This is a genomic window from Limosilactobacillus urinaemulieris (genome assembly GCF_014838745.1).
In the GTDB taxonomy this organism is placed as follows: Bacteria; Bacillota; Bacilli; order Lactobacillales; family Lactobacillaceae; genus Limosilactobacillus; species Limosilactobacillus urinaemulieris.
This window is the reverse complement of record NZ_JABUXR010000012.1, coordinates 1-57,671: the sequence shown is the minus strand read 5'-3', so window position 1 is coordinate 57,671 and position 57,671 is coordinate 1. Positions and strand designations below refer to the sequence as shown.

Annotated in this window: 48 protein-coding genes (1 of these 48 running past the window's edge); 38 read left to right on the top strand and 10 right to left on the bottom strand. The window is 40.9% G+C overall.

Features of this window, described 5'->3' with window-relative positions; all coding sequences use genetic code 11:
• The 8 genes from rsmA to HUK45_RS06850 form a co-directional block, all read left to right on the top strand.
• A protein-coding gene (gene rsmA / locus HUK45_RS06885; protein ID WP_191911703.1) for a 16S rRNA (adenine(1518)-N(6)/adenine(1519)-N(6))-dimethyltransferase RsmA crosses the window boundary here: on the top strand, window positions 1-194 show its end. It extends 700 nt beyond the left edge of the window; the window shows 194 of its 894 coding nt (coding positions 701-894); its start codon lies off the left edge, out of view; the stop codon is at window positions 192-194.
• Between the two features lie 87 nt (window positions 195-281).
• Window positions 282-533 (top strand): Veg family protein, encoded by a 252-nt coding sequence (locus HUK45_RS06880; protein ID WP_191911702.1) that lies wholly within the window; start codon window positions 282-284, stop codon window positions 531-533.
• Window positions 534-665: 132 nt separating this feature from the next.
• Complete coding sequence (ispE, locus tag HUK45_RS06875; protein WP_191911701.1) at window positions 666-1,517, top strand: 4-(cytidine 5'-diphospho)-2-C-methyl-D-erythritol kinase; 852 nt, start codon at window positions 666-668, stop codon at window positions 1,515-1,517.
• A gap of 119 nt (window positions 1,518-1,636) precedes the next feature.
• On the top strand, window positions 1,637-2,470 hold the full coding sequence (purR, locus tag HUK45_RS06870) for a pur operon repressor (RefSeq protein WP_191911700.1): 834 nt from the start codon (window positions 1,637-1,639) through the stop codon (window positions 2,468-2,470).
• A 9-nt stretch (window positions 2,471-2,479) separates the two neighbouring features.
• Entirely contained in the window at window positions 2,480-3,844 is a 1,365-nt protein-coding gene (gene glmU, locus HUK45_RS06865) for a bifunctional UDP-N-acetylglucosamine diphosphorylase/glucosamine-1-phosphate N-acetyltransferase GlmU (RefSeq protein ID WP_191911699.1), read from the top strand.
• A 146-nt stretch (window positions 3,845-3,990) separates the two neighbouring features.
• The gene (locus HUK45_RS06860; protein ID WP_191911698.1) at window positions 3,991-4,974 is read left to right on the top strand and encodes a ribose-phosphate diphosphokinase; all 984 of its coding nucleotides are present in this window, start codon (window positions 3,991-3,993) and stop codon (window positions 4,972-4,974) included.
• 317 nt (window positions 4,975-5,291) lie between these two features.
• Window positions 5,292-5,972: a hypothetical protein gene (locus tag HUK45_RS06855; RefSeq protein ID WP_191911697.1), complete on the top strand. Its 681-nt coding sequence runs from the start codon at window positions 5,292-5,294 to the stop codon at window positions 5,970-5,972.
• 189 nt (window positions 5,973-6,161) lie between these two features.
• Complete coding sequence (locus HUK45_RS06850) at window positions 6,162-7,049, top strand: linear amide C-N hydrolase (RefSeq protein ID WP_191911696.1); 888 nt, start codon at window positions 6,162-6,164, stop codon at window positions 7,047-7,049.
• Window positions 7,050-7,127: 78 nt separating this feature from the next.
• Here the strand turns inward: HUK45_RS06850 and yidA are convergent, their stop codons facing one another.
• Genes yidA through HUK45_RS06835 form a run of 3 tightly spaced genes read right to left on the bottom strand, consistent with a single transcriptional unit; the run spans window position 7,128 to window position 10,142 of the window.
• Entirely contained in the window at window positions 7,128-7,949 is an 822-nt protein-coding gene (gene yidA / locus HUK45_RS06845; protein ID WP_191911695.1) for a sugar-phosphatase, read from the bottom strand.
• A complete protein-coding gene (locus HUK45_RS06840) occupies window positions 7,946-9,313 on the bottom strand; it encodes an HD domain-containing protein (RefSeq protein WP_191911694.1) in 1,368 nt (455 codons plus the stop codon). The genes yidA and HUK45_RS06840 overlap by 4 nt, the downstream gene beginning before the upstream one ends.
• A 4-nt stretch (window positions 9,314-9,317) precedes the next feature.
• Window positions 9,318-10,142 (bottom strand): lipoate--protein ligase family protein, encoded by an 825-nt coding sequence (locus HUK45_RS06835; protein ID WP_191911693.1) that lies wholly within the window; start codon window positions 10,140-10,142, stop codon window positions 9,318-9,320.
• Between the two features lie 151 nt (window positions 10,143-10,293).
• On the opposite strand from HUK45_RS06835, the gene HUK45_RS06830 reads away from it, so the two are divergent.
• From HUK45_RS06830 to HUK45_RS06795, 8 genes are all read left to right on the top strand, one after another.
• Entirely contained in the window at window positions 10,294-10,704 is a 411-nt protein-coding gene (locus HUK45_RS06830; protein WP_328797165.1) for a YwiB family protein, read from the top strand.
• A 44-nt stretch (window positions 10,705-10,748) separates the two neighbouring features.
• Window positions 10,749-11,303: a DNA-directed RNA polymerase subunit delta gene (gene rpoE / locus HUK45_RS06825; protein ID WP_191911692.1), complete on the top strand. Its 555-nt coding sequence runs from the start codon at window positions 10,749-10,751 to the stop codon at window positions 11,301-11,303.
• Window positions 11,304-11,475: 172 nt separating this feature from the next.
• Window positions 11,476-13,086 (top strand): CTP synthase, encoded by a 1,611-nt coding sequence (locus HUK45_RS06820; protein WP_191911691.1) that lies wholly within the window; start codon window positions 11,476-11,478, stop codon window positions 13,084-13,086.
• A 234-nt stretch (window positions 13,087-13,320) separates the two neighbouring features.
• Window positions 13,321-14,595 (top strand): UDP-N-acetylglucosamine 1-carboxyvinyltransferase, encoded by a 1,275-nt coding sequence (locus HUK45_RS06815; RefSeq protein WP_191911690.1) that lies wholly within the window; start codon window positions 13,321-13,323, stop codon window positions 14,593-14,595.
• A 97-nt stretch (window positions 14,596-14,692) separates the two neighbouring features.
• Entirely contained in the window at window positions 14,693-14,938 is a 246-nt protein-coding gene (locus HUK45_RS06810) for a type B 50S ribosomal protein L31 (RefSeq protein WP_003717829.1), read from the top strand.
• Between the two features lie 131 nt (window positions 14,939-15,069).
• Complete coding sequence (locus tag HUK45_RS06805; RefSeq protein WP_191911689.1) at window positions 15,070-16,380, top strand: PTS transporter subunit EIIC; 1,311 nt, start codon at window positions 15,070-15,072, stop codon at window positions 16,378-16,380.
• Window positions 16,373-17,272: an alpha/beta hydrolase gene (locus HUK45_RS06800; RefSeq protein WP_191911688.1), complete on the top strand. Its 900-nt coding sequence runs from the start codon at window positions 16,373-16,375 to the stop codon at window positions 17,270-17,272. The genes HUK45_RS06805 and HUK45_RS06800 overlap by 8 nt, the downstream gene beginning before the upstream one ends.
• 69 nt (window positions 17,273-17,341) lie before the next feature.
• Window positions 17,342-18,055, top strand: a complete 714-nt coding sequence (locus HUK45_RS06795) for a class A sortase (RefSeq protein ID WP_191911687.1) — start codon at window positions 17,342-17,344, stop codon at window positions 18,053-18,055.
• A 488-nt stretch (window positions 18,056-18,543) separates the two neighbouring features.
• Here the strand turns inward: HUK45_RS06795 and HUK45_RS06790 are convergent, their stop codons facing one another.
• Complete coding sequence (locus HUK45_RS06790) at window positions 18,544-19,014, bottom strand: low molecular weight protein-tyrosine-phosphatase (RefSeq protein WP_191911686.1); 471 nt, start codon at window positions 19,012-19,014, stop codon at window positions 18,544-18,546.
• Between the two features lie 140 nt (window positions 19,015-19,154).
• On the opposite strand from HUK45_RS06790, the gene HUK45_RS06785 reads away from it, so the two are divergent.
• The 6 genes from HUK45_RS06785 (at window position 19,155) to HUK45_RS06760 (ending at window position 32,112) form a co-directional block, all read left to right on the top strand.
• On the top strand, window positions 19,155-19,718 hold the full coding sequence (locus tag HUK45_RS06785; RefSeq protein WP_191911685.1) for a LemA family protein: 564 nt from the start codon (window positions 19,155-19,157) through the stop codon (window positions 19,716-19,718).
• Between the two features lie 10 nt (window positions 19,719-19,728).
• Window positions 19,729-20,628, top strand: a complete 900-nt coding sequence (gene htpX / locus HUK45_RS06780) for a zinc metalloprotease HtpX (RefSeq protein ID WP_191911684.1) — start codon at window positions 19,729-19,731, stop codon at window positions 20,626-20,628.
• Between the two features lie 164 nt (window positions 20,629-20,792).
• The gene (locus HUK45_RS06775; RefSeq protein WP_191911683.1) at window positions 20,793-22,175 is read left to right on the top strand and encodes a UDP-N-acetylmuramoyl-tripeptide--D-alanyl-D-alanine ligase; all 1,383 of its coding nucleotides are present in this window, start codon (window positions 20,793-20,795) and stop codon (window positions 22,173-22,175) included.
• A 64-nt stretch (window positions 22,176-22,239) separates the two neighbouring features.
• Window positions 22,240-23,742, top strand: coding sequence for a DEAD/DEAH box helicase (locus HUK45_RS06770; RefSeq protein WP_191911682.1), 1,503 nt, complete (start codon window positions 22,240-22,242; stop codon window positions 23,740-23,742).
• Between the two features lie 346 nt (window positions 23,743-24,088).
• Window positions 24,089-28,468, top strand: coding sequence for a beta strand repeat-containing protein (locus HUK45_RS06765; RefSeq protein ID WP_191911681.1), 4,380 nt, complete (start codon window positions 24,089-24,091; stop codon window positions 28,466-28,468).
• Window positions 28,465-32,112, top strand: a complete 3,648-nt coding sequence (locus HUK45_RS06760) for a DUF1542 domain-containing protein (protein ID WP_191911680.1) — start codon at window positions 28,465-28,467, stop codon at window positions 32,110-32,112. The genes HUK45_RS06765 and HUK45_RS06760 overlap by 4 nt, the downstream gene beginning before the upstream one ends.
• A gap of 126 nt (window positions 32,113-32,238) precedes the next feature.
• Here the strand turns inward: HUK45_RS06760 and dltD are convergent, their stop codons facing one another.
• The 5 genes from dltD to HUK45_RS06735 are packed head-to-tail and all read right to left on the bottom strand — an operon-like array spanning window position 32,239 to window position 36,691.
• Window positions 32,239-33,534 carry a D-alanyl-lipoteichoic acid biosynthesis protein DltD gene (gene dltD / locus HUK45_RS06755; protein WP_191911679.1) on the bottom strand — a complete coding sequence of 432 codons (1,296 nt, stop codon included), beginning with the start codon at window positions 33,532-33,534 and terminating at the stop codon, window positions 32,239-32,241.
• Window positions 33,527-33,766: a D-alanine--poly(phosphoribitol) ligase subunit DltC gene (gene dltC / locus HUK45_RS06750; RefSeq protein WP_003717840.1), complete on the bottom strand. Its 240-nt coding sequence runs from the start codon at window positions 33,764-33,766 to the stop codon at window positions 33,527-33,529. Before dltC ends, dltD begins: the two co-directional genes overlap by 8 nt.
• A gap of 27 nt (window positions 33,767-33,793) precedes the next feature.
• Entirely contained in the window at window positions 33,794-35,008 is a 1,215-nt protein-coding gene (gene dltB / locus HUK45_RS06745; RefSeq protein WP_191911678.1) for a D-alanyl-lipoteichoic acid biosynthesis protein DltB, read from the bottom strand.
• Window positions 35,005-36,531, bottom strand: a complete 1,527-nt coding sequence (gene dltA, locus HUK45_RS06740; RefSeq protein ID WP_191911677.1) for a D-alanine--poly(phosphoribitol) ligase subunit DltA — start codon at window positions 36,529-36,531, stop codon at window positions 35,005-35,007. The genes dltB and dltA overlap by 4 nt, the downstream gene beginning before the upstream one ends.
• A 16-nt stretch (window positions 36,532-36,547) precedes the next feature.
• Window positions 36,548-36,691, bottom strand: a complete 144-nt coding sequence (locus tag HUK45_RS06735) for a teichoic acid D-Ala incorporation-associated protein DltX (RefSeq protein WP_102168321.1) — start codon at window positions 36,689-36,691, stop codon at window positions 36,548-36,550.
• Window positions 36,692-36,944: 253 nt separating this feature from the next.
• Between HUK45_RS06735 and acpS the strand changes: the two genes are divergently transcribed.
• The 4 genes from acpS (at window position 36,945) to codA (ending at window position 41,212) form a co-directional block, all read left to right on the top strand.
• Window positions 36,945-37,307: a holo-ACP synthase gene (acpS, locus tag HUK45_RS06730; protein ID WP_191911713.1), complete on the top strand. Its 363-nt coding sequence runs from the start codon at window positions 36,945-36,947 to the stop codon at window positions 37,305-37,307.
• Complete coding sequence (alr, locus tag HUK45_RS06725; protein ID WP_191911676.1) at window positions 37,300-38,424, top strand: alanine racemase; 1,125 nt, start codon at window positions 37,300-37,302, stop codon at window positions 38,422-38,424. Before acpS ends, alr begins: the two co-directional genes overlap by 8 nt.
• Window positions 38,425-38,607: 183 nt before the next feature.
• The gene (locus tag HUK45_RS06720) at window positions 38,608-39,984 is read left to right on the top strand and encodes a cytosine permease (RefSeq protein WP_191911675.1); all 1,377 of its coding nucleotides are present in this window, start codon (window positions 38,608-38,610) and stop codon (window positions 39,982-39,984) included.
• Entirely contained in the window at window positions 39,974-41,212 is a 1,239-nt protein-coding gene (gene codA, locus HUK45_RS06715) for a cytosine deaminase (protein WP_191911674.1), read from the top strand. Before HUK45_RS06720 ends, codA begins: the two co-directional genes overlap by 11 nt.
• 489 nt (window positions 41,213-41,701) lie before the next feature.
• Here the strand turns inward: codA and cbpA are convergent, their stop codons facing one another.
• Window positions 41,702-42,337, bottom strand: a complete 636-nt coding sequence (cbpA, locus tag HUK45_RS06710) for a cyclic di-AMP binding protein CbpA (protein WP_102168307.1) — start codon at window positions 42,335-42,337, stop codon at window positions 41,702-41,704.
• A 272-nt stretch (window positions 42,338-42,609) separates the two neighbouring features.
• On the opposite strand from cbpA, the gene pth reads away from it, so the two are divergent.
• From pth to HUK45_RS06650, 12 genes are all read left to right on the top strand, one after another.
• Window positions 42,610-43,170, top strand: coding sequence for an aminoacyl-tRNA hydrolase (gene pth / locus HUK45_RS06705; protein WP_191911673.1), 561 nt, complete (start codon window positions 42,610-42,612; stop codon window positions 43,168-43,170).
• A gap of 428 nt (window positions 43,171-43,598) precedes the next feature.
• Entirely contained in the window at window positions 43,599-47,114 is a 3,516-nt protein-coding gene (gene mfd, locus HUK45_RS06700) for a transcription-repair coupling factor (RefSeq protein ID WP_191911672.1), read from the top strand.
• Window positions 47,115-47,130: 16 nt separating this feature from the next.
• Entirely contained in the window at window positions 47,131-47,397 is a 267-nt protein-coding gene (locus HUK45_RS06695) for an RNA-binding S4 domain-containing protein (RefSeq protein WP_003717850.1), read from the top strand.
• 116 nt (window positions 47,398-47,513) lie between these two features.
• Window positions 47,514-47,870, top strand: a complete 357-nt coding sequence (locus HUK45_RS06690) for an FtsB family cell division protein (protein WP_102168310.1) — start codon at window positions 47,514-47,516, stop codon at window positions 47,868-47,870.
• A gap of 139 nt (window positions 47,871-48,009) precedes the next feature.
• Window positions 48,010-48,513: a S1 domain-containing RNA-binding protein gene (locus tag HUK45_RS06685; protein ID WP_191911671.1), complete on the top strand. Its 504-nt coding sequence runs from the start codon at window positions 48,010-48,012 to the stop codon at window positions 48,511-48,513.
• Window positions 48,494-49,903 carry a tRNA lysidine(34) synthetase TilS gene (gene tilS, locus HUK45_RS06680; RefSeq protein ID WP_328797164.1) on the top strand — a complete coding sequence of 470 codons (1,410 nt, stop codon included), beginning with the start codon at window positions 48,494-48,496 and terminating at the stop codon, window positions 49,901-49,903. The genes HUK45_RS06685 and tilS overlap by 20 nt, the downstream gene beginning before the upstream one ends.
• A complete protein-coding gene (hpt, locus tag HUK45_RS06675; protein ID WP_191911670.1) occupies window positions 49,900-50,442 on the top strand; it encodes a hypoxanthine phosphoribosyltransferase in 543 nt (180 codons plus the stop codon). Before tilS ends, hpt begins: the two co-directional genes overlap by 4 nt.
• 212 nt (window positions 50,443-50,654) lie before the next feature.
• Window positions 50,655-52,820, top strand: a complete 2,166-nt coding sequence (gene ftsH, locus HUK45_RS06670) for an ATP-dependent zinc metalloprotease FtsH (protein WP_191911669.1) — start codon at window positions 50,655-50,657, stop codon at window positions 52,818-52,820.
• Window positions 52,821-52,896: 76 nt separating this feature from the next.
• A complete protein-coding gene (gene hslO, locus HUK45_RS06665; protein WP_191911668.1) occupies window positions 52,897-53,799 on the top strand; it encodes an Hsp33 family molecular chaperone HslO in 903 nt (300 codons plus the stop codon).
• Between the two features lie 104 nt (window positions 53,800-53,903).
• Window positions 53,904-54,914, top strand: a complete 1,011-nt coding sequence (gene dusB / locus HUK45_RS06660) for a tRNA dihydrouridine synthase DusB (protein ID WP_191911667.1) — start codon at window positions 53,904-53,906, stop codon at window positions 54,912-54,914.
• A gap of 20 nt (window positions 54,915-54,934) precedes the next feature.
• A complete protein-coding gene (lysS, locus tag HUK45_RS06655) occupies window positions 54,935-56,452 on the top strand; it encodes a lysine--tRNA ligase (protein WP_191911666.1) in 1,518 nt (505 codons plus the stop codon).
• Between the two features lie 260 nt (window positions 56,453-56,712).
• Window positions 56,713-56,955 carry a hypothetical protein gene (locus HUK45_RS06650; RefSeq protein ID WP_328797163.1) on the top strand — a complete coding sequence of 81 codons (243 nt, stop codon included), beginning with the start codon at window positions 56,713-56,715 and terminating at the stop codon, window positions 56,953-56,955.
• Window positions 56,956-57,671 lie beyond the last annotated feature (716 nt).

Genomic DNA, 57,671 nt, shown 5'->3' with positions numbered 1-57,671 from the left:
GATGCTTTGCTCACCGGCGGAAGAGTCTCTGGAATAATTTACAAACTGTCATTGGTAAAGACGAAAATATAAAAGCAAAAATGACAAAAGTTTTGGAAAAAATCGAGATCTCACCACAACTTAGGCCAGAAAAGCTGACCTTAGCCCAGTTTATCAACCTTTTGAATGCCCTTCATCAAGAAAAATTAATTTAAAATACGATTGAATTATTACTGAACTTGTGTTAAAATTTTGACTTTTATGCTAAATGAGCGTATAGTTCAGCCTGTGAGGTGAGATATGTGGCTAAAAGTATTTTAGAGATTAAACAAGAACTTGAGGGTCGCGTTGGTCAACGAGTTCTAGTAACTGCTCAAGCAGGCCGGAAGCGTATTGCTAAGCATCATGGAGTACTTAGTAAAACCTATCCAGCAATTTTTGTCGTTCACGTTAATGAAGGACAAGGACAAATTAGCCGGATCACTTACAGTTATACTGATCTCTTAACACAAAATATCTCGATTGATTTCGAAGATGAAGAAGCACAAGCATAAAACAATGAAGAGTCGTGATAAGAGTCACTAAAGACTTTTATCACGGCTTTTTTTAAATCTCCTAACTTCTTTCCCAGCTTTCTCTCTGCTATAATCAAAGTAACTATTTGACTAAACGGGGAGGTGTTCTGAATGCTGATCACTGAAAAAGCACCGGCAAAGCTTAACTTAAGCTTAGATTCGCCGATGAGATACCTCGATGGGATGCCAAAATGGGATATGGTAATGGTTTCTGTTGATCTGGCTGACTATGTTTCAATTGAAATTGATGACCGACCGGGAAACATTAAAGTATATACGGATAGTAGTTTTCTTCCCAACGACCAACGGAATCTTGCATTTCAGGCTGCCAATATTTTACGTAATCGGTTCCACCATCGGGAAGCATTAACAATTAATATTAAAAAACACATTCCGGTTGCTGCGGGACTAGGTGGCGGTTCCTCTGATGCTGCCGCAGTATTGCGAATTTTAAATTCAGCCTGGGAACTAGGCCTTTCATTAGAAGAATTAGCACGGTTGTCACTTTCAATTGATTCAGATGTTCCGTATTGTGTATATGGCAAGCTGGCTCACGTAACCGAACATGGTGAAAAAATTGAATTATTACCGCCACAGCCTCATTACTGGGTGGTAATTGCTAAGCAGCAGATTAGCGTGTCAACTCCACAAATATTGTGGCAAATTGATTATACACAGATTGACCACTTAAATAATTCGCTGTTGCTCCAAAGCTTCCGGGATGGCGATTGGCAAACGGCAACTAAGTATATGGGAAACGTTCTGGAACCATTAACAATGCGTTATTACCCGGAAATTAAGCGATTAAAGGATAAGATGCTTGCTTTGGGGGCGGATGTTGCCCAGATGAGCGGGACTGGACCATCAGTTTTTGCAATTTGTCATACCGAATCGCGAGCACGACGGGTTCAGAATGGGATCCGGGGCTTTTGTCGGAACGCTAATATTGTTACTTTGCTATAAATTTACTAGCTGGGTTTTTCTAATGCTGAAGAAAAGTCCAGTTATTTTAATAAACATTAAGTAAAAGACGAACATTTATGTTAAAATCAAAGGCAATTAATACTTTTGGAGGATTAGATATGAAGGTTAGACGTAGTAACCGCCTTGTTGATATGACAAGGTACCTGATGGAACACCCCCGTTCCCTCGTTTCACTCAAATTCTTTGGGGAACGGTATGATTCTGCTAAGTCTTCAATTAGCGAAGACCTTAGCATTATTCGCCATACTTTTCACTCTTGGGGAATGGGACGACTGGAAACAATCCCTGGGGCAAGTGGTGGTGCTGTATTAACGCCATTTTATTCAAAAGAAAATGCCGAAAAAGCTATTGCTGACCTTGTCGATGCGGTGAGTGATGATACCCGGCTGCTACCTGGAGATTATGTTTATCTTTCAGACTTAATTGGTCGGCCAGATATTTTACGCCGGGTTGGTCAGTTAATTGCCACCCAATATGTTGATCAAGATGTTGATGTTATTATGACGGTTGAGACTAAGGGAATCCCGATTGCACAAAGTGCTGCCATGTATTTAAATAAGCCGTTTGTAATTGTACGGAATAGCTCGCATATCACTGAAGGGCCAACCGTGAGCGTTAACTATGTTTCTGGTTCTGTAAAACGAATTAAGAAGATGGAGTTATCACGACGAACCCTTTCAGCGGGAGCAAACGTGGTGGTTGTCGATGACTTTATGAAGGGTGGCGGAACCCTGAATGGGATGAAGTCACTGATCAAGGAATTCGACGCTAACTTAGTCGGGATGACTGTCTTGGCTGAGGGTGAAGTTACTGGTAAACGATTAGTAGATAACTGTACATCTTTGATTAAGGTTAATGCGGTGGACGATGAGAAAAAGACAATCCAAGCCGGGCCAGGAAGCTTTATTAAAGATGTTTTTGAGAAGGAGTAAAGTAGCAAAATGAAGCGGAATGCGATTATTTTAGCAGCCGGCAAGGGAACCCGGATGCGGTCAAAGTTATATAAGGTCTTACATAAGGTATGTGGAAAGACAATGGTAGAACATGTTGTCGGTCAACTTGAAAAAGCTGATATTGAAAATATTATTACCATTGTTGGATTCGGTGCCGAAAGGGTTGAAGAGGTTGTTGGTGACCGGACCAAGTTTGCCTTACAAAATGAACAGTTGGGGACTGGGCATGCGGTAATGCAGGCAAAGGATCTTTTAGCGAACGAAGACGGTGAAACCATTGTTGTGAGTGGGGACACGCCTTTATTTACTGCTGATACCTTTAAAAAGTTATTTGAATACCACGAACAACGTCATGCTGCTGCAACGATTCTTACATCTGTAGCACCTGACCCAACAGGTTATGGCCGAATTGTTCGCAATGACGTGGGGATCGTAGAACGAATTGTGGAACAAAAGGATGCTACGCCAGAAGAACAAGCAATTCATGAAATTAATACGGGTGTTTACTGCTTTGATAATAAGAAGCTCTTTGCAGCTTTAAAGAATATCAATAATGATAATGCTCAAGGGGAATACTACCTTACTGATGTGATTGAGATCTTGAAGAATGAACAAGAGATCGTTACTGCATATAAGATGTCGGATTTTGATGAGTCAATGGGAGTTAATGATCGGGTTGCCCTTGCTCGCGCTAACAAGATTATGCGTAAACGGATTAACACTAAGTTGATGGAATCTGGGGTTACAATGTTGGATCCAGAAACAACCTACATTGATGACGGTGTCCAAATCGGCCAAGATACGGTTATTGAAGGTGGAGTGGTTATTAAGGGGAAGACCACAATTGGTAATGAATGCTATATCAGTGCCCATTCACGAATTGAAGATTCTACTATTCATGATGGGGTAACCATTACTTCGTCAACCCTTCAAGAAGCCGAAATGCATGATGGTAGTGATATTGGACCTAATAGTCATCTTCGGCCAGCTGCTGAAATTGGTAAGAACGTTCATATTGGTAATTTCTGCGAAGTCAAGAAAGCCTTTATTGGTGAAGGAACTAAGGTTGGTCATTTAACTTACATTGGAAATGCTACTCTTGGCAAGGATATCAATGTTGGCTGTGGGGTTGTCTTTGTTAATTACGATGGTAAGAATAAACACCATACTAATGTTGGCGACCATGCCTTCATCGGTAGCAACAGTAACTTGGTTGCTCCAGTTAATTTGGCTGCCAATGCATTTGTTGCAGCGGGCTCCACAATTACGGACAATGTTGAAGAATATGATATGGCAATTGCCCGGGCACGTCAGGTTAACAAGGAAAATTACGCTAAGAAATTGCCTTGGTAAGTTTTCTACTCTTGCTTTTTGTGTAGCAAATTTATATCATTAAAGTGTTGGTATAATAATGTTTGTCGCACACATAATTTTTATTAAAGGGACTGGAGATTAATTTTCCGGTTTCCCAGTTTTGAATTAATCCAGTGGAGGATGCAATGACTACTAATCATTATTTTGACCCTAAGTTGAAGATTTTTGCTTTGAATTCAAATCGCCCACTTGCCGAAAAGATCGCTGAACACGTTGGCGTTGAACTGGGTAAGTTGTCCGTTGACCGTTTTAGTGATGGTGAAATTCAAATTAACATTGAAGAAAGTGTTCGTGGTGATAATGTTTACGTTATCCAATCTACCTCAGCACCCGTTAATGATAATTTAATGGAACTATTGATTATGGTTGACGCTTTACGTCGTGCTAGTGCAAAGACCATCAATGTGGTAATTCCTTACTATGGTTATGCACGTCAGGACCGGAAAGCACGTAGTCGGGAACCAATTACTGCTAAGCTAGTAGCAAATATGTTACAAAATTCTGGTGTTGATCGGGTAATTGCCTTAGACCTTCATGCTGCTCAAATTCAAGGGTTCTTTGATATTCCTGTTGATCACTTGATGGGAGCACCATTATTGGCTGAATACTTTATTAAGGAAGGCGTTGCTCAAGATGCTGTTGTAATTTCACCAGATCATGGTGGGGTTACTCGTGCACGAGCATTAGCTGAATTCTTAAAGTCACCAATTGCGATCATTGATAAGCGTCGTCCACGAGCAAACGTCGCTCAAATTATGAACATCATTGGGGACGTTAAGGGTAAAAAGTGTATCATGATTGATGACATGATTGATACTGCTGGAACCATTACCTTGGGAGCCCAAGCCTTAATTGATGCCGGGGCAAAAGAAGTTTATGCTTCCTGTACCCATGCAGTACTTTCAGGTCCAGCGATCGAACGGTTAGATAATTCGCCAATTAAAGAGGTTGTTGTGACTGATTCAATCCAGCTGCCAAAGGAAAAGCAAATTGACAAGATTAAGCAGGTGTCAGTTGCCCCACTTATTGGTGCTGCTATTAAACGAATTAACGAAAACCGGCCAGTTAGTCCGTTATTTAAGAAAGTATTTAAGAGCGCGGAACTTTAATTATATAGAGAGCTTGATTCCCGCGATTAAATTTAGTAAATTTGAAAATTATCGGTAATAGTTAGAAGGGAGCGTGACAGAAGTCATTTATGACTTCGTTTTCACGCCCCCGCGAGCGCAAATAGGGTTCCAGAGTTCGGTTATACCGGACACTGGAACCCATTTGCGTACCGCGCTGTTCGTATTTGAACTTGGTAAAAGTACTTATGTCACAGTCCCTTCTTCATTTTTAACGATATTCTTAAGAGCAAGGTCGAGAAGAGTAGTAGTGAACTCAGCATGGTATAATTATTGGTGGAGAAAAAGGAGGAGTAATTATGACAGTAAATAAGTTCTTCAGGAATGTTTCAGTAGGCGCTGCTGCACTGACCCTTGTTCTAACGTTAGCCGGATGCGGTAATAGTCAATCGGCTAGTTCTACGAAGAGCTCATCTGCCAATAGCAGTACTCAGTCGTCTGAAAATGATTCAACTAAGGCGGTTCGTTCAGCCAACCGTTCAATTCGGAATAATAACTTTCAAGCAGCATACGATAATTTAACTAACACCAATAATCGTTCAAATGAAGCTAATAATTTGAAGGATGATTTACAAAATTATCTAACTGCTAAGCGTGCATATGATAATGGCGATTACCAAACTGCCTCTAACAGTTTGAAACCATTAAAGTCTACCAGCACGGCAATGCGTGATGCTTATACGACGCTTCAATCTAAGATTAACAAGAAGCAAAATGCTAAGGCCACAACAAGTTTCTCTTCTAGTCAGCGGATCGCAAATCAACAAGCATCTGCTAAGACAAGTGATAGTGTTGTCGAAGCCTTTGCAAATAAGATGGGCTTTACAGGTGAAAAAGGGTATTCAATTATCCCAACATCTGCTAATGGTAGTGTTTATAAGTTAGAAGTTCGGCAAAATAATAGTGATAATACTGTTTCCAATATGATTGGAATTTATCAGTACAACAGCCAAACTGGTGCGGTTACCAAATTACAATAAGACATGTGTAATTAGAGTGTGACAGAAGCCCTTTATGACTCCGTAGTCACGTCCTGGCGAGCAACAATCGGTCTCTAGCGTTCGGCTTTACCAGAATGTTAGAGACCATTATTGTATCGCCTATTAGTTTTTCATATAGGTAATAGGAATTACGTTACAACTTCTTTTATTTCAGGCGGGTGAAGATAAATGTGTACAGTATTAACTCTAGATCAAGAAAAATTAGTTGGCCGGACCATGGACTTTCCACCCCGGACACCATGGCGATTAACGTTTTTACCAGCTGGTTATCGCTGGTGTCCCGCAAGTAAAGAACAACCAATTGATGATCGCTATGCTATTTTGGGCGGGATGCGACTTGTTAATAACCACTACCTAATTGGTGACGGAATTAATGATCGGGGACTGGTTTGTGCTGAACTCTTTTTCCCGGTAGCGGCGAGTTACGAGCAAGCCCATTCCGGTAAGCTAACGTTAACCCCACAGGACTTTATCCATTGGGTTTTAGCAAGCCACGCTACGGTGCGAGAAGTGATTGCTGATTTAGAAAACATTAGCGTTGTAAAGGAACGGTGGTTTGATGGAGAGCAATACCCGTTTCACTGGCTATTAATGGATTCAACAGGGACTTACGGAATTGAGCCGTTAGCTGGTCAGATGGTAGTGTTTAAAAATGCAGTTGGTGCATATACCAATACCCCAGATTATCCGGCCCAGCTAGAGAAGCTAAACCACTATCTTGGCAATGATTCAGGTGCTCAATTTACAGCGCAAACAAAGGCTGGTTTAGTTGACAAAAATTCTCAAATTACTGGTCGCAATTCAAGTGACCGCTTTATTTTGGCAGCTCAGGCGCGTTGGGGAAGCAAAGTATCAACAGTTGACGGATTAAGGTCCTTTCTTCAATCTGTAACAATCCCGAAAAATGATCAACACCCGCATAACTATACTCATTATCAAGCAATTATTAACCAACAAACTGGGGAATACCGCTTCTATAATCAAATGACTGGTAAAGTAACAACAGATAATATAAATGAACATGCTCAAGAAAAAGAAATTGAGCGGTTTGAATAGAAAAATACCCACGGAAGAGCGACAGAAGCCATTTATTGCTTCGTTTTCATACTCCTTCGTGGGTATTTTCAACTTTGCTTAACGTAAAACGTACTTTTCAACTGCCTTGCCGACCCCGTCGTTATTATTAGTGTCAGTAATTACATCAGCGACTGCCTTAGTTTCGGGAACGGCATTTCCCATTGCTACACCAATTCCGGCATATTCAATCATTGAATTATCGTTTTGAGCATTTCCAAGAGCCATCACTTCGTCCTGCTTAATACCAAGCTCTTCGCTCAATGCTTTAAGGGTACTTCCCTTGCTTGCCCGGTGGTTAATAATTTCTAGGTAAAAGTCTTCACTGCGAATAACCGTGAACCGGCTACCAAACTCCTGAATAAATTTAGCTTGAACTTGATCCAACTCTTCTTTATCGCCTAACATCATTCCCTTTGCAAGGACATACTGATCTTGTGTATGTGCCATTTCATCAAGCGAACGGACTCGAACAGGCATACTTACTAGATCGGATTCGTGGATCGTCCACGGACTAAGGTCACGGTTAGTCGTATAGATATAATCACGAGATTCAAATTGTGATTTGACATTGTTCTTAGTACAGAAGGATTGCCAGTCAATGTAATCGTCAAAGGATAACGTATAGTTAACAAGGACCCGTTCATTAGTTGATTGGGCGAGAGCACCGTTGAAACTAATGACATATTCGTCATCTTGGTGATTTAAGCCAAGTTCTGTAAGGTACGCGTTAACGCCAGTCATTGGCCGACCAGTACAGAGAACAACTTTAACCCCTTGTTGCTTTGCGGCTTCGAGGGCTTTTTTAGTTTTAGGGGTAATTTGTCGTTGGTCATTAATCAGGGTTGCGTCAATATCAATTGCTACTAGTTTAATGGTCATTGTTTATGCTCCTTTGGGTTAATAATGTGGTTGTTTTGAATATAACTTTGAAATTCTTCATAGATTGGCTCAAAGATTTCAATATCTTGGTGTTCATTAAGCATTTCTTTAGGAAAGAAGAATCGCTGGTCCCCAGCTTCTTTGCCAGAAACACTTGCCACAAGCGTACTAACTTGTGATAGTTCGATTAAGTTGCCGTTTGGCTGGATTAATTCAATTTGAGTTTGCGGATTTGAATTTTGCGGATTATAAGTATCGTAAGGAAGCTTAAAACTATCATTAACAGCGGTGTAATAGTCACTATTGAACCCTGCCGTTTGGATTAGTTTACGCAACTTTGGCAAAAGCGGCTTGGATTTCTCATCGTACAAGGCAGATTTCAGTGGTCGCCGGTTAAGGAATCTTCTGGCGAGATCATTGAGAATTTCATCTCGTGAGTGAGTCCAATGATTAAAGTAGGTAGTAAGGACACCATCATCAAGCGCAAGGTAGTCGTCTAACGTGAACCGATTGTTAAAAAATGGCATCAGCATATAAGGGGTGAATTCTGGTTCAAATTCACTAAGATGCTGGTAAATATACTTGGCCCGTTTTAAAAGGTGGTCAAGGATTACTTCCATTGAGCGAGAAACGGGGTGGAAGTATATCTGGAGATACATTTGTAACCGACTAATAATATAATCTTCAACCGCATGCATCCCTGAAATATCAAAGGCAATCCCGCTTTTGATGGGCCGCATCATGAGAAGAACCCGGTCGAGGTCGAATTTTCCGTAATTAGTTCCGGTATAGTAGGAATCCCGTTGCAAATAATCCATTCGGTCTGCATCAACCTGACTGGAAATCATTTGGACAACTTGAGGGTTATGGTAAGTATGATCAATTACGCTCGCAACTTCTTCTGGAAAAGTTGGGGAAACCCGGCTTAGAATCTGGTTAACGTTGGTTGACGAGCTAGTAATAATTTCCCGGGTAATTGCCTCGTGATCCGTGTGAAAAATGTGTTCGAAAGTGTGAGAATAGGGGCCGTGACCAAGATCGTGCAAGAGAGCGGCACAAAGTGCGACGGGACGTTCCCGGTCGTCCCAGAGACCATCACCAGGTTTACGAGTTGGGTAATTTCTTTGGAACCTGTTGCACATTCTTCGTGTGATTTCGTAAACCCCTAAACAGTGACCAAACCGGGAATGTTCCGCACCGTGAAAAGTGAGCGAGGAAGTCCCTAATTGTTTGATTCGCCGTAATCGCTGGAACTCTGGAGTATTAATTAAGTCGAGCAGGATCTGGTTATCGACAATGATTTGACCATGAATCGGGTCCCGAAAGACTTTTTCTTTAGCTAATTGTTCATCCTGAAAGGACATTTACTTATTCCTCCCCCTGAAGGCGTTCTTGAAGACGGGTGATTGTTGATAGTTCTTGACCAAGGTATTGGATAAATTTCTGTGACCACATTGCTTGCCGTAATTGTTGTTCTCCGCGGTCCCTAAAAACATTTAACAGGCGCTGCCTAGCGTCTTCAAGGCTTAATGGCTTGCCAAGCAGTTCTTCGAGGGTGGTCATTGATGTTGGCCAAATATCCGGAAAGTGCCATTTATTTTCTTCGTCCTGTAGTCCCTTGGTATAGAAATCGCGAATTACTTCACCCCGTAACATTTGAGGACCATTAACGCTGAGGTATAGCATCACAACTACTCCCGATTTGTTCCGGCGTTGGGACATTCCGCCAATTTTTTGCCCATTAACGCTAAGATCAAAGGTTCCGGGGCAGTACGAATGAGTGATTTCTCCAGTTTTAATTGTCAGTTCAGGGTAGGCAGCACTAACCACATCAGTCATTACTTGGTAGGCCTCATCAATTTTAAGCTCACCGCCAATGACGTGCCACGGAAGAAAAATGGAAAAATTGAGGATTCCAGAGTCACTAGCGACGGCGAGCCCACCTGAATTACGAATAAAATAGTGCAGCCCTTTATTAGAAAGGTAGTTTAATGCGGTAGAAAGGTGAGGAAGTCGTTGATCCTTTAACCCTAAAATGATCGTGTTCTCTAGGGTCCAGAAATGAAGAACTGGGGACGGTAATTGATCACTAGCGCGGAGGATCGCATTGGTATATGTAAACGAAGAAAGATTATTTGCTGGCTTTAATGGTTGGTCAAAGATTTCGACGTGTTGGTTTGAAATATTAATCATAGTTACTTCTTCTTCTTTTCTATAAATACTGGTATTATTTAACAATTTCATTATACTAAACTAGGTTGAATAATAACATTCGGAGACAAAAAACAGTTATAATCAGGGCAAGATACTTAATAAACGGGAGGTCCTTAATATCAAACGCGTAGTGCCAGTCCATATTCAATTAACGACCACGATGGAACAAGATGGTCAGCGTGATCAATACCATTTTGACGAACAGGGACAATTTGTTGAATTAAATGGTAAGTATTATCTTCGCTATCAGGAACATCAAGACGGAACAACTACTCCGGTTCAATTCCGCCTTGGAACAGACCAACTTCATTTAAGACGAAGCGGCATCCGGGAAACAGACTTTGAATTTCAATTATCAGCACCGACAAAAACTCGTTACCGAACAGAATACGGGATTATCGAAATGCTGGTTACAACAAACCGATTAGCGGTAGAATTTGATCCGCAAGATGTTAATGGATCAATTGATTTGGAATACCAATTAACTGCGAATGAACAATTAATTGGAACTTACCAAGTTCAATTGCAATTTGCGGCCTAGCATTGTATACTGTAATTTAGACTTTTGAAGGGATGTGCACCAATTTGGATTTAAAGATTTTTGACGGCCAAGACAAATCAGAACTTTCAATGATCGAAGTTGCCCACGCTATTCTCGCACACCACGGCGAAGCAATGGCATTTGTTGATTTAACTAATGAAGTTCAACAATACCTTGGTAAGAGTGATGAAGAGATTCGTGAACGACTTTCCCAGTTTTACACTGATTTGAACATTGACGGCAGTTTTATCTCCCTCGGTGATAACACTTGGGGTCTACGTGCATGGTACCCATACGAATCAATCGACGAAGCAACCGTTGGTGAAAATGAAGATGACGAAGAGGACGATCGTCCAAAGACAAAGCGTCGTAAGGTTAACGCCTTCTTAGCTGACTCTAATTCTGATGATGATGTTATTGATTATGATAACGATGATCCTGAAGATGAAGGTCTTGATGATCAGGATGATGACGATAACACAGATTATGATGATGACGACGATGATGACGATTACAGCGATGATGATGGCCTTGATGACGGTATTGAAGGTCAATTATCTGAGTTGCAAGACGACGATGACGATGATGACGAAGAATAATTTTTAATATTTTGTTCTTGACTATCTGATGCCGAGCCTGTATTATCTTTCTTGGGCGCCTGTGAATTACAGGTAATCGTTCGTTAAAATGTTTGCTCCCTGTTTCAGTAGAAATGGGGAGTCTTTTCTATTTACTAACCCCATTAAAAAACAAAAAGGAGAAAATTACGCGATGACTAAATACATTTTTGTAACCGGTGGAGTTGTATCATCACTAGGCAAGGGAATTGTTGCTGCTTCCCTAGGTCGCCTGTTAAAGAACCGTGGCTTAAAGGTTGCCATTCAAAAATTTGATCCATACATTAACGTTGATCCGGGAACTATGAGTCCATACCAACACGGTGAAGTTTTTGTTACTGATGATGGAACCGAAACTGATTTGGATTTAGGTCATTATGAACGGTTTATTGACAACGACTTAAACAAGTACTCAAACGTTACAACCGGGAAGATTTATTCTGAAGTATTGCGGAAGGAACGTCGTGGTGATTACTTAGGACGGACTGTTCAAGTTATTCCCCACATTACTAACGCAATCAAGGATAAGATTAAGCGTGCGGGTGAAAGTACTGACGCTGAAGTTGTTATTACCGAAATTGGTGGGACTGTTGGTGATATTGAATCACAACCATTTATGGAAGCTATTCGGCAAATGAAGGAAGAAGTCGGCGATGATAATGTTTTATACATCCACACGACTCTAGTTCCATATCTTCGTGCAGCCGGTGAAATGAAGACCAAGCCAACCCAGCACAGTGTTCGTGAATTACGTGGTCTGGGAATTCAGCCAAACATCCTGGTTGTTCGGACCGAAAAGCCAATCACCGATGAAATGCGGACCAAGATCGCCCTATTCTGTGATGTTGATCCTAAGGCCGTAATTGAATCAATGGATGTAAATACGCTCTACGAAATTCCATTGAACCTTCAAAAACAAGGGATGGATCAATTAGTGGTTGATCACTTTGGCCTTGATTGTCCAGTTGCTGACATGCGCGAATGGACTGATATGGTAAACCACATTGAAAATGACTTGAAGAAGACCGTTAAGATTGCCATGGTTGGTAAGTACACTGACTTACAAGATGCGTACATCTCCGTTAACGAAGCTCTTCGTCATGCTGGTTACCCTGTTGATGCTAAGGTTGATATTGATCACTTTAATGCTGAAAACATTAATTCAGATAATGTTGCTGATACCCTTAAGGATTACGATGGGATCCTTGTTCCAGGTGGTTTCGGTAGCCGGGGAATTGAAGGAATGATTACTGCAATTAAGTATGCTCGTGAAAACGATGTTCCTTACTTAGGTATCTGCCTTGGGATGCAAACCGCATGTATTGAATTTGCCCGTGATGTTCTTGGTTATAAGGATGCAAACTCAACTGAATTCGATCCAAATACTGAGCACAACATTATTGACTTAATGTCTGATCAGGAAGACGTTGAAGATATGGGAGGTACTCAACGGTTAGGTGCTTACCCATGTAAACTGAAGCCAGGAACTGTTGCAGCTGCAGCTTACGATAACCAAAAAATGATTAGTCAGCGGCACCGTCATCGTTACGAATTTAACAATGATTACCGTCAAGAGATGGAAGATCACGGCCTGGTTGTTTCTGGTGTTAATCCTGACCGGAACTTAGTTGAAGTTGTTGAATTACCAGAGAAGAAATTCTTTGTTGCTGCTCAATATCACCCAGAATTTAAGTCACGGCCAAACCACCCAGAAGGTTTATTTAAGGCATTTGTTAAGGCTGCCGTTGAAAATAAGAATAATTAATTTCTTTTAACTGCTCTCAGGATAGGGATGTGAATTATAACTTATCTTGGGAGCTTTTTTTGCGGAAAAACGGCCTTCAAAATTGTTTAAGATTGCCTGAAAAAGGTTGTAATTTGTTAAATTATTAATTATTATGGTTATTGATTGTTTTGTTTGAGAAACAAACAATGTTTAGCTAAAATTAAATTAAAAATATTATAAAATCATAGAAATTTTAAGTGAGGAAACACGGACATGAAAAGAATGATCATTCAAGGAGGAAACCGACTCTCGGGCGAAGTTACGATCGGTGGTGCCAAGAACAGTACTGTTGCTTTGATCCCAGCAGCAATTTTAGCTGATACTCCAGTTGAATTTGATACTGTTCCAGATATCTTGGATGTTCACAACTTAATGATCATCTTGGAATCGATGAACGTTAAATCATCATTCACTCACGGATTTTTGGAAATCGATCCGACTCAGATCATTGAAGCTGAACTTCCAAGTAAGGCAATTAAGAGCTTGCGGGCTTCTTATTACTTTATGGGTGCTCTTTTAGGACGCTTCCATCGGGCAACGTTAATATTCCCTGGTGGGGACAATATTGGACCACGACCAATTGATCAGCACTTGAAGGCATTTAAGGCATTAGGTGCTTCTGTTAGTGAGAATAACGGAACTGTTCATTTGGATGCACCAAATGGCCTCCACGGTACACGGATTTTCTTAGATATGGTATCGGTTGGGGCAACAATTAACACCATTTTAGCTTCTGTTCGCGCAGAAGGAACAACCGTGATTGAAAACGCTGCGAAAGAACCGGAAATTATTGATTTAGCAACATTCTTAAATAACATGGGTGCCCAAATTCGTGGTGCTGGAACGGACACAATTCGGATTAACGGGGTAGATACTTTACAATCAATGAACACCCATACTATCATTGCTGACCGGATTGAATCCGGAACCTACTTAGCAATGGCAGCGGCGGTTGGTGATGGCGTAATGGTTCATAACGTCATTCCAGAACACCTAGAATCATTTACTAGCAAGATGATTGAAATGGGTGTCGACTTGCAAATTGATAGCGATAAGATCTATGTTCCTCGGGTTAAGCAACTCAAAGCAATTCACGTTAAGACGATGCCATTTCCTGGATTTGCAACTGACCTGCAACAACCACTCACGCCATTGATGTCACTTGCGGAAGGCGATAGTACGGTTGTTGATACAATTTACCCAAAGCGGGTTAAGCATATCCCAGAGTTACAAAAAATGGGAATGAAGATTGAAGCACGTGACGGAATGATCGTTATTAAGCATACTGATCAGCTTCATGGTGCGGAAGTTTCTGCCGGAGAAATTCGGGCTGGAGCTTCATTAACAATTGCCGGCTTGATGGCAGAAGGCACAACGGTTATTAACAATGCTGGAAATATCCTTCGTGGTTATGACCGAATTGTTTGGAAGCTAAACCGGTTAGGCGCAAAAGTATCTATCGAAGACGATAGCTCAGTAAAAATCTAATTAGTCTATTGCATCGATAATGGATCCATGTTATTCTGTTAGGGTTGATTATCTATGTTTCAGGCAATGATTCATGGCAAAAGGAGCGTAATAAATTATGAAACAAGGAATTCATCCAGATTATCATCCAGTAGTATTCCAAGATGCATCTACTGGTTACAAGTTTCTCTCAGGTTCTACTGTAACCTCAAGCGAAACTATTAAGTGGGAAGACGGTAACGAATACCCATTAGTACGGGTTGAAGTTACTTCTGATTCACACCCATTCTACACTGGTAAGCAAAAGTTTACCCAAGCAGATGGTGCTGTGGACAAGTTCAACAAGAAGTACGGTCTCAAGTAAGACATACTTTATTATTTATAAAGGCGTTGGGAGTTCCCAACGCCTTTTTCTTTAAAATCAGAAATTAGATCAGCCAAAGTAACACTGCGGTAGGTATAATAAAACTAGTTTTTAAAAGGAATGATGATTAGATGATTCGTCGCTTAATAAAGATAATAATGAAGCTAAATAACTGCTCGTTTTTTCGGGTAGTTCGTCAGACATTATCAATGCTATTTCCATTTGCATTACTTGGTTCATTTTCCCAGATGATATACCGAACCTTTCTTAGTCAAGATGGCCTGTTTTACAATGTAGCTTACCTTGGTGTGTGGGTTCCAGAATGGATCATGACAAATCTACAAGCCGCCTTTATCGGAGTTAGTAAGATTACGTTTAACCTGTTTGGAATTTTGGTTGCCTATGCTGCTGCCAAATACACTGCAAGGATCTATCATCGTGATTCACAACTAGCCGGTGCAACGGGAATTATCGTTATTCTGATTATTGCTTTTCGCTATGATCACGCACCAGTGGATCGAGCAATTGCCTTCAATTGGCGTCTCCTCGGAACACAGAGTTTATTGATTGCCTTGATTGTGGGGTACGCGATTGGACAAATCTATCACTGGTTAGGAATCGAACGCAACTTTCAGAAGACCAACCAAATTATTAGTGTTCGTGAACGATCACTGTATGCAATGAAGCCGTTGGTAACCTCCGTTATATTAGCAATTATTTTTACTTATATTTTGAACTTTAGCTGGTTAAGTAAAGTATTACGGGGTGTTTATTCCCAAATGGTAACAGTCGGCCACAATAATCAAGGAATTCTCCTGACAATTGCTGGAACTACTTTGGTAACAATTTTTGACTGGTTAGGGTTAGGGAATGTTGCTAACTCTGGAGCAATCTTAAGCGGCGGACCGTTTGCTAGTAACCTGAGCTATGCTTTGCGGCATGGTTCCTCGTGGAATGTTCCTTATCCATTCTTTGGTGGTTCGTTGTATAATTCATTTGCTAATTTTGGTGGCAACGGATTGTTACTTGCTCTTACAGTGGCAATTATTATTACTTCACGAAGTCAGGGACAACACCAAGTTGCTCGGTGGACGCTGTTACCAACACTTTTTAATTCGGAATACGCAGCGATGATTGGTTTACCGATTATAATGAACCCGCTTTACCTCCTGCTAATTTTAATATTACCAATTGTCAATATATTAATTGCTGCGGGAGCAATTGCAATTCATTTAATCCCACCAACTCCATATCCTGTTCTGGTAGGGACGCCAGGGCCACTGATTAGCTTTGTTGCTAGCAATGGTAATTGGTGGGTACTGATTTTTACATTAGCGCTATTCGTCTTGGATGTATGGTGTTTCATTCCATTTGTTAAAATTATTGATCATTTTGATAAAGAGCTATACTTAGACTCCTCGGAGGTGGACTACTATGGTTAAAAGAGAAGGAAGTCTCCGTAAAAAAAGTCGTCGCATCCTAATATCAATCATTATTGTTTTAGTTTTGATTGCCTTACCAACTTATTTTTGGATGAAGCATACCAACCGCTATCTAGCTCTTCAAGAAAAGTCACGAATGTCCCCAGTAATTATGGTCCCTGGTAGTTCTGCAACGAAAGAACGGTTTAACCAGTTGATTGAGTTATTGAATAAGAATACTGATAAAAAGCATAGTGTTTTGAAGTTGGAAGTATATAACAGTGGCAAGATTAGTTATAACGGGACGATTGCCCGAAATGATAATGAACCGTTTATTATTATTAGTTTTGAAAATAATAAAGACGGTCTTTCAAATATCAAAAAACAGGCAGCAATGCTAAATGATGCGTTTGATGAATTAACTGATCAGTATTACTTTAATAACTTTAAGGCATTTGGTCATTCAAATGGTGGGTTAATTTGGACATATTGGTTAGAACACTATTACGCTAACTATCAGGATAGTATTAAAATTAAAAGCTTAATGACTCTGGGAACACCATATAACTTTGCTGAAAAGTCAATTCAGACATCTACCCAAATGTTTACAGAATTGATTAAGTATCGTGATAAGCTGCCGAAAACGTTAAATGTCTTTTCCATTGCCGGGACGGAAAATTATGATTCTGATGGTTTGGTTCCAGAAGAAAGTGTTCAAGCAGGAAAGTATATTTTTCAAAAACAGGTTGCTCATTACACCGCGATGACAGTAACTGGTGATGAGGCGCAACACTCTGATTTGCCCCAAAATAAGCAAATCGTTAAGATGATTGAGGAATACCTTCTTGATGGACGAAATCCAAATAATCCGGTAAATAGAAACGATGGAAGTAGAAAAAACAGTGATAATTAAAGTTTCTGTTCAAAAAATGGAAAACAAGTTATACTATGTCTATCTAATTGAACGAGAGGGATAAGTAGGATGAAACAACAAAAAAAATCACGGGGATGGCTACGGTGGACCGCGGTAGTGATCTTGCTATTAATTGCGGTAGTTCTCATCTTTAACCAACAGATTAAGTATTACTTAACAGAAAGTTATCGACCGCAGATTACTCGTCAAGCAATTAAGGAGAACCAAAGTAAGCAAAACAGTGCTAACTATGATTATAGCAATGCACAGGATCTAAGCTTACAGACCGTTGCAAGGGCACGAGCAAAGAAACAACCAATTAACATTATTGGTGAGATTACTGTACCAGCAATTGATATGACGATTCCGATTGCTAATGGTGTTGATAATACAACGTTAGCTTTAGCAGCCGGAACGTTACGGCCAAACATGAAGATGGGGGAAGGTAACTATGCGTTGGCTGGTCATAATATGGCTAACGGCAGTAAGGTCCTTTTCTCTCCCTTGTATTCTAAATCTAAGGTTGGTCAAAAAGTGTACATTACTGACTTGAAGAATGTTTATGAGTACAAGATTTACGAACGGAAGATTATTTCGCCTTCACAGGTTGAAGTAGTAGATAATACTAAGAACAAGATTATTACTCTGATTACTTGTGATGAGACCGGTGCTCACCGACTAATGGTTCGTGGTAGTTTTGTTAAGAAGATGCCATTTAAAGAAGCACCACAGCAAGTACAACATAATTTCAGCAGTAAGTATACGACAGGAAGAAAATCATAAATAAAAGGATGCATGACAGGAATCGTTAATGACTTCTATCATGCATCCTTTTAATTTTTCGAGAACCTTGAGCTAATGGCGGTTTTACTGCAACTTAGTCGAAATGCGTAGCCTATGCTTCTAGGCAACAGAGCGGAAATGTGCTCGCACTAACCTTCCTCGAGCTAACGTTCTACTGCAACTTAGTCAAGAACTGCTCGCCAGGAACTTGCTAGAGCTAACAACCTCCCTCCCAGATGCTTTTAGCATCCAGTCGGGAGAAATTGTTAGCTTTCCGCAAGTTCTCTGCTGGCTCGCACTCTACTTTTCAACCTTTTTTGCTTCATCCATTGCCTTCATTAGTGAAGGGTTCTTTGAATGGCAGTCCTTGATCATTTGGTAATCTTCTTCATTTAATTCAACAACGTACTTTGTCATAATAATTGCCTCGCTTTCCATAAATCGTAACTATACTATACCACAAGAAATAAGCAATACTTGGTGGAAATTTATTGGGTTTTAATTTCGTGACTTAGTTTCTTCAACCAGAACGGGAGAGCTTCAGCAAGGCTGTGGTAAGTATCTTCAAAGCGATGGGTATACCAAGGATCGGGAATTACTGTGCCTTCTTTTCCCGGAACAATGTCGTATACCTGGTAGATCTTATAACGATCAATCGCTGGAGCCATTCGTAAGAGGTTGCGTTTATTCATATCGTCCATGCAGACAATATAGTCAGCAGAGTCAAAGTCAGCCTTTGTAATGGGACGGGAAACCAGGCCACTGGGATCTAAGTGATGGTGACGCATTGTTTTTTGTGCACCGGGATGAGGAGAATTGCCTTCTTCTTCATTGCTAGTGGCCGCGGAGTCAATTACGATTTGGTCGCTTAAATGTTCTTGAGCAACCATTTGGCGGAACATTGCCTCTGCCATTGGGGAACGACAGATATTGCCGAGACAGACAAAAATAATCTTCATTTTAACCACCTCATAGTTATCTTTCCTTTCATCATACCGGATTTGCTAATTTTTTGCTAAATTGATGATTTAAGTATCGCTCTTAAATGATCAATTTGATATTATAATTGTTACTAAAAAATAATAGAGGAGGAAGAGAAATGGTAGCGACAATTGTTGTCATTGTAATTATTGTGTTACTAGTTGCTCTTTATGCTGGCCTGTACAACGGTCTAGTACAATTACGGACTCATGCTCAGGAGTCCTGGAGTCAAATTGATGTTCAGCTCCAACGACGGAATGACTTAATTCCTAACTTGGTTTCAACGGTTAAGGGGTACAGTAAATACGAAGCAAGCACCTTAGAAAAGGTTACCCAGTTACGGAGCCAATTAGAAAATGTTCCAGATGATGATCACGCACAAAAAATGGCGGTTTCTAATGAATTGACAGGAACATTACGCTCCTTATTTGCGGTTGCTGAAAATTACCCTGACTTGAAGGCTAGTACCCAGTATCAATCATTAATGGAAGAGTTAAGCAACACTGAAAATAAGATTGCTTATTCTCGTCAACTGTACAATTCAACTGTTGCTAACTTGGATGCTAAAATTCAATCATTTCCAAGTAACATTGTTGCCAAAATTCATCATTTTAAGCAGATGGATTACCTTCAAGTGCCAAAGGAAGCAAAAGAAGTGCCAAAGGTTTCGTTTGATGATTAGGTGATGCCTAATGTTATATCAACAAATAGCTAAAAATAAGCGAAAAACGATTTTTGTTTTGACCGGGTTCTTAATTCTTGTAGCATTAATTGGTGCAGCAATTGGTTACCTATTTGCAGGGACAGCAGTAGGAGGAGTTATAATTGCCGGAGTTCTGGCAGTAATTTATATGTCGGTCATGGTTAGTCAATCAACTGATGTAGTGATGAATATGAATAATGCCCAAGAAATTCATTCGGCACAGGAAGCACCTGAACTCTGGCATGTCGTTGAAGATATGGCAATGGTTGCTCAGGTTCCGATGCCGCGAGTATTCATCATTGACGATCCAAGCCCCAATGCGTTTGCTACGGGAAATGATCCCCAGCACTCTGCGGTTGCCGCAACGACAGGTCTTCTTCAAATAATGAACCGGGAAGAACTAGAGGGCGTGATGGGACACGAAATGAGTCACGTGCGCAGCTATGATATTCGCCTTCAAACGATCGCACTCGCCCTTTCAGCAGCGATTACGGCTTTAGTTAATTTTGCTGGTAATTTCTGGTGGTTTGGCGGTGGGCGGAGTTCGGATGACGACGATGATAGTGCAATTGGTATTTTTGCCATCATTGGTTCGATTTTGTTAATTATCTTGGCTCCGTTAGCTGCTTCGATTGCTCAAATGGCACTATCGCGTAATCGAGAGTATTTAGCGGATGCTGGTGCTGTAGAGTTAACACGGAACCCTCATGGCTTGATTAGTGCGTTACAGAAACTGCAAAATGCGCAGCCAATGAAGAACGTTGCACCAAGTAGTTCATCACTCTATATTAGTGATCCAGAACTTAACCGCCGTCACAAACGATTTGCGCATCTCTTTGACACCCACCCGCCCCTAGATGAACGGATTGCACGATTAGAGGAAATGTAGGTATTTAGGGTTTTATTCATACAAGTAACCATGGCGACCTTATTCAGTTTGGGATAAGGTCGCTTTTTTGTGGTGAATCAAGCTCTAAGTAGCTGACTCGTACTCTAATAGTGTGATATACTTAATAAGCTAGACTTAGATATAGGAGATAGAGGAGCTTTTCCATGAAAATGAAATTGGCCGAAATTGCGAAGGCAATCGGCGCAGAAAACAATATTGAACAATGGAAAGATGTTGAAATTACGAGTGTCGCCTTTGATAGTCGACAACTTGATTCAGGAGCATTATTTATTCCACTTCAAGGAGCCCAAGATGGCCACCAATATGTTGAGAGCGCTTTTGCAAACGGCGCAGTTGCAACTCTATGGGCAAGTGATCACGATGTAACAACGACAGATGACCAACCAATTCTTGTCGTTGATGATCCGCTTGAATCATTACAGCAGTTAAGTAAGTACTACTTACATAAAATTAACCCAATCGTTGTTGCGGTTACGGGGAGTAATGGTAAGACAACTACTAAGGATATGACAGCTTCAATCCTCAGTACTCAATTAAACGTTACAAAGACCCACGCGAACTTCAATAATGAGATCGGAGTACCGGTAACCCTTTTAAACATGGAGTCCAGTACCGAGGTTGTTGTAGTTGAAATGGGGATGGATCGTCCTGGTCAGCTCGATTTCTTGAGTAAGTTAGTGTCCCCTGATTTCGCGGTAATAACAATGATTGGTGAAGCCCATATCGAATTCTTTGGAACGCGTGACAAGATTGCTGATGCAAAGATGGAGATTGTTCATGGCTTAAAAGAAGATGGAACTTTCATTTTTAATGGTGACGAACCATTGCTTCAAGAACGCGCAGCTAATGTTGAGCAACGTAAGGTTACATTTGGCCGCCAATTAACTGATGATTTCTACGCAACGAGTGTTAAACAGCACGAGACTTCAATCGACTTTAAGGTTAACGAATGGCCGGATGAGGAATTCACAATCCCAATGGTTGGTGAATACAATGTTAATAATGCGTTAGCCGCAATTGCGGTTGGCAAACAGCTTCACATTACGCCAGCACACATTAAGAAAGCATTGAAGAATGTTGAACTAACTGAAAATCGTGCAGAGTGGGTTGACGGTGCTCAAGGGGAGAAAATTCTGAGTGACGTTTATAATTCCAACCCGACAGCTGCTAAGCAAGTCTTGAAGACGATTGAAGAATTGCCAACAGCTGGTAAGCGGATCGCTGTTTTGGGTGATATGCTTGAATTAGGGGATGCCTCAGCACGCCTTCATGCTAGTTTAGCCGCTAACATTGATCCTAAAAAGATCGAAGAAGTTTACCTTGTCGGTTCAGAGATGGAAAATCTTCGAAATGCTTTAGAAGAGCAGGACTATCCTGCTTCAGCAATTCACCATTATTCCACGACTGAATTGGATAAGCTAGTGGCAGATTTACAGGCAACGATTAATGCCGATGATCTCGTATTATTAAAGGCTAGCCACGGGATTCACTTAGAGAAAGTTTTAGCTGAATTAACAACAAAATAGATAGCAAGACCAGCCGACAGACAGAGCTTGTTTAGTCGGCTGGTAATTTTTAGGAGGAACATATTTGAAGTTTAGTGAATTAGGATTGTCAGATAGTTTATTAAAGGCAATCAAACGGAGTGGTTATGAAGAAGCAACACCAATTCAAGAACAAACCATTCCAATGGTATTAAAGGGACAAGACGTAATTGGTCAAGCACAGACAGGTACAGGGAAAACAGCTGCGTTTGGGTTGCCAATTATTGAACACGTTGATACGGATAACCCTAATGTCCAAGCAATTATCATCTCGCCAACTCGGGAATTAGCGATCCAAACCCAAGAGGAACTATTCCGTTTAGGGAAAGATAAGCATGTCCGGGTGCAGGTTGTATACGGTGGGGCTGATATCCGTCGCCAAATCCGGAACTTAAAGCAACACCCGCAAATCCTTGTGGGGACGCCGGGACGACTCCGTGATCACCTGAACCGCCATACGGTAAAGCTAGACCACATCAAAACATTAGTGCTCGATGAAGCGGATGAAATGCTGAATATGGGATTTTTGGATGATATTGAAGCAATTATCAACCAAACACCTGCTAATCGGCAAACACTCTTATTCTCCGCTACAATGCCACCAGAAATTAAGAAGATCGGGGTTAAGTTTATGACTGACCCGACAATGGTGCGGATTAAAGCAAAGGAATTAACAACTGATTTAGTTGATCAATATTACGTTAAAGCTCGGGACTACGAAAAGTTTGATATTATGACTCGGCTGATTGATGTTCAGGATCCAGATCTTACCATTGTTTTTGGTCGGACTAAGCGCCGGGTTGATGAATTATCACGGGGGCTAATTGCTCGTGGCTATAATGCAGCCGGGATCCATGGTGATCTAAGTCAGGATCGGCGAACTAAGATCATGAAGCAATTCAAACGTGGTGAACTGGATATCCTTGTTGCAACCGATGTGGCAGCGCGGGGATTGGATATTTCAGGAGTGACCCACGTATACAACTACGATATTCCGTCAGATCCAGATAGCTATGTTCACCGAATTGGCCGGACTGGTCGTGCCGGACATCATGGTGTTTCTTTAACATTTGTTACACCAAATGAAATGGATTACCTGCGTGAAATCGAAAAATTAACCCGGGTTCGGATGCTCCCATTAAAGCCACCAACGGCCGAAGAAGCCTTTAAGGGGCAAGTTGCCAGTGCTTTTAATGATATTGATGAGCTGATTTCTCAAGATTCCACGGAACGGTACCAAGAGTCTGCAGAGAAGTTATTAGCAACCCACAATGCTACTGATTTGGTTGCTGCGTTACTGAACGAAATGACCAAGGAACCAGCCAGTGATGTGCCAGTTAAAATCACACCAGAACGGCCATTGCCACGGCGGAATCACCGTAATGGACGCTCAGGACATGGTTATCGTGGTCCACGAGATCATCGCCATAATAACTATGGTCACCGTCGGCATAACAACGGTGGTCGGAGTCGTTCCCGGCGTCATGATAATCATGGTAGTAATCATTCTAGTCGACATGCGTTTAATATCCGTCATCGGGAAGATTAGACTAACTGAGATTTAATATTTAAAGCAATTCAGAGATTTAGTTAAACTGATACCTCTGAATTGTTTTTTTATTTAGGACTAATTGATAGTAAGCAAAGTTAATTGCTTATAAGTTACCAATAAGTTAAACTAATTGTGTAGTAATTTTGAAAAAATTTTTCGATTTACTAATCAGGAAAATGTTTATCAAAAGGAAATGAAATATAGGATAATCGATTGCTTTACGAAGAAAGTATAAATTAACTATTAGTTTATTGACTGATAGTATGATTAGTTAATCATAAGTAACTAATTTTGGAGTAAGTAATCGATTTTGTTGTAGTTAACAATTAGGGGAGGATATTCAATGGTATCAAAGAATAACCGGAAATTAATTGCAAGCAAGAATCGGAAGAACGAAAAGCAACGGTTTGGCTTACGAAAGTTAAATGTTGGTGTTGCTTCTGTCCTTTTAGGGGTAACTTTCAGTGTATATGGCGGTGGACAGCTAGTCGCTCACGCTGATACTACTAATGCCGGCGATCAGGCAGCTGACACCCAGAAAACCAATGAGGGGGGGTCATCCTTAGTTGATCAGAAGCAGGTTACTTTGACCGCTAAGACTGACCAAGCCACAACTGAATCATCAGCTAAGACAACGACACCTGCACAATCTGGTGATCAAACTACTGCTCAAGCGCAAACAAAGACTGAAGAACAGACAAGTGTTGATGCGAAGACAGATGCTTCTGATAGTGCCAAGACTCAAACGAATGCCGACAAGCAGACAGCTACTGAATCAAAGACCGACCAAACTTCTGAAGATCAAGTTGCTAAGGCAAATAATGATCAGGCCACTTCAGCAAAGAAGGCAACAGCGGACGAAAGCACTTCAACCACTGTTAAGGATCAATCAACCACGACTGATCAAACAGCTGTAAAGGATGAAGAAAGCAATGACGCTAAGGCTGACGATAACGAAACTACTAATTTAAACCTTACTAAGGGCAGCGTTCTGAAGGCCCAAGCAGCGAAGGCTTCCTTAGTGCAAACGAAGGCGGCTACTAATGATGAAAATACAGTAACTGTTAATACTGCTCAAGAATTGATTGATGAAATTCAAAAGGGAACTGCTACGACTATTAATATTGGGAAAGATATTGATCTAGGAGAAAAGACTAATAGCAACTACACCAATACCAATATTTCTAATAAACGTAACATCATAATTCAATCTGCTGATGGTAAGCACTATACTGTAGACTTTAACGGTTATGGCTTCAATATGTACAGTAACGATTATGGAGTTACTTTCAAAGACTTAGACTTATATGGTAGAAGTTATTACGGTATTGTTAGAAGTGCTGGATCATATACTTTTGATAATGTTAACTATACCGGGTCACAATTAATTTATACTGATTCTGGATATAACACGACAGTTAACTTTGATGGTAATGTTACTGCTCATTCAGTGGGTTCATATATCAGTCCGCTAAATAATAAGTCTCAAGCCAGCCAGGGTGGTAATACTCAACAGGTAATTCAATTTGCTGCTGGAACGAACACAGTTAACTTTAATTCTGGTAGTAATGTCACCTTAACTACTACTAACTCGAATGTTCTTGAAGTTGATAGGGGAACAACAACGATCAACGTTAAGAATGGTGCTCAAGTTTCCTTAAATCCACATACTCAAAATGGCCCAGAACAACTTAATGGGATGAGTATGGATAGCATTGCCCGTGGGATTGCTTCAAATGGTGATACTACTTTGAACATTGATCAGGGTGGTAACCTAGACATTAACTTGACAAAGAATACCGAAGATAAGTACCTTTCTGGTGCTCTTTACTTGAATTCTGGTGCAACGATTAACGTTAATGGTAATTTGAACATTAATTCTGATGGTACACCTTATTACCGCTCTCAAGGTTGGGATGATCCGGTTTACATCAACGGTAATGCTGCCATCAATGTTAATGGTGGTTCATTCAAGGTTAATGCTACTAACATGGGTGATTACAAGGGTTCAGTTGTTACTTCAAATGGAAATTCAACAATCGCTATCAGTCACCATGGTACCTTTGATGTAACTGGTGATGGTACCCAAGCTACTGGTGTATCACTTGGTAGTGGTAGTACCTTTACTTCAACTCAGCCAGAACTATTCAACATTTCAATGCCAGATGGTGCCACTGCAATTAAGAACGGGAAAGTCCAATTTACTGGTGTAAAGACTTCAGCTGATGGTCAACCAATCGGTGAAATCGACATTACTTATGCTAGTGATGGTACTCCAACTGTCACTAAGGTAACTAGTTACGATGAAGCTACAACTACAGAAACTAGAACTGCTGGAAATAATGCTAAAAACAAGATTAATTTAGTTGCTGCTGGTGAAGAAGTTAACCTTTCTGGCGTTAAGTTTGTTAAGAATGCTGACGGCACATACACCATGAGTGGTAGTGCTAATACCGTTGATAAGAAGGGCGCTTATGTTTATATTTCAGTAAATGGTCAAGTTCATCAAGTTGCTCCAACAGATTCACAAACTCTTTGGACTGCGAATGAAACAGGTGACCCAACATCAACCGCTGAACCATATTCTGCTAAAACAGATGCTAACGGTAACTTCTCTGTAAACCTTGGTAAGTTAAATGATGGTGACCAAGTTTCTGTATATGCTGCTAAGGACTTTGTTAAGGCTGATACTCAAGGGCCAAAGTCAGTTAACGACTGGATGGCGGATTCTTACAAGACTGAATTGCAAGACTTAGTTAATGAAGCGCCAACAGTTAAAGCTTCAACTAACTTTACTTCAGCTGGTACAAATGAGAAAACAGCATATACTAATGCAATCACAAACGGCCAAGATGTATTAAATAATTCAGCTGCTACTTCAGACCAAATTCAAGATGCAATTACTAAAATTACTACCGCTAAGAGTGGCTTAAATGGTGATCTTAATAGTGCAAAGCAGGCTCTTCAGGATGCTGTGAATGCTGCACCAGCCACCGAAAAAACGGCAGCATATTACAATGCCGATTCTGCAAAGCAAAAGGCATATAAAGATGCAATTACTGCAGGTAGTGATGCTCTAAAGGCACCAAACCCTACAGTAAAGAGTCTTACTGATGCATTAACTGCAATCAATACTGCCAAGTCTGCTTTAGATGGTCAGGCAACTAATAAGGCTGCTCTTGAAACAGCAGTTAAGAATTCTGATACTGTAAAGGCAAGTAATAACTACACTAACGCTGATGAAGCTCAAAAGACTGCTTACGACAATGCAGTTACTAATGCAAAGTCAGTTTTGGATAACACTGATGCAACCCAGGATCAAGTAGATCAAGCATTGCAAAAACTTGAGGAAGCAAACAGTAAGTTAAATGGTGATACCAAAACAGATGCCGCTAACAAGGCTGCTCTTGAAGCTGCTGTTAAGGAAGCACCAACTGTACGAGAGACACCTGCTTTCTACAACGGCACTGATGAAGCCCAAGAAGCTTACAACAAAGCAATTACTGATGGTCAAGCAGTATTGGATAATACCAATGCAACAGCTGATCAAATCAAGGGTGCTTTAGATGCAATTACCACTGCTAAAGGTAATTTGAAGGGTGAGGCAACCAATACTGATGCCCTTAATAAGGCTATAGCTGCTGCTAATGACGCTAAACAAACTAGTGATTACACTGATGCTGATCAAGCTAAACAAGAAGCACTTACTAATGCAATCACTGCTGGTCAAAGTATTTTAAATAAGCAAAATGCCACTCAAGCTGAAGTAGATAATGCCGTAAAGACTATCAAAGATGCTATTAGTGATTTGAACGGTACTACCAATCTTGAAACTGCAAAAACTGATGCAACTGCTGCAATTAATAATGAACTAAAAGATAAAACTACAGAAATTAATCAAGCAACTAACATTGATCAAGATCAAAAGACTAGTTTGATTAATGAAGCAACTCAAGCAGCTAATAAGGCCAAAGATGATATTAAGAACGCAACGACTACTAGTGATGTAACTACTGCCAAGAATACAGGTATTGAAAATATCAACAAAGTTACTGTGCCAAGCTTAGACGATGCCAAACAAGAAGCAACCAAGGCAGTAGATGATGCTCTTGCTAGTCAAAAAGAACTTATTAATCAGGCTAATAACCTTAGTGACACTGAAAAGCAATCTTTGATTAACAAGGCAACTACCGCAGCTAACACTGCCAAGGATAATATCGATAAAGCAACGACCAATGTAGACGTAGCCAAAGCAGGTCAAGACGGCGTTACTGAAATTGGAAAGGTTGTTCCAACTAGCTTAGCTGATGCAAAAGATGCAGCGAATAAAGCAATTGATGATGCTTTAACTAAGAAGTTAAATTCAATTGATGCTGCACAAAACTTAACCACTGATGAAAAGACTGAATTAACTAATAAAGCTAACACTGCCGCAAATGAGGCTAAAGACAAAGTTGCTCAAGCCACTACTAATGATGAAGCTGCTCAAGCAGGTCAAGCTGGTGCTGACGCGATCGATGCTATTCCAGTACCAACTGAATCAGCAGTAAAGCAGGAAGCAAAAGATGCTGTAGCAAAAGCTGCTGATGAAAAGAACCAAGCCATTGATGCTTCAAACTTAACTGATGAAGAAAAGGCTGCCTTAAAGCAGGATGTAACCAAGGCTCAAGATGATGCGATGCGAATACTGCAATTGATAGTGCTAAGACTAATGAAGCAGTGAAGAGTGCTCAAGAAACAGGTGTTGGCAATATCAACAAGATTTCAGTCCCAGCTGAATCAGCAGTTAAAACTGCCGCAAAGGAAGCCGTAGCTCAAGAAGCTACTAAAAAGAATCAAGCAATTGATGCAGCATCAAGCTTAACTGATGAAGAAAAAGCTGCTTTGAAACAAGAAGTAACTACTGCTCAAAATGCAGCGGATACTGCAATTGATAATGCTAAAACTAATATTGCAGTAACCAATGCTAAGAATACTGGAATTTCAAATATCCAAAATATCGAGATTCCAACTAAATCAACTTCTAAGGAAAAAGCTACTGCTGATTTAACTAATGCTGTTGATGCAGCTAAGGCAGCAATCGATCAAGATACCAACTTAACTGATGATCAAAAGCAAGCAGCTAAGGATCAAATTGATAACGACGCCAAGAATGCTCAAAAGGCAATCGATGATGCTAAGAATGATACTGATGTCAACAATGCAATCAATGATGGTAAGCTTGCTATCGATAAGACAGTTGCCAATGCTGCAATTGACGATGCGGCAGCTGGTAAGAACAAAGAAATTGCTAACTCTCCATTAACTACTGATGAGCAAAAGGCCTTGATTGATTTAATCAAGGAAACTGGTGAGAATGCTAAGCAAAATATCGCCAATGCAACTACTCCAACAGAAGTAACGACAGCTCAAGAAGCTGGTGTTAAGGCTATTAATAACATTAATATTCCAACTGCTTCTTCTGTTAAGGACAATGCTATTGCTGCAATTGATAAGGCTCTTCAAAACAAGACAAATGAAATCAAGAGTGCTACTAACATTACCGATCAAGAAAAGCAAGATTTGATCAAGCAAGCCACCGATGCTGCTAATACCGCTAAGGATAAGATCAATAATGCAACCACTAATTCAGATGTAGCAGCAGCTGAAACTAATGGTGAAAAGGCAATTGCCGATGTTACTGTTCCGGGGTTGTCTGACATCAAGAAGGAAAGCACCGATTTAATTAATAAGACCTTAGATAAGAAGAAGGATGAAATTAACAATGCTTCTAACTTGTCAAATGATGAAAAGCAACAATTAATTAATGATGCTACTAAGGCTGCCACCGATGCTATTAACAATGTCAACAATGCTAAGACCAATGATGAAGCTAAACAAGCTGCAGATACTGGTGTTAAGAACATTGAAGATGTGAAGATTCCAAGTCTTGATAGTGCTAAGACTAATGCTAACCAAGCAATTGATGACGTATTGAAGTCTAAGACTAACGAAATCAATAATGCTTCTAACTTGAGTAATCAAGAAAAGCAAGATTTGGTTAAGGAGGCAACTGATGCCGCTAAGACTGCAAAAGACAACATCAATAGTGCAACTACTAATGATGCTGTTAAGAAGGCTGAAGAAGATGGTGTTAACTCAATCAAGGGCGTTAACTTCACTAACTTAGATGATGCAAAGAAAGCAGCTAATAACGCTATCGATAATGCATTAACTAATAAGACTAATGAAATTAACAATGCTTCTAACTTATCTCAAAATGAGAAGCAAGATTTGATTAGCAAGGCAACCGATGCAGCCAACACTGCTAAGGACAACATCGCTAAGGCAACTACTAACGATGCTGTAACTGATGCCCAAAACAAGGGTATTCAAGAGATTACTAATGTAACTGTTCCTGGTCTTGATGAAACTAAGCAAGAAGCAATCAATGCCATCAAGCAGGTTCAAGAATCTAAAAACAAGCAAATTAGTGATGCTAAGAACTTAAATGCAGATCAACAAAAGAGTTTAACTGATCAGGTTAATAAGATTGCTGATGAAGCAATTGCTAAGATTAATGATCCAGCCACTACGACTAATGACGTAGTGGCAGCAACTCGGGACAATGCAATTGACCAAATCACTAACTTGTTTATCCCAACCTTAAATGATGCTCAAGATGATGCAACTAATGCAATCGAAACTGCTAAGGATGCTAAGATTGATGAGATCAATAATGCTAAGAACTTGTCTGATCAAGAGAAACAAGATTTGACTGATCAGGTAAATCAAGCTGCGGATGATGCTACTAAAGCAATCAAGGATGCAACAACTAATGATGCTGTTAAGGATGCTGAAACTAAGGGCTTGAATGATATTAACAACATCAAGGTTCCAAGTTTGGCTGAGAAGCAACAGGAAGCTAAGGATGCGGTTGCTAAGGCTGCCGATGCCAAGAATCAGGCAATTGACAATTCCAACTTGACATCAGACGAAAAGACTGCCTTGAAGAAGCAAGTTAGTGACGCCCAAACAGCTGCTAACAAGGCGATTGATGATGCTTCAACTGATGCTGAGGTAACTAAGGCACAGAACGATGGCATTGATAGCATCAACAAGATTGCTATCCCAGAAACTTCAGATGCTAAGGCCAAAGCAACAACTGACCTTAAGAATGCTGTTGATAATGCTAAGAAGGCAATTGATCAAGATACTAACTTGACTAATGACCAAAAGCAAGCAGCTAAGGACGCAATTGATCAGGATGCTAAGACTGCCCAAGAAGCGATCAATAATGCTAATACTGACAGTGATGTTAAGAAGGCTGCTGATAACGGTCAATTAGCAATTGACAAGGATGTTGCTAATGCAGCAATTGATAACGCTGCCGCTGGTAAGAAGGCTGAAATTGCTAAATCACCATTAACTGATGCTGAAAAGCAAGCCTTAGATCAGCAAGTTGATCAACAAGTACAAACAGCTAAGGATAACATTGCTAAGGCTACGACTACTGATGAAGTAACTACGGCACAGAACAATGGTATTGATAACATTAATAATATTAAGATTCCATCTGTTCCAACTACTAACCTGACGGATGCTAAGAATGCTGCCAATACTGTCATTGATAATGCTGCTGCAGCCAAGAAGGATGCTATTAAGGCTGCTCAAAATGCTGGTACCATTACCGCTGATCAAGCTGTTGACTTGAATAAGCAAGTTGACCAGGCTGCTAATGAGGCTAAGCAAGCAATCAATAATGCAACAACAGCAAGCCAGGTTGAACAGGCACAAAATAATGGTGTTCAGAAGATTAACAACATTAATATTCCAAGCATCACTGATGCCAAGGATGCTGCTAAGGACGCAATTGATCAGGCTGCTAAGAACAAGGATGCTGAAATTGATGCAAGTAACTTAAGCGATCAGGAAAAGGCCGATCTGAAGAATGAGGTCGTAATTGCTGACACCGCTAAGAAGAACATTGATAGTGTTGATAATGCCGCTGAAGTAAACAATGCAATGAATGCAGGAATCGCTGCTATTAATGGAATTAAGGTTGCTACTAGTTCAGATAACCAGAATGAACAATCAGGTAACAACGGTAGTACCATTGATAATGGTTCAGGTGAAGCTACTAATAATAATGGTAGTCAAGCCGGTTCAGTAACTGGTACTACAACAAGTCAATCAAATGGTGCAAAGATTTCTGCCACTGGTCTAAATGGTAAGAATGCTGTTCGGACTAATGCTAATAAGCAAGCAGCTCAATTACCACAAACTGGTAATGAAAACAACGCTAGTCTTGGTGTAGTTGCCTTAGCTGCTGCAAGTCTAGCCGGGCTCTTCGGCTTTACCAAGTTAGGTAAGAAGAAGGAAGACTAGTAAGTTAGCTGGTAACTAGCTAATTAAATTCAAAAGCGACTCGAGAGGGAAAGCCCTCTTAAGCCGCTTTTTTAGATCAAAATAAATCCCAGGATGAGATTAGCTCACTCTGGGATTTATTGAATATTACTTATTCAATTCTTGTTCCTTAAATTGGTTCAGGTTTTGTTGAGTCGGGATTAAGTTTGCCCACTTTTTGGTCAAGAACTCATCGCTCAAGTGATAGTGTGGTTGAGGTTGGTTCTGTTCAATGAACTTACTTGTAGCACTATCAAATTTAACCCAGCCAGCATAACCAATGTGGATTGTATCTTCCATGAAGTAAGGTTTGTTACCGTCATGAGAAAGGTCAAGAATGTTGTTAAATCCTTGTTGTTGAAGCTGGAACTTAATCTTGTTAACGGTGCGGTAGTACATTTGCATATCCATTCCAGTATATGCTTCCCATTGACCATTAACAGGGGGAATAATGAACATCACGTTTGTGTTGTTATTCTTAAATTGATTAAGCACAACTTGTAAATCGCCATATTCTGGTGATTGGTTATAGTTAAAGTGACGTTGTGAACCCTTAAGTTTCTTCAAGTTAGGCTTAACCTTCTTAGTATAGAAGGAATTCTTAACGTGGAAATCATTATTGTCAGTTTCCTTAGCAGCCTCATTAACTGCCATTTTATGTAACCGAGCTTCATTATATTTTGCCGGCAACTTATTAACTTGTGGCTTAATGAAGTGGCTATAATTATTATCTAACTGGATTCCTGAGAATAATGCATCCTGATGTTGTAACAATGTTAGCCGGAAGCTCAAAATGGTTTTATCCCAACTGCTTAAAGGCTTTCCTTGAGCAATTTTAGCAGCATCTTCAGCAACCGAACCATCATTACCAATCATTTGAATTAACCGCTTGGCAACATACTGATCATACGGTGACTTTGGATTAGCTTTCTTTAACCAGGTTAAGTCGGCTAATTCACCGTTGTAGTACTTAAAGGCAGGGGGTAAAATCCCCTTTTTAACAAACCATTGAGGAGAAACAATATAAACGGCCTTTTTATCTCGCAACTGCCCCTCCATCGTAGTGATGTTAAAGAACTGGGGGAGTGATTGGGCTCCCCGTTGTCCTAGAAGGAACGGGGTGTAGTTATGATAACGTGCCGCCATAATTGATGGGTGGAAATTATCAAACCGCCGTAATTCACTTGAACCAAAAAACGGAACATAACGGGTATTCTTATCAGAAAGTGCCTGTTGTTTTAACTTTTGGTTTTTGAAAACTACGGGACTAAGCGAAGAAGCAGCCCGTTGTTCAGTTTTAGCTGAATAGTGGCTACCTAAAGGCATTGTAAAAAGAATTAAAATCAGAACAAAGGCAAGAATAACTGGGCCAAAGATATACCACAGTCGCTTGCGGTTAGTCATTTTGGAGCTCCTTTACACGGTCAACCATCTTATCAACTGAACTCCATTGGCTCCGGTCAAATTCAGAAACAGGTACTTGGATATCGAATTGATCTTGAAGTGCTAAGAGAACACTAACAGTAGCCATTGAGTCTAATAAACCATCAGCAAACAAGTCTTCGCTAGTATCACTGAAGTCACTTGCATCCCGACCAGTTGCGTCAGCTAAAATGTTAATAATATCGTCTTTCATTATAAAATCCTCCTAAATAAATCTCGATTACCCGAAGAAGTAAGTATTGAGGTAACCACTAAAGAGTAAGAACGTTAACATTACAAAGTTAAACGTTACAAAGATGGCAACACATTCTGTGAACTTGTTATGCGGCAGGTTCTTCAAGTGCTTACGCTTGTAACGCAGCCACCAGTCATTGATAACAAGTGCCAGTCCGTGAAGGAATCCATATAGAATATAATACCATGTAATTCCGTGCCAGAATCCCATTGTCAGCATGTTTAACATGTATGCTGTTGCGGATAATGTATTCCGATTCTTGAACCAGCGTTTTTTGGTTGCCATAAAGACAAAGCGCATAAAGATATAATCACGGAACCAGAATGATAAACTGATGTGCCACCGGTTCCAGAATTCCTTGATATTCTTAGATTTGAATGGTTGCTTAAAGTTCATTGGGGTCTTAACACCCATAAAGTAACTAATCGCAACCGCGAAGAGTGAATATCCAGCGAAGTCAAAGAAGAGGTAGAACCCGTAAGTGTACATTACACCGAGCATGTTCCACGAAAATAGTCCATCACCCATGGCTGCCTGTTCAAAGTGTGGATAGAAACGTTGGCCAAAGAAGTAGGCGATGACAAACTTGTAAAGAAAACCGAGGAATAGGTAATAGATCCCCTTTTCAACAAGCTTGAGATAATCGGAACGTTCAGGCGTCTTTTGGTAATCCTTAGAGAAACGCCGGTAACGGTCGATTGGTCCAGAAGTAATGGTTGGCATGAAGAGCATGAAGCGAATAAAATGCCACGGTGTAATTTCTTTTACCATCCCATCACGGGTTTCAATGATTGTTCCGACTGCCCGGAATGTTAGGTAACTAATTCCCAAGAAGCCAAGCAGCGAGTTATGACCGACCATTGCAGGTGATAACTTAACAATAATGATTGGAATCAAAGAAAGAAATGAGAAGAGGTAAAAGATACCGGTAGAATTGTTGGCTTTTCTGTAATGGTGGTAGTACATTACCAAAATGGTTTGGTAAATGACATACGCAATTAGGGAAAAGAGCTGTTGCCAACTAGCACCATCAAACATCAGGAAAATAAAGATGAAGCTAATTAGTGCTTCGTACCACTGGAAACGTTTGCCGAAGTACAATCCAATACCTAGGGGAAGCAGGGCAAGTAGTAAGTAAATAAAATAAACTGGTGTCCCGTAGGCAGTGAAATTCGGCAAACTTGCGAGCCAATTAATCATTGGTTAGCCTCTTTGATTAGTTGTTTAACTGCAATCTTGCCATTTGCAGACATTGGGAATGAATCCCGATAGATGAATTGGGTTGGCATCATGTAAGGCATGATCAAACCATTGAGACTTTCCCGAATTTCTTTGGTTAGTTGCTCCTGATCCTCAACTTCTTCCTTAGGGATAACGTAAGCAATAAGGTGAGCAACTTGACCATTCTTGTTATACTTTGGAGCAGCAACGGCTTGTTTAATGAGCGGACTCTTTTCAAGGCTAGCCCGTACTTCATCAAGTTCAACCCGGAAACCGTGGAGCTTGATCTGGAAGTCCATTCGTCCTTTATGATGAAGGAGACCATCTGCATCGAGAGTACCAGCATCTCCAGTCCGGTATGCTGGTACACCGTTGATCTTGAAGAAGGCCTTAGCAGTCTTTTCAGGATTATTCATGTAGCCACGAGCAACACTATTACCGCTAATAATAATTTCCCCTTGTTGGCCTGGTTCGGTTAACTGCTTGTCGCCATCCCAGACTGAAAGCTCAACTCCTGGTTTAGCGTAACCAACTGGCAATCGGTCATTATTAGCGATGATTTCTGGAGTGATTTCAATTCCAGAGATTGCGACCGTTGTTTCGGTTGGTCCGTAAGTGTTAAAAATTCGGGCATGAGGGAAGCGTTGGTGAAGAGCCTTAGCTGTCTTAACGGTAAGCTCTTCGCCACAGAACATGAAGATACTTAGACTTGGCATCTTTTCTTCATTAAATGCAGGGCTAAGCATTAACATATCAGCAAATGATGGTGTACCGACAAAGACGTTAAGGTCCAGAGTTGGCAATGCGGTAAACATTTGGCCGAAGTTCTCCACCACTGAGTGCGGAAGAGCTTTGATGGTTCCACCGTTTAATAGTGCCGGTAACCAGTACATATTAGATAAGTCAAATGAGTATGGCGGTTGACCAAGGAAGTTAGCGTGTTCAGGAATATTGAAATCTGAATCAAGAACCCAATCGACGAAGGTCTTGAAATTATCATGGCTAACTTCCACCCCTTTAGGTGAACCAGTCGTTCCAGAAGTAAAGAGGACGTAGGCCAGTTCATCTCCAGAAACGGGATCAGTAGGGGTAAACTCTTGGTGATCCGCTAAAACATTAGTTAGCTGTTCGTTAGAAATTACCCGAGCATCGAAATTGAGATCATCACTTGGAAAATCATCAACAGCGATAATTAATTCTGGCTTAGCAGTATCGAGAATTGATTGAATCCGCGGAATCGCAGAATCAGTTGAGACGGGAATATATGGATGGCCCGCCTTTAATGATGCTAAGAAACTAGTAATCATCTCGACTTGGTGATCACCGAATACGAGGATTGGACTTTGACGGGTCATATTTTGCTTAGTAAGCCAAGCAGCTAAACTATCTGAATTGGCTTTTAATTCACCATAGCTTGTCTGCTTTCCCATCTCGTCATAAGCAACCCGCGTTGAATTATCCTTGGCAATTTGGTCAAAGACAGTAACGATATTTGTATTCAATTCTATTTCCTCCACATTAGAATTCATTGTAAATGAACGGTTCTTGACCTGCTCCATAATAACCATAAAGGTAAATCAGCAGGAGAATAACGATAAAGTAGAATACCGTTTTTAAGATGAATATTAGTGCAGGATGATTCTTAATACTTTTACTAAAGATTACGAATCGCTCCTTTCGCTCATAAAAGCTAATATACCATAACAAGTTTAGCGCGCCATGGTAAGTTAGTTAATTGTTCCAGCAAAAATTTAAGATATTCGTAATTAAATTTTTACACCTATTTATTATAGATAATTTGCGGTAAGGTTCAAAGTAAAATAATGTAATCTTGCGAATTATTATTTATTTATGCGAAAATAAGAGTTCAAAGAATAATGACAGGTAAATTTTATTAAATTAAGAGGTTATGACAGTGATTAAGGGAATTGGAATTGACATCACTGAGATTAAACGAATCCAGGAAATGCTGCAAAAGCATCCCCAATTTGTTAACAAAATATTGACGCCGGCAGAGCAAAAGCAGTATGAGGGGCTAAATGGTTCACGGGCACTAGAATACTTAGCTGGTCGTTGGTCATTAAAGGAGTCCTTTTCAAAGGCGTACGGGACCGGAATTGGTAGTGAAGTTGGCTTTCAAGATATTGAAGTTGTTGATAACCAGCTTGGTGCGCCAATCGTTACTAAAGCACCATTTGCCGGTCGGGTACATGCATCGGTTAGTCATACTGCGGTAAATGTCATCACGGAAATTCTTTTGGAGGATAAAAATGATTAGTGGACGATTACGAGATACAAAATTAATTGTTGATTTAGGAGCAATTAAGCACAATATTCATGAACAGCAAAAGTCACTGGCTCCTAATAGCAAGATCCTTGCGGTTGTTAAGGCGAATGCTTATGGAAATGGTTTAGTTCCGGTGGCACAGACAGCAATTAAGGCTGGCGCAACGGGGACTTGTGTTGCAATTCTGGATGAAGCTTTGGAACTACGTGATAGTGGGATTACATCACTAATCTTGGTTTTAGGCATTACCCCAGTGGAGAATGCTCATATTGCTGCAGAGGCAGGAGTATCGTTAACTGTTGGTTCGTTAGATTGGCTTGAAGGCTATCACCAATTAGCGATTGCCAATCATTGGACTAAGCCGTTGAAGGTTCATTTGGGAATTGATTCAGGAATGGGGCGGATTGGCTTTACAACTGTTGAGAGCTTTAATGAAGCAGTTAAGTTCGTCCGCGAGCATCACGAATTTGAATTTGAAGGGATGTTTACCCATTTTGCAACTGCAGATAGCGCCGATGATAGCTACTTTAACAAGCAAGTTAATAAGTGGGAACAATTTGTCAATAGTTTGACTGAGTTGCCACCGTTTGTCCATATGGCAAACTCCGCTACCGGAATGTGGCACCGAGAAAAAATCGCAGCTAATACTGTTCGGATGGGGATTTCAATGTACGGGCAGAATCCATCCGGTCGTGAATTAGCTGCGACCCTTGATTTGCAACCAGTAGAACAATTGGTTACCAGTATTAGTTTTGTTAAGAAACTCAAAGCTGGTGAATCAGTAAGCTATGGTGCAACCTATACCGCGCAAGAAGATGAGTGGCTGGCAACTTTGCCAATTGGTTATGCTGACGGTTACCCACGTTGTATGACAGGCTATAAGGTCCTTGTCGGCGGTCAATTTTGTGATATTGCCGGGCGGGTTTGCATGGATCAAATGATGATCCGGCTGCCTAAACCTTACCCAGTCGGAACACAAGTTGTTTTAATGGGACGGTCTGGAAATAAGGAAATTACAGCCAATGATCTTGCTGATCGAGCAGGCACAATTAACTATGAAATTATGACAAATATCAGTAACCGTGTTCACCGGGTTTATACTGATTAGTTGCTTGACATCGTTGATCCATTTGATATAATTTAGCTAATTTTATAGGTCCTTTAATGTAGCCCCGTGAGACTACAAAAGACTACCGAATTAATAAGCAGTGATCCACAGTCGACCACGCAGAGATTGGATAGCCTTGAGTTCTTTACGGGACTCAAGGTTATTTATTTAGGAGGAACGATTGTGGAAGATAAACAACACACGCCAATCTTAAGTATTCCCATGAAGAGTCGGCGAACAACAAGATGGGACATGTTTGCGACCTGGGTTGGGGCAAACGCAAATAACGGAACCTGGTTCGTCGGTGGTGTTCTTGCGGCTTGTGGATTTGCCGTGGCAATGAAGGTACTTGTTCTTTCATCAGCCTTATCATATGTTTTTCTAAGTCTAATCGGTTATATTGGTTACAAAACAGGTGTTTCAACCATGGCGATTAGCCGGGCATCCTTTGGGGAACGCGGAAGCTACTTGCCATCACTGGTTAACATTACCCAGTTTATTGGCTGGACGGCAGTTAATACATTTATTGCTGCTCAGTCGGTTAGTCTTATTTTCCACCAGCTGCTTCATTGGCCGCTTTGGGGACAACCGGGTGGTGATAAAGGGTTAGTTGTTGGAATTTTGATTATGAGTATTCTTCACATCATCAGTGTTTCCAGCGGTTCGCGGTCGGTTCAGCTGATTGAACGAATTGGGATTATCCTGGTCTTCATTTTTGTCCTTTGGGAATCTGTTGCTGTTTTTAAGACAGTTTCGATGGATCAAATCATTGGCTGGCATGTACCGGCAAAGGCTCGGATGGCTACTGGAGCAGCGATTGATTACGTAGCTGCTTTTAACCTTGCTTGGGTGACTGCTGGTGCTGATTTTACCCGCTTTACTTCAATCAAGAATAACGCGATCCATACACCATTTTGGGGAGCATTGATTGGGGTTGTGTGGTTTGCCTTTATTGGTTTAATTTCCACAATTAGTATTGCAATTTCCAGCGGCGTTTATAATGCTAATAACTCGGATCCATCGACAATTGCAAGTAAGTTAGGCCTTGGGGTTGTAGCGTTCTTGGTAATTATCCTGACGTCAATGACTGCCAATGCGGTTAACTTGCTGGCTGCCGGATCAGCCTTATCGAACATCTTTATTCGGTTACGGTTAAAATATTCATTGTGGATCGTGGTTCTTTTAGCAACAATTGTGACCTTTATTCCAATGTTTGTTGGGAGCTTCTTGGATACTTTTGAATCCTTCCTTGATTATGTTGGGATGGTTCTGGGACCAACGATTGCGATTATTTGCACTGACTTCTATATTCGAGCTCACCGTCACTATGAGGTTAAGCAGTTAGGGCTTATTAATGGTAAATATTGGTACCATCATGGAATTAACTGGATTGCCTACTTGGTCTTTGCTTTAGGAGTAGTATTCTTCATTGCGGTTCACCAAATGCCAATTTTTGCCAATACAGTTGGGGCAACATTTGTTGATATGGTACTAAGCGGATTGCTTTATTACATTTTAATGGCCATTTATGACCGGAAAGGATCACATCATGCTAATTAAGAGTGTTCACATTGATAATGATGAAGAGTTAAAAGATGTTCGCGTTACTGATGGTCAATTTGCTGAAATCGCTGCTAAAATCAAGCCGCGTGAAGGTGAAGAAGTGATTGATGGCAATGGCGCGTTGATGTTGCCACCGTTCGTTGACTCTCATGTTCACCTTGATGCAACGCTAACGGCAGGTGAGCCTGAGTGGAACGAAACGGGAACGTTATTCGATGGTATTCGGATTTGGAGCGAACGGAAGCAGGATCTTTCGATTGAAGACGTCAAGCGGAGAGCGAAAGCAACGATTAAGAATATGGTTGGTCACGGAATTCAGCATATTCGGAGTCACGTTGACGTTACGGATCCGCATTTAATTGCTGCCCGAGCTTTATTGGAGTTACGAGAAGAATTAAAGGATCAGATTGACTTACAGTTAGTAGCCTTTCCGCAAGAAGGAATTCTGAGTTACCCTCATGGCCGTGAATTAATGGAACAAGCTGTTAAGGAAGGCCTCGATGTTGTTGGTGGAATCCCTCATTTTGAATTTACTACTGAGTATGGCTGGCAATCAGTTCATTTCTTAATGAAGTTAGCGGACCATTATGATCGGCTGGTTGATGTTCACTGTGACGAGATTGATGACCCTGCTTCACGGAACCTCGAAGTCTTGGCAACCGAAGCCTATGAACGGGGAATGAAAGATCGAGTAACCGCAAGTCATACGACTGCAATGGGGTCATACAATGATGCCTATACCTATAAGCTATTCCGCCTATTAAAGATGAGTGAGATTAACTTTGTTGCTAACCCGTTAGTTAATATTCACCTTGGTGGCCGGTTTGATACTTACCCGAAGCGTCGGGGGATGACTAGGGTAAAGGAATTAACGGAAGCGGGGATGAATGTTTCCTTTGGTGAAGATGATGTTCGAGATCCATGGAATCCGCTTGGTAATGGAAACATGCTAGATGCCGTAACGATGGGTGTTTATGCCGGTCATTTGATGGGCTACCACCAACTTCAAGATGCGTTCAAGTTTGTTACGTATAATGGAGCTAAAACTCTTCATATTACCGATCAGTATGGAATTGAGGTTGGTAAACCAGCTAACTTTATCCTGTTAAATGCTCCTGATTTTTACAATGCCTTGAATAAGCATGTCGAAGTATTAGCTAATGTTCGCCACGGCAAAATCCTTGCCCAAACCAAACCAGCAGAAACAAGAGTGAATTTAGATTAGAGTGTGAAGCCGTAAAAAGCTCCCGGATGATAACGATTTCTCTCGACGAAGGCGTCTTACGCCTAGGAGAGAGAGTTCGTTATCTTGAGGGAGCTTAGGCTGAACACGTTTAAAGTAGAGTGCGAGCCAGCAGAGAACTTGCGGAAAGCTAACAATTTCTCCCGACTGGATGTTGAAAGCATCTGGGAGGGAGGTTGTTAGCTCTAGCAAGTTCCTGGCGAGCAGATCTCGACTCAGTTGCCTAGAATGTTAGGCGGAAGTTGCGGTCACGGCGAAGGAGTGAACCAGAAAACTTGTTTTCGTTTGTGAACCCTCGCAAGTCTGATTAGACTTCTTGCTATCAACTTGTTGATGAAAGAAGTCAATCAGCTACTGCGCAGATCTTGACTATGTAGCCTAGGAAACTCGAGCGAAGCACATTTTGACTCTGCTGCAGTCGTTGATTACACAGAGATTAAAAAAAAAGGAACCAACTTTTTGGTTCCTTTTTTAAGCTTCATGTAAATCTTCAATTTCAGTAACTTCGAAGCCTCTTTTGGTTAACCGCCGAACAATTCGTTCCATTCGGTCATGATCAACATCGGTCGGTAAGGTGAACAGGACCTGCTTAACGGATGAATGATCGGGATCTAAAGAAATGACGTTAACAATCTGACAGAAACGGGTGATTTCTTTTGCAGCATTCATTAAAGCCCCCCGTTCGTCATGAGCAACGACAGTTAAAACGTAGCTACCGTTGTTAACGTTCCATCCAGCAGCAAGCATTCGGAGTAAACGATTGTGAGTTAGGATGCCATAGAATTGGTTGTTTTCGTCTAAAACAGCAATGTATGGGAGATCACGGATCGCAAAGAATACGGAGAAGAAAGCGGAGTTAATGGAAACGAATTTGGTAGAGTTCTTGAGTAATGAGGTTACTGGAAGCGTCATGTCGCCATTTCGTGACTTATGACGGTAAATATGCATTTTATAAATATTGCCACGGAAAATTTTCCCAGACTTATCTAAAATTGGTACGCAACGATATCCAGTATTTTCAAGGACGGTTAATGCTTCCTGGAGAGTTGCGGTTTCAGGCAATGTGGTCAGATCTGCCTTTTTCTTAATAAGCGAACTAAAAATCATGATGTTCTTCCTTTACTAAATTAAAACGTATTAAGTGCATAAATCATCATAACACAGAATTGATCTTAGTATTAGAACAAAATGAGAGAATTAAGAATAACTAATATGACAACTAAAGAAGGGTGACGTTAATTGTTTTAGTTTTAGTCACGGCTAGGGTATAATAACATGCAGGTAATTCTACATAATCAGAATTGAACGAAGTAAATAGGCATCAGGCTGCAACTAAGGCGGCCTTTTTGCATTTGACTTAAAGGGGACGAATTAAAACAATGAAAATGATTGTCGGCTTAGGAAATATTGGAACGCGCTATGATGAAACTCGTCATAATACAGGTTTTATGGTAGTAGAACAACTAGCTCGTGATTACCACTTAGGGGCCTTTACGCATCTTAAGCAAGAGGCTGTTGCCGTTACTGGAATGATCAATGGTGAGAAAGTAATGCTCGTCAAGCCAACCACCTTCATGAATGATTCCGGAAGAGCTGTTGGACCGCTTGTTGATTACTATGATATTGATCTTGATGATTTAGTAGTTATTAATGATGATCTTGATATGCCAGTAGGTAAAGTTCGGCTGAAAACTCACGGTGCTTCAGGTGGTCATAATGGATTGAAGAGCATTATTAATGCATTAGGGACTAATAAATTTAACCGGATTAAGGTTGGAATCGATCATCCGAAGCACGGGACCGTTGTTAGCCACGTTCTTGGTAAATTCACAAAAGAAGAACGCCCAGATTTCGATCAAGCCGTCCTGACCGCCGAACACGCCCTCGAAGACTGGATCAACGGCAAAAACTTTGCCCAGTTGATGAATGAATATAACTAGAGTAGAGCGCGAGCCCGTTAAAACCTTCCGGTGGCTAACGATTTCTCCACCGAACGACGTCTCGTCGTCGGAGGTGGAGGTCGTTAGCTCGAGGAAGGTTAGGGTGAGCGCATTTCGACTATGTAGCCGAGAACATCAGCTCGAGGAAGGTTAGGGTGAGCGCATTTCGACTATGTAGCCGAGAACATCAGCTCGAGGAAGGTCACGGCGAGCGCATTTCGACTATGTAGCCGAGAACATCAGCTCGAGGAAGGTTAGGGCGAGCGCGTTTCGACTATGTAGCCGAGAACATCAGCTCTAGCAAGTTCCTGGCGAGCGCATTTCGACTATGTAGCCGAAGACATCAGCACTAGCGAATTTCTGACCAACTATTTTTTAAAATTAAAAGCACCTTTATTATGAATTAGCAATACAGAAAGGAGGAAACCATGGAGTTAACCGAATTTTGTACCCGAACAAAGGAATTTAAACAGGTTTTGACGGCAATTCAAAAGCATCAACGTCAGCTAATCACTGGTATTTCAGGTTCAGCGCGAACGCTGCTGCTTACGGCATTGCAGAAGGACCTTAATCAGCCTCAATTAGTGATTACTGATAGCCTTTTTCATATGCAGGAATTGGCAGCGGATTTAGAGAACCTGTTACCAGAAGAGGAAATCTATCAATTTCCAGTAGAAGAAGTGTTAGCTGCCGAAGTAGCAACGAGTTCACCAAACTATCGGCTGCAGCGAGTTCAAGCATTAAACGCGTTAATTAATAACAAGCCGGCAATTGTAATTGCATCAACTGCTGGTCTTCGCCGAAATATTGTTGCGCCAGAATTGTTTAAGCAGGCAGAACTATCACTTAAAGTCGGCGGTGAAATTGATCCTGAAAAAGCGGCAGACCAATTAAGTTCAATGGGGTACCAGCGCCAAAAGATGGTTCTGCGTCCAGGAGACTTTGCTGTCCGGGGATCAATTATTGATATTTACTCCCTGAATACTGATGATCCGGTACGGGTTGATCTGTTTGACACTGAAATTGACTCCTTGAGGTATTTTGATGCTAGCACGCAACGAAGCATTAAGAACGTTGATGAAGTTGAGATCCTTCCCGCAACCGATTTTATTCTTCCGGTTAATGAGTTTGAACGAGTAGAAGAAAAACTAGCCGAACAGTATGAACAGTTAAGGCATCAGGTTGATGGAGAAGATGAACTGGAACAACTAGCAAACCGGTTTGAACCATTGCTTACGGATCTAAAACAGCACCAGTTAACTAACGAATTTCTTACTTATACTAATTTGATTTATCCGCAAGGGCATTCTCTCCTGGATTATCTTTCTGCTGATGGGGCAGTTCATATTGATGATTGGACGCGGATTAAGCAGACGGCTAAAGAGATCGGTGAAGAAGAATTAGGATGGTTAGAAGATAAGGCGAAGCACCATCAAATCTTGCAAGCAGTTAGCCTTGGTCATGATGTTAGTAAGTTAATTAGCAGTGACAAACATGCTCAAGACTTTTGGGCACTCTTCCGTAAGGGGATGGGCCAGTTAAGGTTCAAGACCCTTACCGACTTTGGCAGTCGAACGATGCAAAGATTCTTTGGTCAAATGCCATTGCTGAAAACTGAAATGCAACGGTGGCTTGATCAAGGACAAACCGTTATTTTAATGGCGACTAGCAAGGAACGCCGAAATCAAATTGCCCAAACAATGGATGATTTCGGTATTAAAGTTACCTCAACCGAGTTGAATCATCTTCAACAAAATATCGTTCAGTTAGTGCCAACTAACCTGGCAAACGGCTTTGAAATCCCCCAGATGGGACTAGTAATCATTACTGAGGGTGAAATGTTTAAGCAAGTTAAAAAGCGACGGATTCGTCCACAGAAGCTTGCTAATGCTGAACGAATTAAGAATTACTTAGATCTAAAACCAGGAGATTATGTGGTTCACGTTAACCATGGGATTGGAATCTTTAGCGGAATTCGGACCATGGAGGTTGATGGTGTCCACCAAGATTACATGGTAATTAATTACCGGAATAATGCGCAAATCTTTGTTCCGGTTACCCAATTAAACCTGGTACAAAAATATGTTTCTGCTGAATCGAAGACCCCGCACATTAACAAGTTGGGCGGTAACGAATGGGCTAAGACTAAACGCCGCGTTGCCTCTAAAGTAGAAGATATTGCTGATGAGTTAGTCGAACTATATGCCAAGCGGGAAACCGAGAAAGGATACGCCTTTCCTAAGGATGATTACCTGCAAAAGCAGTTTGATGCTAACTTCCCTTATTCTGAAACCCGTGATCAATTACGAAGCATTACGGAAATTAAGGAAGATATGGAAAAAGCCAAACCAATGGATCGATTGCTAGTTGGCGATGTTGGTTACGGAAAAACCGAAGTTGCCTTACGGGCGATTTTTAAAGCAGTTACTGGCGGAAAGCAAGTAGCCTTTCTCGTTCCGACGACTGTCCTAGCTCAACAACATTACGACACAATGAAAAAGCGCTTCGAGGGTTTCCCAATTGAGATCGCATTGATGTCCCGCTTCAAAACAAGAAAAGAATTGAAAGAAACTGAGAAGGGGCTTGCTGACGGGACAGTTGACGTTGTTGTCGGTACGCACCGAATCTTATCTAAAGATGTTCATTTCAAGGACTTGGGGCTATTAATTGTTGATGAAGAACAACGCTTTGGGGTTAAGCATAAGGAAAAGCTGAAGCAGTTAAAGAACAATGTTGATGTTCTAACATTGACAGCCACACCGATTCCCCGAACACTTCATATGTCGATGCTTGGTGTTCGCGATTTGTCCGTTCTGGAGACGCCGCCTGCTGGTCGGTACCCAATCCAAACTTATGTAATGGAACAAAATTCAGGTGCAATTCGTGACGGCATCCTTAGGGAGATGCAACGGGGAGGACAAGTTTACTATCTGCATAACCGGGTAATGGACATTGAAGAGACCGTGGCTCGTTTGCAACAACTGGTTCCCGAAGCGCGGATTGGTTATATTGACGGTCAAATGAGTGAGAACCAACTTGAATCAGTCCTTTATGAATTTATTCAGGGCGGGTATGACGTGTTAGTGACGACTTCGATTATTGAAACCGGAGTTGATATTCCGAATGTTAATACCCTCTTTGTTGAGAATGCCGACAGAATGGGATTAGCTCAGTTGTACCAGATTCGCGGCCGAATTGGGCGGAGCAATCGGGTTGCCTACGCCTACTTTATGTACCAGCCGAATAAAGTTTTAACGGAGCTGGGTGAGAAACGGTTAGCAGCAATTCGTGATTTTACCGAGCTGGGTTCAGGCTTTAAAATCGCAATGCGCGACCTCTCGATTCGTGGTGCCGGAAATCTTCTCGGAAAGCAGCAACACGGCTTCATTGATTCGGTCGGTTATGACCTTTATTCTTCAATGCTGAGTGATGCTGTTGCCAAAAAGCAGGGGAAAAAGCAAGTTGACAAGTCAGATGCGGAGATCGAACTGGGTGTCGAAGCTTACCTGCCTGATGATTACATTAACGATCAACAACAGAAAATTGAGTTATATAAGACTATCCGCACCGCAGCCAGTGATGAAGAACTCCTGGATATTCAAGGTGATTTGATCGATCGCTTTGGTGATTATCCAACGGCTGTCGGGAATTTGCTCCTGATTAGTCAGTTGAAACTACACGCGGATTTAGCGATGATTGCAAGCATCAAACGACAACGTGATCAAATCATGATTACTTTTACAGAAAAGGGAAGCCAGAACATTACGGCGCCACAAATTATTAAAGAGTTAGCCCAGACAAAATTTAAGGCAACAATTGGCGAAAATGATCATCAATTAAATGTCCGGCTGGTAATTCAACCGAAAATGACGGTTGATGATTGGCTCCACCAGCTTCTTAAGTTTGTCACAGCGTTGAGCAACCTAAAGAAAAATAAACAATAAGGAAGAAGAGGATCAAATGCGATTAGATAAGTTTCTCAAGGTATCAAGAATTATTAAAAGACGCTCCGTTGCCAAGGAGATTGCTGATCAGGGAAGGATCTTAATTAATAATCGGCCAGCTAAGTCTTCAAGTCAGGTTGTAGCAGGGGATACGCTAACAATTAAGTTTGGTAATAAGACTGAAACAGTTAAAGTTAACCAAATTGTTGAAACAACCAAGAAGAGCGAAGCAGAAAATATGTACAAAATTATTGATGAAACCTATGCGGAGAATTTTGATTAATGCTGATTCTGAACAGTTATTAATAAAATATTTAATAATTTTAAATGTTTATAGACAATTTCCCTAAAAAGCTGTTATACTTAGTCCGTGATAAGCCAAATTAGGGGGCGATTAAAATGAGGAGTCGATCTGACAAAATTTCACAAATTAATACGCCTTATGCGCAGCAAATGACTGTTAATCAGCAGTTGGTTCGTCGTGCGCATATTAAGCGCTGTAAACGAATTTTGTTGATCTTCTCGGTTGTTTTTTTGCTTCTTGGTTTTCAAATAATTCAAAGTAAACGGTCTTTAGCAAAGATTGAAGCAAGTATTCGTACTTCAAAGACGCAATTAGCTCGCCAGAGGGATATTGGAAAAGACCTTAAACAAGAGAAAAAGCAGTTACATAATCCCGATTATCTGCAACAAATAATTCGCTCAAAGTATAACTATACGAAGAAGGGCGAGACAGTTTATAATTTAGATAATTAGCAATAAAAACAGGAACAGGGTCATGGATAACTTGTTCCTGTTTTTTTCTGAGGTTTTAGCACCTTTTCTGGTTTGAAGTATGGTATACTCAACGTACATTTATCACAATATTGTGGCTTGAGGAGGATCAATTAATTTCATGTCAATTGAAGTTGGAGCAAAGGTTTCGGGTAAGGTTTCAGGAATTACTAATTTTGGGGCCTTTGTTGATTTGGATGATAACCAAACTGGTTTAGTACATATTAGTCAGATTTCAAATAATTACGTAAAAGACATTCATGATGTATTATCAGTTGGTGATACTGTGACTGTTAAGGTCACTAAGGTTGGCGATGATGGCAAAATTGCTTTATCCATGAAGGATGCAGAAGAACACCATCATAACGAAGAACATGGCGAACATCGCGAGCATCGTCATAATAACTTCCATCATGAGCATCATGAACACCGGAATAATGATTTTGAGCATCAAAGTCAGCATGGTTACCACCGTGGATTCAACTCAGGCCATCATCAATCGCGACACCACGAAAATTTTGATGAAATGTTAGCTGGATACTTGAAGGAAAGCGAATCTCGTCTTTCAACACTAAAGCGTCAAACTGACGGTAAGCGTGGCGGTCGTGGCGGTCGTCGGAGCTAAGATGGAATTAAACAACGAATTTAAGCGACACCTGAAACGGGGTCGCTTTTTTACTAAAAATGATAGAGTAGTCGTGGCAGTTTCAACGGGAGTAGATTCAATGGTCTTGTTAGCATTGCTACAGGAACTTCCCGTAAATATTCGTCCCCAAATAATTGTTGCCCATGTTAATCATCGGCTACGAAAGCAGAGTGAGGAAGAGGAACGATTTATTCGTGAGTATTGTAATGCACACCAGCTCAAATTATTCGTTTACCACTGGTCGTTAGCTGATCATCCACAAACTGGGATTGAAGAATCTGCCCGAAAAATGCGTTATCGTTTTTTCGCTCAGGTAATGAAGGAAGAGCAAGCAACGATTTTACTGACGGCGCATCACCAAAATGATCTTGCTGAAACAATGCTAATGAAACTTACTCGCGGTGGTCAATTGCCCCAGTTAATCGGGATTGAAGAAAAGCGGCCTTTTGCATCAGGAGTGCTTGAACGGCCTCTCTTAAGCTTTCCTAAACACCGCTTGCGTGAGTATGCGATCAATAATCATTTAAAGTGGTATGAAGATTTAACTAACAACGAACTAACTGTTAGTCGCAACCGTTTTCGTCATCAAGTCATTCCATTATTAGAAAAGGAAAATTCCAATTTCTTAGCTTCTTTAAGCAGTTACCATGAACAGATCGAGTTAGCGGTTGAACTTGAAAACCAGTTTGCTCAAGAACAATTAGCAAAACTTAGTAACAAGGATGGCCATCTGGATATAAAAGAACTATCTCAGTTATCTCTAGCTAAGGAGCGGCTGGTTTTAGTACGGTGGTTAGAGAAAACCGGTGTCTTAGGATTGAAACGGGGCTTTATTGAACAGTTACTTGCAGACATTAATAATCGTCATTTACCCCAGTTTGAACGTCAAGTCACCCCTGATTTGGTACTATTTAAGAACTATTCCGAACTATTTATAAAAAATGTTAATCAATCGCTACAAAAAACTCAAACTTCCATAAATTCTGTGGTAAAATTGGGCCGTTGGTATTCAATTGAAAACGATTATCAAATTGCGATCGCTAAGGATCGGGCCTTCTTTAATCAGGAAGAATACTGTCAAGAAATGTGGTTAGCACCTGAGCAGTTCCCATTAACGATTCGGCGGTGGCGAGAACGAGATCGGTTGCCATTAAAGAATGGCGGCCACCAAAAAGTTGGTCGGGTTTTAATTGATCAGAAAGTGCCGTTATCAAGACGTAATCAGCAGCTAGTAATTGTTGACGCTCAAGATAATGTTGTTTGGGTTGTTGGGCGTAAATGGGGATGGTTTACTCGTCCCCGCGACTACACTACCCGGTGGCAACAATTATTTATTGGCAGGCACGATTTGAAGAGGAGAAAAGAATGAATAACGATATTGAACGAGTTTTATACAGTAAGGAAGAACTTAATCGGCGGATGGATGAACTGGCTGATCAACTGACTGCTGAATATAAGGATCAGCGCCCGTTGATTATTTCTGTAATGACTGGGGCCGTTTTATTTACTGTTGATATGATCAAGCGAATGGACATAATGGCTAAGCTTGATTTTATTGATGTTTCTAGTTACTACGGCGGAACTTCTTCCACCGGGAAAGTAAAACTGGTTCAGGATTTGAAGTCAGATGTCCGTAATCGTTCAATTCTTATTATGGAAGATATTGTTGATACTGGTCATACTCTAAAGTACCTAATTGATCTCTTAAAAGAACGCGGTGCAAAGAGTGTTAAGGTATGTACTTTGTTAGATAAGCCTGAGGGACGGCAAGTTGAAGTGAAGGCCGATTATGTTGGCTTTAATGTCCCTAATGAATTTCTAGTTGGTTATGGCTTGGATTACCAAGGATACTACAGGAATCTTCCGTATGTTGGAATTTTAAAGCCAGCTGTTTATGAAAAGAATTAATAAGGTGATGGCGAGGAAAATTTTCCTCGTCTTTTTGTTTGAGATTAGTTACTGTCAAATCAGTGGAAAAGTTAATTTAAAAAATGTAAAATTGACCAATGATGGGTGGTGATTATCAGCGCGATAATTGGCTGGTCAATATTTGTCAATTATGCTATGATAGTCACTACAATTGTAACCACACTATTGTTGCTGGTAGATAGGAGGTTGTTATGAATAACAATCGGAGAAACAATAATTTTACTCATAACGTTCTCTTCTACGCAGTGATTTTCTTATGTATTATGGGAATTGCTTACTTTTTCTTTGGTGGAAGCCAAAACAATGGACAAAGTAAGACTGTCTCACAAACAGAGTTTATCTCTGAATTGAAGAGTAACAAGGTTAAGAGTTTCCAGCTACAGCCAAATGGCGGAGTTTACAAGATTACTGGTACTTATCGTAAGCCACAATCTGTTGATAATAATTCTGCTAATAGTTTTGGTTTTGCCACGCAACGAAACAGTAAAGTTAACCACTTCCAAAGTTCGGTATTACAAAGTGACGTAACTGTTAGTCAACTGCAAAAGTATGCTAACCGGGATAACGTTAAGATCAGTACACGGGCAGAGGAATCTAACAGTGTTTGGATGAACTTGCTGTTGACTGTCCTGCCACTAATCATCATGATATTCTTCTTCTACATGATGATGGGTCAAGCTGGCCAAGGTGGCGGTGGGCGTGGAGTAATGAGCTTTGGTAAGACAAAAGCAAAGCCTGCTGATGCCAAGAAAAACAAGGTTCGGTTCTCCGACGTTGCTGGTGAAGAAGAAGAAAAGCAAGAATTGGTTGAAGTTGTTGAATTCTTAAAGAATCCAAAGAAGTTCACTCGTTTGGGTGCTAAGATCCCATCTGGTGTTCTGCTTGAGGGTCCTCCAGGTACTGGTAAGACCTTGCTTGCAAAGGCGGTTGCTGGTGAATCTGGAGTTCCATTCTTCTCAATTTCTGGTTCTGACTTCGTTGAAATGTTTGTCGGTGTTGGTGCTAGCCGGGTTCGGGACTTATTCGAACAGGCTAAAAAAGCAGCCCCTGCAATCATTTTCATTGATGAAATTGATGCCGTTGGTCGACGGCGTGGTGCCGGAATGGGTGGTGGCCATGATGAACGTGAACAAACCCTGAACCAATTACTGGTTGAAATGGATGGGTTCCAAGGTGACGAAGGGGTCATCGTAATGGCTGCTACTAACCGTTCCGATGTCTTGGATCCTGCTTTGCTTCGTCCAGGTCGGTTTGACCGGAAGATTTTAGTTGGTCGTCCAGACGTTAAGGGACGTGAAGCTATTCTCCGTGTTCATGCTAAAAATAAGCCACTGGCAGCTGACGTTGATCTGAAGGAAATTGCAAAGCAAACGCCTGGCTTTGTTGGTGCTGACTTGGCTAACTTGCTAAATGAAGCTGCGCTATTAACTGCTCGCCGAAACAAGACGCAAATTGATGCTGCTGATCTAGATGAAGCTGAAGACCGGGTAATTGCTGGTCCAGCTAAGCATGATCGGGTTGAATCAAAGCAAGAACGACGGACCGTTGCTTACCACGAAGCAGGGCACACAATTGTTGGGCTTGTCTTGAATGACGCCCGAGTCGTCCATAAGGTAACAATTGTTCCTCGTGGTCGTGCTGGTGGTTACGCTATTATGCTGCCACGTGAAGATCAAATGTTAATGTCTAAGAAGAACGCTGAAGAACAGATCGCCGGATTAATGGGTGGTCGTGCAGCTGAAGAATTAATCTTCAAGTCTCAATCTTCAGGTGCTTCTAATGACTTTGAACAAGCAACTCAAATCGCACGGGCAATGGTTACCCAATACGGGATGAGTGATAAGATTGGTCCTGTTGAATTACAAAGTTCTGGTCAAGTATTTACGGGTCAGGGCTACGACCAGTCGCCATACTCTGAAAAGACTGCTGCCTTAGTTGACGAGGAAGTTCGCCGGATTCTTCGTGAAGGACATGAACAAGCTCTCCACATCATTGAGACCCACCGTGAACAACATAAGCTGATTGCTGAAGCATTATTGAAGTACGAAACACTTGATGAAAAGCAAATTCTTAGTCTTTATAAGACGGGAAAATTGCCTGATAAGGATATTGCTGCGGCTGATGAAGAAGCCCGTGCACAAACCTTTGAAGAGTCGAAGCGTGCTTTGGAAAGATTAGAAGATGAGAAGCACAGTAATGCAACTGAACAACTAAAAGCAAGTAGTTCAGCTACAGATGGAGAAGCTCCACAAGCTGCTGATACTCCAAACAGTGAAGCAGCTGATGCACCAACATCTGCTAGTGATGCAGACTCAGCTTCCGATCATTCTGATGCTTCGGATGAGCAAGATAAATAATTAGATTGAGAAACAGGGGGAATAAGCCGGCAGGACGGTTAAGTTCTTCCTGTTTTTACGTGAAAGGATGGTAAAAATGAAATCGACAGATTATTTAGTAAAAAGTATTAGTAAGGATGGTAAGTTTCGTGCCTATGCGGTTAATGCCAGTCAATTAGTTGAAAAGGCCCATGAAATTCATGATACGTGGAGTGCTTCTTCAGCTGCTCTAGGTCGAACATTAATCGGGACCCTCCTGTTAGCAACTGCCAGCCTACAAGGAGAAGCAGGAATGACCGTTAAAATTCAGGGTGATGGTCCGGTTGGGTTTATTGTTGCTGACGGAACGGCTCAAGGGACGGTTAAGGGCTACATGGGGAATAACCACGTTAGTTTACCGGCCAATGAAAAGGGAAAAATTGACGTTTCTGGAGCGATTGGAAAGCACGGTACATTATCTGTTACTAAAATGGCGCCTGGCGATAAGACTCCATATACTGGACAGGTTAATTTGGTTTCTGGTGAACTCGGTGATGACTTTACCTATTACCTTGCACAATCTGAACAAATTCCATCAGCAGTCGGTCTTTCTGTTTTTGTTAACCCTGATGAGTCGATTGAAGTCGCTGGTGGTTTTATGATTCAAGTGCTCCCTGGGGCAAGTGATGAAGAAATTAGTAAACTTGAGAAGAAATTGAAGGAGTTACCATTAGTATCAGAAATGCTTCGGGATGGTGATACTCCTGAGGATATCCTGAAACGAATCTTTGGTGATCAATTGAAGATTTTAGACCGGATGCCAGTGTCATACCGTTGTGATTGCAGTAAGGAACGGTTCGCTCACGCATTGGCAAGTATCTCAAAGAAGGACCTGGAAAAGATGATTAATGAAGATCACCATGCTGAAGCGGTTTGCCAATTCTGTGGTAAAAAATATGAATTTAATGAGCAGGAATTAAAGGATATCTATGCCAAAATGGACCAAGAGGAATCCAAATAACCCAATTCATTTGGTGAAAAATCGATGATGTGCTATCATGATTTGGTTATTGAACGAAGAATTAGCCAGTGCAGTTCACATTAATTTTATAATGAGGTGAAAAAATGAAGTGGCATATTGGAAATGTCGAAATTCCTAACCAGGTTGTGGTTGCCCCAATGGCTGGAGTTACCAACTCGGCATTTCGGGTAATTTGTAAGGAGTTTGGCGCAGGATACGTAGTCTGCGAGATGATTTCTGATCGGGGAATTATGTACCATAACAAGAAAACATTGAATATGATGGATGTCGATCCAAGTGAGCACCCGATGGGAATCCAGATTTTTGGTGGTACAAAGGAAACCTTAGTTCAGGCCGCTAAGTATGTTGATGAACATACAGCAGCTGATGTGATTGATATTAATATGGGATGTCCAGTTAACAAGGTTGTTAAAACTGATGCTGGTGCACGATGGTTGCTCGATCCAAATAAGGTTTACGAAATGGTATCCTATGTTACTGATGCAGTAAAGAAACCAGTTACGGTGAAAATGCGGACAGGCTGGGATGATAAGCATATTTATGCCGTTGAGAATGCCATGGCTGCTGAACGGGCTGGTGCTGCTGCATTAGCAATGCACGGTCGGACCCGAAAACAAATGTATACGGGACACGCTGATTGGAATATACTAAAAGAAGTGGCAGATCATTTATCAATTCCATTTATGGCCAATGGTGATGTTCGCACACCGGAAGATGCTAAGCGAATTCTGGATGAGACGGGAGCAACCGCTGCAATGATTGGTCGAGCAGCTCTTGGTAACCCATGGATGTTAAAGCGAACAGAACATTACTTGGAAACAGGCGAGCTCCTTCCTGAAGCCACACCTGAACAAAAAATTAAGATGGCTAAGGAACACCTTAATCGGTTGATTGACCTTAAGGGTGAATATGTGGGAGTTCGGGAATTTCGCGGTCTTTCTACTTACTACCTTAAGGGGATTCCACGTTCTGCTCGAACCAAAGCTTCGTTAGTTGAAGCGGAGACTCGCCAGGAAATGAATGATATTTTTGATCGGTTTGCTGAACAAACAGCTGAGCGTGAATTGAAAAAAGAGCAACGGAAGCACGCTTAATTAAGAGGAGGAGAAAGTACGTGTCACAAGAATTAGATCAAATGCGCGTTCGTCGCGAAAAGATGGAAGAACTTAAAGAGGCGGGAATTGAACCATTCGGTCGTCGCTTTAAGCGGGATCACCTTGCTCAAGACTTGCACGATAAGTACGATCAATTTGATAAAGAAGAACTAAGCGAAAAGGGCGAAATGGTGATTATCGCTGGTCGAATGACTCGGAAGCGGAGTAGCGGTAAGGCTGGCTTTGCTGATTTTGTTGATCGAACAGGAAAAATTCAAGTGTATGCTCGAAAAGACATGGTTGGTGACGAACCATACCATATCTTTAAGCGTGCTGATATTGGTGACTTCCTTGGAATTGAAGGGGATGTAATCAAGACCGATACGGGAGAATTAACCGTTCGGGCCCATAAGATTACATTCTTGTCTAAAGCTCTTCGCCCACTTCCAAATAAGTGGGAAGGGGTTACCGATCCTGAAACAATTTATCGTCAACGTTACCTCGACTTGATTTCTAATCCTGAAAGCTTCAGGCGCTTCCACCAACGAACAGCGATCATTAAAGCAGTTCGTCGTTACATGGATGAACATGGCTTTACTGAAGTTGAAACACCAATTTTGAACACCCAAGCAGGGGGTGCAAATGCTCGACCATTTATTACCCACCACAATGCGTTAGATATTGATATGTACTTGCGGATTGCAACCGAACTTTACTTGAAGCGGTTGATTGTTGGTGGCTTTGAACGGGTTTACGAACTTGGCCGGATTTTCCGGAATGAAGGGATGGATCCACACCATAACCCTGAATTTACCACAATGGAAACCTATGCTGCTTACTTTGACTTCCGTGACGTAATGGATGAAACTGAGGGGATTGTTAAGGCAGCGGCTAAGGTTGTCTCTGATGATGGTAAGATTACTTACCAAGGACATGAAATCGACCTTGGTGGTGAATTTAAGCGGATCACAATGGTTGACGCTGTTAAGGAAAAGACAGGAATTGACTTTAGCGATGAATCAATGACTGATGATGACGCCAAGAAGCTGGCTGATGAGCATAAGGTTGAATATAAGCCATACTGGACAAAGGGTCATATTTTGAATGCCTTCTTTGAAGGATTCGTTGAAGATACCTTGATTCAACCAACATTTGTTTATGAGTACCCAGTTGAAGTTTCACCACTAGCAAAGCGGAACAAGGAAAATCCAGCAATGACTGATCGGTTTGAATTGTACGTTGATGGTAGTGAATTAGCGAATGCATTTAGTGAATTAAACGATCCAATCGATCAGAAGGAACGTTTCGAAATGCAAGTTAAGGAAAAGGCTAATGGTAATGATGAAGCAGAACCAGTAGACTTAGACTACGTTGAAGCCCTTGAATATGGGATGCCGCCAACAGGTGGTCTTGGAATCGGTATTGATCGGTTAGTAATGTTATTAACTGATGCCAAGTCTATTCGTGATGTCATCCTCTTCCCAACAATGCGTCCCGAAAAGGAAGAAACGAACGGTAAGAAGAAAAAGAACAAGTAAAAAACGATTACTAATATAATGGACTCGTACCTGTTTGAATATGGGTGCGGGTCTTTTTTAAGTACAAATCATAACGTATCAACGAGGAAGTAGTAACGCCAAACATAAGATAACAATAGCATTTAAGCGTGAGTTTTCACGAAGTCACCAGTTTTACTTGATTCAGAAAGGAGAAGGTTAAGACGCAAGTTGAATTTTACAAACATGGCTGTAAGGCGTTTTTTAAGAAACATCGGAAGCAGTATAACGAGATCACAACTATGATTAGCGCGGCAGTTAATAGAGAAGTGACAACAGGGATGACTAAAGTTAAGTTAGCTACCAGGAAGAAAATTGCCGGAAAGAGTCTCTATGAATTTAGGCTGAATGTTGGAAAGATTGGTTCTGTTAGGATCGCATTTACGGAAGATCAGGATAATGCAATTGTTTACTTTATTAGTAGCAGTTTACAGAAAGCAACTTTCACTTATGAGCTAGATCGGGTAATTCTGAAAATCAATTAGGGATGTAATGCAGTCTGTAGAGATGATAGTAGATAGAACGGAACACGGAAGAGAAAATAATTGAGTGGTGAAAAGTGATTAAAAGATGGTCAATTTAGACTTGTAATCAGATTATCAATACTATTGTTGAACCTAATCTGGTCCTTGTTGGGCGCAAAAATTTTTTGTCTAAATACGGTGGAAGAATTATATTAACTATTTTTAAATTATCATTGTTTTGAAATTGACTGATGAAGAAGAGTGTTAACGAGTTAAATTCAATGATCATTCGGAGAATACAAATATTCAGAATTTTAATTTAAATAAAGTTCGCAAATCAAAATAGATACGTAAAAACAAGGACAAAAAAGGTGTTGACGGAAGAATAAAAGCAATGTATAGTAGTCAACGTTGTTAAACGGTTAGATTTTTTTGAAAGTAACAGATTGTTTATTTATTTCAAATTATTCGTTGACATCCGTTTGATGACATGGTATCTTATAAAAGTTGCTTGTGAGGAAATACTTAATAAATTAATTTGATAATTTTTTTCAAATTAGTTGTTGACATTGATAACGAGCATCTGATATAATAGACTTGTTAGTCAGCACTTGTTACTGACTAAGGTAGACCTTTGAAAACTGAACAAAGTTTCGACGAATCAAATGTGTAGGGTCTTCAATCATAATGATTTGAAGCAAAACATTTGCGAAGTCAATTCGCTTAATTAATTTGAA

Coding starts and splice junctions, on each gene's coding strand:
- ispE (WP_191911701.1), top strand. CDS start 666: ATGCTGATCACTGAAAAAGCACCGGCAAAGCTTAACTTAAGCTTAGAT.
- purR (WP_191911700.1), top strand. CDS start 1,637: ATGAAGGTTAGACGTAGTAACCGCCTTGTTGATATGACAAGGTACCTG.
- glmU (WP_191911699.1), top strand. CDS start 2,480: ATGAAGCGGAATGCGATTATTTTAGCAGCCGGCAAGGGAACCCGGATG.
- HUK45_RS06860 (WP_191911698.1), top strand. CDS start 3,991: ATGACTACTAATCATTATTTTGACCCTAAGTTGAAGATTTTTGCTTTG.
- HUK45_RS06855 (WP_191911697.1), top strand. CDS start 5,292: ATGACAGTAAATAAGTTCTTCAGGAATGTTTCAGTAGGCGCTGCTGCA.
- HUK45_RS06850 (WP_191911696.1), top strand. CDS start 6,162: ATGTGTACAGTATTAACTCTAGATCAAGAAAAATTAGTTGGCCGGACC.
- yidA (WP_191911695.1), bottom strand. CDS start 7,949: ATGACCATTAAACTAGTAGCAATTGATATTGACGCAACCCTGATTAAT.
- HUK45_RS06840 (WP_191911694.1), bottom strand. CDS start 9,313: ATGTCCTTTCAGGATGAACAATTAGCTAAAGAAAAAGTCTTTCGGGAC.
- HUK45_RS06835 (WP_191911693.1), bottom strand. CDS start 10,142: ATGATTAATATTTCAAACCAACACGTCGAAATCTTTGACCAACCATTA.
- HUK45_RS06820 (WP_191911691.1), top strand. CDS start 11,476: ATGACTAAATACATTTTTGTAACCGGTGGAGTTGTATCATCACTAGGC.
- HUK45_RS06815 (WP_191911690.1), top strand. CDS start 13,321: ATGAAAAGAATGATCATTCAAGGAGGAAACCGACTCTCGGGCGAAGTT.
- HUK45_RS06810 (WP_003717829.1), top strand. CDS start 14,693: ATGAAACAAGGAATTCATCCAGATTATCATCCAGTAGTATTCCAAGAT.
- HUK45_RS06805 (WP_191911689.1), top strand. CDS start 15,070: ATGATTCGTCGCTTAATAAAGATAATAATGAAGCTAAATAACTGCTCG.
- HUK45_RS06800 (WP_191911688.1), top strand. CDS start 16,373: ATGGTTAAAAGAGAAGGAAGTCTCCGTAAAAAAAGTCGTCGCATCCTA.
- HUK45_RS06795 (WP_191911687.1), top strand. CDS start 17,342: ATGAAACAACAAAAAAAATCACGGGGATGGCTACGGTGGACCGCGGTA.
- HUK45_RS06790 (WP_191911686.1), bottom strand. CDS start 19,014: ATGAAGATTATTTTTGTCTGTCTCGGCAATATCTGTCGTTCCCCAATG.
- HUK45_RS06785 (WP_191911685.1), top strand. CDS start 19,155: ATGGTAGCGACAATTGTTGTCATTGTAATTATTGTGTTACTAGTTGCT.
- htpX (WP_191911684.1), top strand. CDS start 19,729: ATGTTATATCAACAAATAGCTAAAAATAAGCGAAAAACGATTTTTGTT.
- HUK45_RS06775 (WP_191911683.1), top strand. CDS start 20,793: ATGAAAATGAAATTGGCCGAAATTGCGAAGGCAATCGGCGCAGAAAAC.
- HUK45_RS06765 (WP_191911681.1), top strand. CDS start 24,089: ATGGTATCAAAGAATAACCGGAAATTAATTGCAAGCAAGAATCGGAAG.
- dltD (WP_191911679.1), bottom strand. CDS start 33,534: ATGACTAACCGCAAGCGACTGTGGTATATCTTTGGCCCAGTTATTCTT.
- dltC (WP_003717840.1), bottom strand. CDS start 33,766: ATGAAAGACGATATTATTAACATTTTAGCTGACGCAACTGGTCGGGAT.
- dltB (WP_191911678.1), bottom strand. CDS start 35,008: ATGATTAATTGGCTCGCAAGTTTGCCGAATTTCACTGCCTACGGGACA.
- alr (WP_191911676.1), top strand. CDS start 37,300: ATGATTAGTGGACGATTACGAGATACAAAATTAATTGTTGATTTAGGA.
- codA (WP_191911674.1), top strand. CDS start 39,974: ATGCTAATTAAGAGTGTTCACATTGATAATGATGAAGAGTTAAAAGAT.
- cbpA (WP_102168307.1), bottom strand. CDS start 42,337: ATGATTTTTAGTTCGCTTATTAAGAAAAAGGCAGATCTGACCACATTG.
- pth (WP_191911673.1), top strand. CDS start 42,610: ATGAAAATGATTGTCGGCTTAGGAAATATTGGAACGCGCTATGATGAA.
- mfd (WP_191911672.1), top strand. CDS start 43,599: ATGGAGTTAACCGAATTTTGTACCCGAACAAAGGAATTTAAACAGGTT.
- HUK45_RS06695 (WP_003717850.1), top strand. CDS start 47,131: ATGCGATTAGATAAGTTTCTCAAGGTATCAAGAATTATTAAAAGACGC.
- HUK45_RS06690 (WP_102168310.1), top strand. CDS start 47,514: ATGAGGAGTCGATCTGACAAAATTTCACAAATTAATACGCCTTATGCG.
- HUK45_RS06685 (WP_191911671.1), top strand. CDS start 48,010: ATGTCAATTGAAGTTGGAGCAAAGGTTTCGGGTAAGGTTTCAGGAATT.
- hpt (WP_191911670.1), top strand. CDS start 49,900: ATGAATAACGATATTGAACGAGTTTTATACAGTAAGGAAGAACTTAAT.
- ftsH (WP_191911669.1), top strand. CDS start 50,655: ATGAATAACAATCGGAGAAACAATAATTTTACTCATAACGTTCTCTTC.
- hslO (WP_191911668.1), top strand. CDS start 52,897: ATGAAATCGACAGATTATTTAGTAAAAAGTATTAGTAAGGATGGTAAG.
- dusB (WP_191911667.1), top strand. CDS start 53,904: ATGAAGTGGCATATTGGAAATGTCGAAATTCCTAACCAGGTTGTGGTT.
- HUK45_RS06650 (WP_328797163.1), top strand. CDS start 56,713: ATGATTAGCGCGGCAGTTAATAGAGAAGTGACAACAGGGATGACTAAA.